Origin of the sequence: Sphingomonas sp. OV641, assembly GCF_900109205.1 — a bacterium.
GTDB lineage: Bacteria > Pseudomonadota > Alphaproteobacteria > Sphingomonadales > Sphingomonadaceae > Sphingomonas.
In genome coordinates, this window is the sequence record NZ_FNZB01000007.1 from 1 (window position 1) to 55,988 (window position 55,988).

General features: G+C 64.6%; 55 protein-coding genes and 3 pseudogenes (1 of these 58 running past the window's edge). 32 read left to right on the forward strand and 26 right to left on the reverse strand.

Translation table 11 applies throughout. The features are described 5' to 3' along the window. Positions 1-91 precede the first annotated feature (91 nt). The 4 genes and pseudogenes from BMX36_RS18440 to BMX36_RS18455 all read right to left on the reverse strand — a co-directional run. Positions 92-544, reverse strand: coding sequence for a flagellar hook-basal body complex protein FliE (locus BMX36_RS18440; protein ID WP_046195647.1), 453 nt, complete (start codon positions 542-544; stop codon positions 92-94). 196 nt (positions 545-740) lie between these two features. Then, entirely contained in the window at positions 741-1,445 is a 705-nt protein-coding gene (locus BMX36_RS18445) for a DUF6118 family protein (RefSeq protein ID WP_046195648.1), read from the reverse strand. A 9-nt stretch (positions 1,446-1,454) separates the two neighbouring features. Then, entirely contained in the window at positions 1,455-3,938 is a 2,484-nt protein-coding gene (traA, locus tag BMX36_RS18450) for a Ti-type conjugative transfer relaxase TraA (protein ID WP_218142213.1), read from the reverse strand. Positions 3,939-3,970: 32 nt separating this feature from the next. Continuing rightward, positions 3,971-5,380: pseudogene (locus tag BMX36_RS18455) on the reverse strand (Tn3 family transposase); the annotation flags it as partial. An 81-nt stretch (positions 5,381-5,461) separates the two neighbouring features. Between BMX36_RS18455 and BMX36_RS18460 the strand changes: the two are divergent. The 5 genes and pseudogenes from BMX36_RS18460 (at position 5,462) to BMX36_RS18480 (ending at position 8,471) form a co-directional block, all read left to right on the forward strand. Continuing rightward, complete coding sequence (locus BMX36_RS18460) at positions 5,462-5,848, forward strand: GNAT family N-acetyltransferase (RefSeq protein WP_256210879.1); 387 nt, start codon at positions 5,462-5,464, stop codon at positions 5,846-5,848. Between the two features lie 54 nt (positions 5,849-5,902). Further along, positions 5,903-6,589: pseudogene (locus BMX36_RS18465) on the forward strand (PAS domain-containing protein); the annotation flags it as partial. A 20-nt stretch (positions 6,590-6,609) separates the two neighbouring features. Next, positions 6,610-7,353, forward strand: coding sequence for a catalase family protein (locus BMX36_RS18470; RefSeq protein WP_256210888.1), 744 nt, complete (start codon positions 6,610-6,612; stop codon positions 7,351-7,353). Positions 7,354-7,446: 93 nt separating this feature from the next. Next, positions 7,447-8,070, forward strand: a complete 624-nt coding sequence (locus BMX36_RS18475) for a TetR/AcrR family transcriptional regulator (protein WP_066656783.1) — start codon at positions 7,447-7,449, stop codon at positions 8,068-8,070. A 65-nt stretch (positions 8,071-8,135) separates the two neighbouring features. Next, positions 8,136-8,471 (forward strand): acyl-CoA thioesterase, encoded by a 336-nt coding sequence (locus tag BMX36_RS18480; protein ID WP_371262952.1) that lies wholly within the window; start codon positions 8,136-8,138, stop codon positions 8,469-8,471. Here BMX36_RS18480 and BMX36_RS18485 read toward each other — a convergent pair. The 3 genes and pseudogenes from BMX36_RS18485 to copC all read right to left on the reverse strand — a co-directional run. After that, a pseudogene (locus tag BMX36_RS18485) lies at positions 8,411-8,979 on the reverse strand (transposase); the annotation flags it as partial. The gene BMX36_RS18480 and the pseudogene BMX36_RS18485 sit on opposite strands and share 61 nt — an antisense overlap. Before the next feature lie 293 nt (positions 8,980-9,272). Next, positions 9,273-9,950, reverse strand: a complete 678-nt coding sequence (locus BMX36_RS18495) for a copper resistance protein CopD (protein ID WP_223308210.1) — start codon at positions 9,948-9,950, stop codon at positions 9,273-9,275. A gap of 4 nt (positions 9,951-9,954) precedes the next feature. Beyond that, on the reverse strand, positions 9,955-10,335 hold the full coding sequence (gene copC, locus BMX36_RS18500) for a copper homeostasis periplasmic binding protein CopC (RefSeq protein WP_037486754.1): 381 nt from the start codon (positions 10,333-10,335) through the stop codon (positions 9,955-9,957). A 133-nt stretch (positions 10,336-10,468) separates the two neighbouring features. Here copC and BMX36_RS18505 point away from each other — a divergent pair, with 133 nt between their 5' ends. The 9 genes from BMX36_RS18505 to BMX36_RS18545 all read left to right on the forward strand — a co-directional run bounded on the left by BMX36_RS18505 (position 10,469) and on the right by BMX36_RS18545 (position 18,179). Continuing rightward, on the forward strand, positions 10,469-10,741 hold the full coding sequence (locus BMX36_RS18505; protein WP_007406377.1) for a hypothetical protein: 273 nt from the start codon (positions 10,469-10,471) through the stop codon (positions 10,739-10,741). Further along, a complete protein-coding gene (locus tag BMX36_RS18510; RefSeq protein ID WP_037486783.1) occupies positions 10,741-11,181 on the forward strand; it encodes a periplasmic heavy metal sensor in 441 nt (146 codons plus the stop codon). Before BMX36_RS18505 ends, BMX36_RS18510 begins: the two co-directional genes overlap by 1 nt. Beyond that, a complete protein-coding gene (locus BMX36_RS18515) occupies positions 11,178-11,744 on the forward strand; it encodes an RNA polymerase sigma factor (RefSeq protein ID WP_037486755.1) in 567 nt (188 codons plus the stop codon). The genes BMX36_RS18510 and BMX36_RS18515 overlap by 4 nt, the downstream gene beginning before the upstream one ends. Before the next feature lie 66 nt (positions 11,745-11,810). Continuing rightward, positions 11,811-13,739, forward strand: coding sequence for a copper resistance system multicopper oxidase (locus BMX36_RS18520; protein WP_010336586.1), 1,929 nt, complete (start codon positions 11,811-11,813; stop codon positions 13,737-13,739). Further along, positions 13,736-14,923, forward strand: coding sequence for a copper resistance protein B (locus BMX36_RS18525; protein ID WP_093067907.1), 1,188 nt, complete (start codon positions 13,736-13,738; stop codon positions 14,921-14,923). Before BMX36_RS18520 ends, BMX36_RS18525 begins: the two co-directional genes overlap by 4 nt. A 174-nt stretch (positions 14,924-15,097) precedes the next feature. After that, positions 15,098-15,487, forward strand: coding sequence for a DUF305 domain-containing protein (locus BMX36_RS18530; RefSeq protein WP_093067910.1), 390 nt, complete (start codon positions 15,098-15,100; stop codon positions 15,485-15,487). 58 nt (positions 15,488-15,545) lie between these two features. After that, complete coding sequence (locus BMX36_RS18535) at positions 15,546-17,081, forward strand: PAS domain-containing sensor histidine kinase (protein ID WP_093067913.1); 1,536 nt, start codon at positions 15,546-15,548, stop codon at positions 17,079-17,081. After that, on the forward strand, positions 17,071-17,691 hold the full coding sequence (locus BMX36_RS18540; RefSeq protein WP_037486757.1) for a response regulator transcription factor: 621 nt from the start codon (positions 17,071-17,073) through the stop codon (positions 17,689-17,691). The genes BMX36_RS18535 and BMX36_RS18540 overlap by 11 nt, the downstream gene beginning before the upstream one ends. Positions 17,692-17,774: 83 nt before the next feature. Beyond that, positions 17,775-18,179: a response regulator gene (locus tag BMX36_RS18545; RefSeq protein ID WP_037486787.1), complete on the forward strand. Its 405-nt coding sequence runs from the start codon at positions 17,775-17,777 to the stop codon at positions 18,177-18,179. Positions 18,180-18,359: 180 nt separating this feature from the next. Here the strand turns inward: BMX36_RS18545 and BMX36_RS18550 are convergent, their stop codons facing one another. The 7 genes from BMX36_RS18550 to BMX36_RS21835 form a co-directional block, all read right to left on the reverse strand. After that, a complete protein-coding gene (locus BMX36_RS18550; protein WP_231746511.1) occupies positions 18,360-19,595 on the reverse strand; it encodes an MFS transporter in 1,236 nt (411 codons plus the stop codon). Next, positions 19,589-20,575, reverse strand: coding sequence for a copper resistance protein B (locus BMX36_RS18555; protein WP_170172290.1), 987 nt, complete (start codon positions 20,573-20,575; stop codon positions 19,589-19,591). The genes BMX36_RS18550 and BMX36_RS18555 overlap by 7 nt, the downstream gene beginning before the upstream one ends. Further along, positions 20,572-22,278, reverse strand: a complete 1,707-nt coding sequence (locus BMX36_RS18560) for a copper resistance system multicopper oxidase (RefSeq protein WP_093067916.1) — start codon at positions 22,276-22,278, stop codon at positions 20,572-20,574. The genes BMX36_RS18555 and BMX36_RS18560 overlap by 4 nt, the downstream gene beginning before the upstream one ends. A gap of 25 nt (positions 22,279-22,303) precedes the next feature. Continuing rightward, on the reverse strand, positions 22,304-23,329 hold the full coding sequence (gene adhP, locus BMX36_RS18565; protein ID WP_037569599.1) for an alcohol dehydrogenase AdhP: 1,026 nt from the start codon (positions 23,327-23,329) through the stop codon (positions 22,304-22,306). A 25-nt stretch (positions 23,330-23,354) separates the two neighbouring features. Beyond that, positions 23,355-24,875, reverse strand: a complete 1,521-nt coding sequence (locus BMX36_RS18570; RefSeq protein ID WP_093067919.1) for an aldehyde dehydrogenase family protein — start codon at positions 24,873-24,875, stop codon at positions 23,355-23,357. 252 nt (positions 24,876-25,127) lie between these two features. After that, on the reverse strand, positions 25,128-25,457 hold the full coding sequence (locus tag BMX36_RS18575; protein WP_062788787.1) for a hypothetical protein: 330 nt from the start codon (positions 25,455-25,457) through the stop codon (positions 25,128-25,130). 147 nt (positions 25,458-25,604) lie between these two features. Beyond that, positions 25,605-26,006, reverse strand: a complete 402-nt coding sequence (locus BMX36_RS21835) for a hypothetical protein (RefSeq protein ID WP_047169239.1) — start codon at positions 26,004-26,006, stop codon at positions 25,605-25,607. 398 nt (positions 26,007-26,404) lie between these two features. Here BMX36_RS21835 and BMX36_RS21840 point away from each other — a divergent pair, with 398 nt between their 5' ends. The 5 genes from BMX36_RS21840 to BMX36_RS18605 all read left to right on the forward strand — a co-directional run bounded on the left by BMX36_RS21840 (position 26,405) and on the right by BMX36_RS18605 (position 32,291). Beyond that, positions 26,405-26,626, forward strand: coding sequence for a hypothetical protein (locus tag BMX36_RS21840; RefSeq protein WP_170172292.1), 222 nt, complete (start codon positions 26,405-26,407; stop codon positions 26,624-26,626). Positions 26,627-27,248: 622 nt separating this feature from the next. After that, positions 27,249-28,715, forward strand: a complete 1,467-nt coding sequence (locus tag BMX36_RS18590) for a multicopper oxidase family protein (protein WP_009823982.1) — start codon at positions 27,249-27,251, stop codon at positions 28,713-28,715. Positions 28,716-29,785: 1,070 nt separating this feature from the next. Continuing rightward, positions 29,786-30,886, forward strand: a complete 1,101-nt coding sequence (locus BMX36_RS18595) for a universal stress protein (protein WP_093067922.1) — start codon at positions 29,786-29,788, stop codon at positions 30,884-30,886. A gap of 2 nt (positions 30,887-30,888) precedes the next feature. Beyond that, positions 30,889-31,548, forward strand: coding sequence for an HAD hydrolase family protein (locus BMX36_RS21970; protein WP_093067927.1), 660 nt, complete (start codon positions 30,889-30,891; stop codon positions 31,546-31,548). Further along, the gene (locus tag BMX36_RS18605) at positions 31,545-32,291 is read left to right on the forward strand and encodes an HAD-IIB family hydrolase (protein ID WP_062788722.1); all 747 of its coding nucleotides are present in this window, start codon (positions 31,545-31,547) and stop codon (positions 32,289-32,291) included. The genes BMX36_RS21970 and BMX36_RS18605 overlap by 4 nt, the downstream gene beginning before the upstream one ends. 146 nt (positions 32,292-32,437) lie before the next feature. Here the strand turns inward: BMX36_RS18605 and BMX36_RS18610 are convergent, their stop codons facing one another. The 9 genes from BMX36_RS18610 to BMX36_RS18650 all read right to left on the reverse strand — a co-directional run bounded on the left by BMX36_RS18610 (position 32,438) and on the right by BMX36_RS18650 (position 38,284). Continuing rightward, entirely contained in the window at positions 32,438-32,878 is a 441-nt protein-coding gene (locus BMX36_RS18610) for a four-helix bundle copper-binding protein (RefSeq protein WP_093067929.1), read from the reverse strand. Positions 32,879-32,892: 14 nt separating this feature from the next. After that, positions 32,893-33,339 carry a DUF1622 domain-containing protein gene (locus BMX36_RS18615; protein ID WP_044663289.1) on the reverse strand — a complete coding sequence of 149 codons (447 nt, stop codon included), beginning with the start codon at positions 33,337-33,339 and terminating at the stop codon, positions 32,893-32,895. Then, the gene (locus BMX36_RS18620) at positions 33,326-34,048 is read right to left on the reverse strand and encodes a cytochrome C (RefSeq protein WP_093067931.1); all 723 of its coding nucleotides are present in this window, start codon (positions 34,046-34,048) and stop codon (positions 33,326-33,328) included. The genes BMX36_RS18615 and BMX36_RS18620 overlap by 14 nt, the downstream gene beginning before the upstream one ends. Beyond that, the gene (locus BMX36_RS18625; protein ID WP_086491593.1) at positions 34,045-34,773 is read right to left on the reverse strand and encodes a hypothetical protein; all 729 of its coding nucleotides are present in this window, start codon (positions 34,771-34,773) and stop codon (positions 34,045-34,047) included. Before BMX36_RS18625 ends, BMX36_RS18620 begins: the two co-directional genes overlap by 4 nt. Beyond that, positions 34,773-36,683 (reverse strand): 2Fe-2S iron-sulfur cluster-binding protein, encoded by a 1,911-nt coding sequence (locus BMX36_RS18630; protein ID WP_086491594.1) that lies wholly within the window; start codon positions 36,681-36,683, stop codon positions 34,773-34,775. Before BMX36_RS18630 ends, BMX36_RS18625 begins: the two co-directional genes overlap by 1 nt. 23 nt (positions 36,684-36,706) lie before the next feature. Then, a complete protein-coding gene (locus BMX36_RS18635) occupies positions 36,707-37,027 on the reverse strand; it encodes a hypothetical protein (RefSeq protein ID WP_093067934.1) in 321 nt (106 codons plus the stop codon). Positions 37,028-37,085: 58 nt separating this feature from the next. Further along, positions 37,086-37,307, reverse strand: a complete 222-nt coding sequence (locus BMX36_RS18640; protein WP_086491595.1) for a hypothetical protein — start codon at positions 37,305-37,307, stop codon at positions 37,086-37,088. Next, positions 37,304-37,783: a heavy metal-responsive transcriptional regulator gene (locus BMX36_RS18645; RefSeq protein WP_007406417.1), complete on the reverse strand. Its 480-nt coding sequence runs from the start codon at positions 37,781-37,783 to the stop codon at positions 37,304-37,306. The genes BMX36_RS18640 and BMX36_RS18645 overlap by 4 nt, the downstream gene beginning before the upstream one ends. A 144-nt stretch (positions 37,784-37,927) precedes the next feature. Further along, complete coding sequence (locus BMX36_RS18650; RefSeq protein ID WP_170172205.1) at positions 37,928-38,284, reverse strand: hypothetical protein; 357 nt, start codon at positions 38,282-38,284, stop codon at positions 37,928-37,930. A gap of 377 nt (positions 38,285-38,661) precedes the next feature. Here BMX36_RS18650 and BMX36_RS18655 point away from each other — a divergent pair, with 377 nt between their 5' ends. From BMX36_RS18655 to BMX36_RS18695, 9 genes are all read left to right on the forward strand, one after another. Further along, positions 38,662-39,036, forward strand: a complete 375-nt coding sequence (locus tag BMX36_RS18655; protein WP_093067936.1) for a DUF305 domain-containing protein — start codon at positions 38,662-38,664, stop codon at positions 39,034-39,036. Between the two features lie 27 nt (positions 39,037-39,063). Further along, a complete protein-coding gene (locus tag BMX36_RS18660) occupies positions 39,064-39,501 on the forward strand; it encodes a DUF411 domain-containing protein (protein WP_066708094.1) in 438 nt (145 codons plus the stop codon). A gap of 51 nt (positions 39,502-39,552) precedes the next feature. Beyond that, complete coding sequence (locus BMX36_RS18665) at positions 39,553-39,915, forward strand: hypothetical protein (RefSeq protein WP_066708097.1); 363 nt, start codon at positions 39,553-39,555, stop codon at positions 39,913-39,915. A gap of 76 nt (positions 39,916-39,991) precedes the next feature. Then, positions 39,992-40,249 carry a hypothetical protein gene (locus tag BMX36_RS18670; protein WP_093067939.1) on the forward strand — a complete coding sequence of 86 codons (258 nt, stop codon included), beginning with the start codon at positions 39,992-39,994 and terminating at the stop codon, positions 40,247-40,249. A gap of 63 nt (positions 40,250-40,312) precedes the next feature. Continuing rightward, positions 40,313-41,575 (forward strand): TolC family protein, encoded by a 1,263-nt coding sequence (locus tag BMX36_RS18675; protein WP_093067977.1) that lies wholly within the window; start codon positions 40,313-40,315, stop codon positions 41,573-41,575. Next, on the forward strand, positions 41,572-43,068 hold the full coding sequence (locus BMX36_RS18680; protein WP_093067941.1) for an efflux RND transporter periplasmic adaptor subunit: 1,497 nt from the start codon (positions 41,572-41,574) through the stop codon (positions 43,066-43,068). The genes BMX36_RS18675 and BMX36_RS18680 overlap by 4 nt, the downstream gene beginning before the upstream one ends. Then, on the forward strand, positions 43,065-46,208 hold the full coding sequence (locus BMX36_RS18685; RefSeq protein ID WP_064312588.1) for an efflux RND transporter permease subunit: 3,144 nt from the start codon (positions 43,065-43,067) through the stop codon (positions 46,206-46,208). Before BMX36_RS18680 ends, BMX36_RS18685 begins: the two co-directional genes overlap by 4 nt. A gap of 11 nt (positions 46,209-46,219) precedes the next feature. Further along, complete coding sequence (locus BMX36_RS18690) at positions 46,220-46,609, forward strand: copper-binding protein (RefSeq protein WP_007683329.1); 390 nt, start codon at positions 46,220-46,222, stop codon at positions 46,607-46,609. Between the two features lie 248 nt (positions 46,610-46,857). Then, entirely contained in the window at positions 46,858-48,153 is a 1,296-nt protein-coding gene (locus tag BMX36_RS18695) for a hypothetical protein (protein WP_013039108.1), read from the forward strand. A 121-nt stretch (positions 48,154-48,274) separates the two neighbouring features. Here BMX36_RS18695 and BMX36_RS18700 read toward each other — a convergent pair whose 3' ends face one another. Next, complete coding sequence (locus BMX36_RS18700) at positions 48,275-49,513, reverse strand: hypothetical protein (RefSeq protein ID WP_004212862.1); 1,239 nt, start codon at positions 49,511-49,513, stop codon at positions 48,275-48,277. A 162-nt stretch (positions 49,514-49,675) separates the two neighbouring features. On the opposite strand from BMX36_RS18700, the gene BMX36_RS18705 reads away from it, so the two are divergent. After that, entirely contained in the window at positions 49,676-50,602 is a 927-nt protein-coding gene (locus BMX36_RS18705) for a hypothetical protein (protein ID WP_007406383.1), read from the forward strand. A 12-nt stretch (positions 50,603-50,614) separates the two neighbouring features. After that, positions 50,615-51,499 carry a DUF4238 domain-containing protein gene (locus BMX36_RS18710; RefSeq protein ID WP_037456194.1) on the forward strand — a complete coding sequence of 295 codons (885 nt, stop codon included), beginning with the start codon at positions 50,615-50,617 and terminating at the stop codon, positions 51,497-51,499. 35 nt (positions 51,500-51,534) lie between these two features. Here the strand turns inward: BMX36_RS18710 and BMX36_RS18715 are convergent, their stop codons facing one another. Together BMX36_RS18715 and BMX36_RS18720 are read right to left on the reverse strand one after the other, a co-directional pair. Then, positions 51,535-52,512 carry a ParB/RepB/Spo0J family partition protein gene (locus BMX36_RS18715; RefSeq protein WP_007406427.1) on the reverse strand — a complete coding sequence of 326 codons (978 nt, stop codon included), beginning with the start codon at positions 52,510-52,512 and terminating at the stop codon, positions 51,535-51,537. 267 nt (positions 52,513-52,779) lie between these two features. Then, entirely contained in the window at positions 52,780-53,982 is a 1,203-nt protein-coding gene (locus tag BMX36_RS18720; RefSeq protein WP_037456192.1) for an AAA family ATPase, read from the reverse strand. A gap of 548 nt (positions 53,983-54,530) precedes the next feature. Between BMX36_RS18720 and BMX36_RS18725 the strand changes: the two genes are divergently transcribed. Continuing rightward, positions 54,531-55,835, forward strand: coding sequence for a replication protein RepA (locus BMX36_RS18725; RefSeq protein ID WP_037456189.1), 1,305 nt, complete (start codon positions 54,531-54,533; stop codon positions 55,833-55,835). 116 nt (positions 55,836-55,951) lie between these two features. Then, positions 55,952-55,988, forward strand: partial view of a DUF7146 domain-containing protein gene (locus tag BMX36_RS18730; protein WP_037569604.1) — the 5' end (the start) only. It continues 818 nt past the right edge of the window; 37 of the gene's 855 nt are visible here — the first part of the coding sequence; it begins with the start codon at positions 55,952-55,954; its stop codon lies beyond the right edge, outside the window.

A 55,988-nucleotide genomic window follows, 5' to 3' on the forward strand; every position in this document is an offset into this window, starting at 1 on the left:
GCTCGACCGGCGCCTCGATCCGATCGCGCGTCGTGCCGGCAATTCGCAGCACCGGATTACCGATCCAGGGATGTGCTTTCGGCAGATTGCGCTAGACCGGCATACTCATGATGTCCTTGTAGGCCGAAAGCACTTTATTGCGAACTTGTAACGTCGCCTCGAAGGCGATTGAGGACTCCTGCCGCGCTAGCATGACCTTCGCAATGTCGGTTTCCTCTCCTCGTTCGTAGGCGACCGTCAAAGCACCAGCGCGCGCATTGATCGCGTTAATTTTTTGAAGCTGCGTCTGAAAAGTGGTGGCGAAGCCGCCTGGCTCCGCGAGTCCTGATTGCGACACGCCCGCCGCTCCGCTCACTCCTGAGACGGAATTCGGGCTATCCGCCTTTCCCAGCGCGGTGTTCATCGCTGCGTCAAAAGCCGCTCCTCTCGTAGCCCCAGAAACGGTGTCAGAATTCGGGTTGCTCGCTACATTCCGAAGCGCCGCGTTCTTGTCGAGTACGGCGTTCCGCAAGGCCATGACATCGTTGATGGAGATGCTGCTCATATTCACCTCAGTGCGCCTTCAGCGCACCTACATGTCGCATTGAAACCGTTAGGTTACGGTTAACTGAACTTAGTACTGATTGCCTATTCGTGAAGCCATGCACCGACTCGCAATTAGGTCCGCGCAAGGCTGCTACGGTTAGGCTATGGTCGGATGGTATAATTATCAATTACTTAGCGGAATAGACACGCGGTTACTATGGGGCGATCCTAATCGTGCATCGTACCGCCTCGTCTGCTTTGCCTGCCGCTTTTCTGCATCGGTCGATCGTCTCGCGGTTGGCCGTCACGATCTTGTCGGCCCCGACGATCGCGCGGAACGCGGCCGGGCTGGCGCTCTGCATCATCCGCTGCCCCGCTTCCCAACGGGGAAGGTCGAGCGTCCGCGCCGCCATGCGCTCGGGCCATTGCCAGCTCGCCGGCGCGATCTCGCGCGCGACGAGGCCCGGCACGATCGCCCATGCAAGGATGCCGGCCACCGCCCCGCCCAGGGCGAACCATAGTTGCCGGTTCCTCTGGTCGGCGCGTGTCCATGCGGACCCGGCGATGGCGCGAAGCTCGGCCATGACGCGGGCCTTGTCCTCGCCCGCCTTGGCGAGCGCGGCCTGGTCCTCGCGCCGGGCGGCGTTGCCCGCCGCCGCGATCCGCTGCGCCATTTGCTCGGGCGTCATCGCCAGCGCCGGGGCGGCCTTCAGAAACTGGCCGATGCGCGCGATGTTCTCGCCCGCCGTGTCCACGCCCTGCTGCATCCGCCCCAGCGTCTCGGAATAATCGGGTATGTCTTGTCCGCCGCGCTCGGCCGCCAAGCCCTCCACGGCGCGGCGCAACAGCGCAAGCTCGCCGCGCATCGCCTCGAACGCCTCGGCTGCGTCGGCTCCTTGGCTATCGTCCTCGTCCGTCACCTGTCCCCCTTACCGGCTCATGCCACGATCGCGGTCGCGGCCTTGTCCGACCGACTGCGCGAGCTCCTGCCCGATCGACCGGCCCCGCTCCATGCGCAACGCCAGCTCGGACGCGCGGGCGCGCAACACGGATTCGAGCTGCGGATCGCGATGCAATCCGCCCGCCATGTTCTCCATGCGCTTGCCCAACTTATCAGCGCCGGCACGCTCCATGCTGGCGCGCGCCTCCTTCATGCCCTGCCACTGCTCCACGAACCGGTCCGCGCGCTTCTCCGGGTCGATGCGGACCTGGCGCTCCGTCTCCATCGCCTTCACCGCGCCGCCCGTATTCCCCTCGGCCGCGTCGCGCGCGAGTCGGGGGTCGCGCTCGATCGCGCTGGCAAGGTCGCGGCTCCCAAGCGGTCGCACCTGGTCGAGCGCGTCGCCAGCCTTCGCCAGCGCCTGTTCCTGGTGCGCCAGCACCGGCGACCCCTTGTCCCGCATCCGGCCTATATCCGCTGCGGCGCGCCCATAGCGCTCGATCGCGCGGGCCTGCGAGGATGCCGGCGGCCGATCGGCCGCGACACGCTCCGGCGACGTCGCTTTCTCGGTCGCCGGCTTCGGCCGGAACCCCGCGAACATGCCCCGCGCCTTGTCGCGGACCTTCGCCACTATTTCACGCGCGAGTTCCGGGAACCGGATCTCGCGCCGATCGGCGAACGCGCGGGCCTGGTCCTGTTCCGGGCGCGCATAGTCGCCCGCCATGTCCTTGCCCCGATCACGCGACAGGGCGCGGACGAGCTGACGCTGGTCGGCGAAGTCGTCGCGCCCGTAATGGAGCTGCACGTCATCACGATGCCGCGACATGCCGACATAGGCGCTGTGGCGGTCCATGCCGGGGGTGGCGAGGACGTGGGCGTGATCGACGGTCACGCCCTGCGCCTTATGGAAAGTGGCGGCGTAGCCGTGATCGACCGCGGCATAGTCCTTTGCGTCGAACGCGACCCGCGCGCCGCTGTCGAGCCGAACCTTCATCCCCTCGGCCGATACCTGCTCGATCGTGCCAAGCGTGCCGTTCTTCACCCCTAGCGACCGCTCGTTCCGCAGGAACATCAGGCGGTCGCCGCGCGCGAACGCGCGCGTCCCCCGGTCGGCGCTGAACGTCACGTCGTCGCCAAGGTCGCCGGTCGCGCGAAGTCGGCCGCGCGCTTCCTCGTTCAGCTCGCGGACCTCGGCGTTGGTGTGGGTGAGGATGATGCGGGATTTGCCCGGTTCGGCCTGGCGCTGCCGATCCCAGCCATCGACCAGCTCGCCCCGCGCCTGCTCGCGCGTGTCGGCCGCGTGGACCATGCCCTTGCCGTCATAGGCGTGGATCGCCTCGCCGGTGCGCCCGGTCGCCAGCGCGCGGGTGGCGTCGCGCTGCCAATCCTCGCGCTGCCGGCGAATCTCGGTGATCTCGGCCGCGCCGTGCCGCTCGGTGACGCTGCGGAACGCCGCGCCCGCCTCGATCGCCTGTAACTGCTCGGGGTCGCCGATCATCACGACCTTGGCCCCGGCGTCACGCGCCTGGCTCAACACCCGCTCCATCTGGCGCGAGCCGATCATGCCCGCCTCGTCCACCACCAGCACGTCACGCGGGCCTAGCTGCTCGCGCCCCTGCCCCCATGCGTGCTCAAGGCTGGCGAGGGTGCGGGACTGGATGCCGGACCCGCCCTCAAGGTTCTCGGCCGCGATCCCCGACAAGGCCGCACCGCGCACCTGGTAGCCCTGCCGCTCCCAAGCCTCGCGCGCGACGCCCAACATCGCGGATTTGCCGCTGCCGGCGTAGCCGACGACCGACGCCAGCCCCTTGCGGCCGGTGATATGGTCGAGGGCGTCGCGCTGCTCGGCCGACAAGACGAGCCCCCTGCCCTGGGCCGCGCCGATCGCGGCGTCACGCTGGCGATCGGCGATGCCGTGACCGTCGCGCGCCGCCAGCGCGCCGGCGCTGCGCTCGAGCCGGGCCTCCACCGCGATCATGTCGCGCGACGTGAACCGCTCCTGGTCGCGTCCGTCCTTCCCCAACGCGACCAGCTCGGGGCTGGCGCGCACCGCGGTCATCACCTGGTCGAACTGCTCCTTGCCGTCGCTGTGCCGGAACGCGAACACGGCCAGGTCGCGGGTGGTGAACGTCGCCTGCTGCCGGGTGATCGCGTCCAGCGCGATCGACGGGTTGGCGATGATCTTCTCGCCATTGTCGCGGGCGATGCGCGCGTGATCCTCGATCCGCTCGGCCTCAAGCCCCTGCTCCGGTCTGCGCGATGCTGCCGGGCCGATCTTGTGCTGCGGCTCCAGCGCGATCCCCTGCGCCTCATAGGAGCGATGGTCGATCCGCCCTTCAAGCCCCAGCTCGGCCATGCGCTCGTTGACGTGCGCGCTCCACGCCTCGCGCCAGTCCTTCAACAGCTCGGTGCTGTTCCAGCCCCGGTTTTTCTTCCCGAACCCCTCCGGCCCCACATCGCGCATCGCCAGCATCACAGGGGGCGTTTGCGGGAGGGGGCGGAATCCTACGCTAAGGATTTGGGCCAGCGATATTCCCCGGTTAGATTGATGTGTTCCCATCCCAACGGCGAGACGTGGGCGAGTAGATCAGGCGCGATATGGGTACCGCTGGCGGCCCGGGTATTGACGACCTCGCCGAGCTTCATGGTGTTCCAGAATATGATGATGGCGGCGAGCAGGTTCATTCCGGCGATGCGATAGTGCTGGCCTTCGCCGGATCGATCCCGGATTTCACCTCGGCGGTGGAAGCTGATGGCGCGCTTTAGGGCGTGGTGGGCCTCACCCTTGTTGAGGCCGATCTGAGCCTGGCGCTGGAGGCCGGCATCAAGAATCCAGTCGATCATGAACAGGGTTCGCTCGATGCGGCCCACCTCTCGCAATGCGAGGGCCAGCTCATTCTGGCGCGGGTAAGAGGCGAGCTTGCGAAGAATCTGGCTGGGGGCGACGATCCCCGCTGCGATCGTCGCCATGATGCGCAGGATGTCGGGCCAGTTGCGCTCGATGAGCGGTTCATTGATCTTACCTCCGACCAGCGCTCGCACATTGGCCGGCGTCGCGTTGGGCGTGAAGGCATAGAGTCTTTTCTGAGGGAGATCGCGGATACGGGGGGCGAACCTGTAGCCGAGCAAGGCGCAGGCGGCGAACACATGATCGGTGAAGCCGCCCGTGTCGGCAAAATGCTGGCGAACGCGGCGGCCCGCGTCATTCATGAGCAGCCCGTCCAGGATATAGGGAGCCTCGCTGACCGTTGCCGGGATCACCTGGGTTGCGAACGGCGCATATTGATCGGACACATGGCTGTATCCCTTGAGGCCCGGGACGTTGCCATATTTCGCGTTGATCAGATTCATCGCCTCGCCCTGCTCGGTAGCAAGGAAGAACTGCCCGTCGCTGGATGCCGATTGCCCTTGTCCCCAGAAGGCGGCCATGGGCAGGGCGGCGTGGGCCTCCACGATCATGGCGAGCGCCCGATCATAGGCGCTGCCTTCGACATGCCAGCGCGCGATCCGCAGCAATTCCCAGAAGCTGTGCGTGTTGGTCGCCGCCGCCATCTTGCGCAAACCGAGATTGACGCCTTCCGCCAGCAACACGTTCATCAGGCCGATCCGGTCGCTGCAGGGCGCGCCGGTGCGCAGATGCGTGAACGCCTCGGAAAATCCGGTTCGCTCATCGACTTCCAGCAACAGATCGGTGATCCTCGCGGGCGGGAGCTGTTGATAGAGATCGAGCACGAGATCCTCGGCCCCTTCGGGCGTGTCGGCCCTCAGCTTGTCGATGTGCAGCTTGCCGTTCTCGATGATGCCGCCTGGGATCGTGCCGGTTCGCGCCGCGCGGCCAAACTCCTTCAGCCGTGTATCCAGTCGAGCCCTGCGCTCGGCCAGCCATTCGCCGGGTCGCAGCGGCACGGCGACCTGTACAACCGTTGCAGCGACTATTTCCTGTTGCAGGACGGGGCCGCGCCCACGCTGGACGATGCTCGCGAGCTTTTCTCCGATGTGCCGCCCGAAAAGAGCGCCCACAATCAAGCTGTCCTGGGATGGAAGGGGCCTGGCGGCCTATATGCAATCGCGGCCATCCTCCGCGATTATCCGCGTGATGGCACATGGTATCTCGGCTTCATGATCGTAGATGCCGCACAGCGTGGTCGTGGCGTCGGACGCTCAATTTACTCGACGGTCGAAAGCTGGGCCGCTGCGAGAGGTGCCACAGAGATTCGGTTGGCCGTGCTGGAAGCGAATGAAGCGGCAGAGCGATTTTGGCGTTCTCTCGGCTTCATTGAGTATCGGCGCGTTGGGCCAGACACCTTCAAAATGCGTAGCCATCGCCGGATAGAACTGAGCCGTCGCCTTTCTGGCGCGACCGTAGAAGGCAGCAACAAGTAAGATCTCGCGCCGGCTATCTGGGCGAGCTTGGCGTAGGATTCCGCCCCCTCCCGCAAACGCCCCCAATGCTGGCCGCTCGATCGCGTTCTGGGACAGCCCCACGACCTGTTCTACCCGCCTGACGAGATTGCGGCGCGTCGTCCAGGCGCAGACCTGGCGGCCGCCCTTCACGAGGGCACGCTGGAGCGCGAAGCGTGGCGGGTCTGCGAGAACGGCGCGGAATATCTCGCGCGCCTGACGATCAGCGCCCTGTTCGAAGGCGACACACATCGAGGCTTCGCCTGCATCAGCCGCGATGTCACCGACGAGGCGGCGGTCCGCGCATCGATCGAGACCCGCGAGCAGCATCTGCAATCGATTCTGGCGACGGTGCCGGATGCGATGATCATCATCGACGAGACCGGCGCCATCACGTCGTTCAGCGCAGCGGCACAACGCCTGTTCGGCTACAGCGAAGCCGAGCTCGTCGGCCGCAACGTCTCCTGCCTCATGCCCCAGCCCGATCGCGACCGGCATGACGAATATCTCGCGCATTATCTGCAGACCGGCGAGCGCCGGATCATTGGCCTCGGTCGCGTCGTGGTCGGCCAGCGCCGCGACGGCTCGACTTTCCCGATGCAGCTGACGGCGGACAGTCAGGATTACCGATCGGGCCAGACGCGACTGGCAAAGATCATGGTGAGGCCGAGCGCAGCGATCCTGATGAATTGCACGTTCATCTTCACAAAGGCCAACGACTGACCGCCGAAATCCTCGAGATCATGGCGAGCACCAACCGTAAGGCCTTCGAACGCCACCGCCATGCGGTGCGCGACGCCCATGCCAAGAGCCACGGGTTCCTGAAGGGTGAGTTGGTCATCCCGGAACTGCCGGAGCATCTGCGCCAGGGGCTTTTCGCTCGTCCCGCCACCTATTCCGTGGTGATCCGCCTCTCATCAGCGCCCGGAGATATTCACTCCGATACGATACCGGCTCCGCGCGGTATGGCGATCAAGGTCATTGGCGTGGCGGGGGAGCGGCTTCTCCCCGAAGACCAGGGCCGCAACCAGGATTTCCTGCTGGTCAATATCCCGACCCTGAGCTTCGGCACGATCGGTAAATATCGCCAGCTCATCGGCCTTCTGGAAAAGAATGCCCAGAACCCGGCCGTTCTCCAGCGCGCCATGGCCGGGGTGGCGCGGGGAGTGGAAGCCGCGGTCGAAGCGGTCGGCGTCGAGCCCGGCGCCACGCTGCGCGGTCTCGCGCGCGACAATGACCAAGCGCATCGACGGTGTGCAGACTTTCAATGTCATGAAGGGCGGCGAATATCTGTTCATGCCAAGCCTGTCCGCGCTCAAATGGCTGGCGGCCGGGAGCTGGGGTTAGGAACCCGCCGGTCAGCCGCTCCTCGTCTTCGCCGAGAACCTCCACGTCCGGGGAATAGCCAATGTAGGTTTCAGTCAAGGGCACTCCTTCGCGTTTTAATTTCGATACTGCGGACGATTTCGGGTCGAAATCGCCGTTGATTTCGGATATCAGTTGATATCTGGTTTTTACTGAGAGCGCGGAACCGCCGAAAAGGTTTCGCACGTCTCGCCCGTTGGTTGGAGAACGAACCCATGCCGCTTACGCGCAAGGACACGCAGCGCCAGACGCGGGACCGGCTGATCGCCGCCGCACATACCTCGATCATCGAGGAGGGGGTCGCCGCCATGTCGATCCGCAACATCTGCAGCGCGGCCGGCCATTCGCAGGGTGCCTTCTACTCGAACTTCGCCAGCAAGGACGATCTGCTGGTCGAGATCCTGCAGAGCCATATCCAGGATGAGGTCACACTGCTTCGCGACCTGGTCGCGCACTCCTCCGGCGATGATATCGAGGCAACGCTCCAGGTGCTGGCCGCCCGGCTCGCGAAGCTGGCCGGTGAAGCGCAATGGTCGCTCCTCTCGATCGAATTGCAGCTTCACGCGCGGCGCGATCCGGCTTTCGCCGAGCGGCACCGGGAGGGCAAGGCGGCCTGCTATCGGATGTTCGGTGAACTCGTTGCCGATCTAACGCAACGCTTCGCACTTCGACCGGCCTTGCCGCCGATGCAGACCGGTATCGGTCTTTACGCGGTCTGGATGGGACTGGCGGTGCAGGGCGATGTCGAAGGCGCCATGCCGCGCGACGAGATGCTCGTCGGCTTCTTCCGCGCCATGGCAGGACTGGGTTCGTCGCATGAGGAGCAGGCGTATTCGTGAGCGGGATCGTGTCAGATCGTCGACGCATCGGCTGCGATGAGCACGGACACCCACTCGTCGGCGAGGTGGATGAGCATCGGCGCTTCCATATCCGCTTCCGCGCCCGGGACGCCGACATCGACGAACTCGGCCATGTCAACAATGCGGTCTGGGTGACCTGGATTCAGGATGTGTCGGTGGCGCATTGGCTGACGGCCGCGCGGCCGCAGGATCGCGACCGGTTCGTCGCGGTCGTGCTGCGCCATGAGGTCGACTATCGCGGCAATGTCCGGGCGGGAGACGAGGTCAGTGCGATCACCTGGGTCGTCCGAGCGCCGCGGGGTGCCCGCCGGGATGCGGTCCACACCCGGCTCGGCGCCGATGGCCGATCTTCCAACGCCTCCGGCCCGCCTTCGAGGTAGCGATCATACCAGCGGTAGAATGTCCGACGAGGGATGCCGAGTTGGTCCAGCGTGCGCTTGGCCGACAGGTGCGACTGCTCGACGGTTCTGATGATCTCGAGCTTCTCGGATGCGGGATATCTCATTCGTCGTTGCCCCCATCCGCGACCATGCTTTTTTTGAGCAGACGGTTTTCCAGTGTCAGATCGGCCACGCATGCCTTCAGGGCCCGGGCTTCGCGGCGCAGGTCCTGGACCTCTCCGGTGGTCGCGGCACGGGCGGTGTCGCCGGCCAGGCGGCGCTTGCCAGCTTCCATGAACTCCTTCGACCAGGTGTAATACAGGCTCTGGGCAATGCCTTCCTTGCGGCATAGCTCGGCGATGCTGTCTTCCCCGCGCAGGCCATCCAGCACGATGCGGATCTTGTCCTCGGCCGAAAAGTGGCGCCGGGTCTGTCGGCGGATGTCCTTCACTACCCGCTCTGCTGGGGCCTTGGCGGGCGATTTTACATTGGAGGATCTCGGCTTCATCTTCGTTCCTTCGTCACTACGACGAAGCCCAGATCCTCCTTAAATCACAACCTCAAATCTGTGCCATTGGTGCTGACGGCGGACACTGCCTGACCCGTGTCGCCCAAGTTCCCGGGTCTTGTAATGGCAGGTTCAACTGAAATCAGCCGCGCGCAATTGGACGTTGAATGGCTGGCTTTGGTCGGCTGCCGACTTAACGTGCGTGTCAGCTATCCTCGCAACCCGGCTCCGATCCGGACTGTCTCCTACCGGCCAATGTACGACAAACAGGTGTTTTCCGACGCCCTCAGGCCTTAGCGTATATCTGTGCCCGTTTTATGTGACGCCCCCATCCCGGTCAGGATCAGCAGGGCAACGATGATCGTTCCTACCAGGGAGAAGCCCGTCAAGGCCTCCTCGGCGAGCGAGACCCGCTCCATATCACCGGTCGCTGCTTTAGGCATAACCAGCGCGAGGAAGGCTGCAAGCGCGCCGACCCAGGCGCCGGCGGCGAGCAGATGGACGAGATCGGCGACCAGTTGCAGCCAGCCCGGATAGCCTTCGCCAGCCGCGCCATGTCCGCTCCAGGCGAGGGTCGCGAGCGCGAGCGCGCCTGCGAGAGTAGAGGCGATGAAGGCGGGACGTGATTGCCGTCGATACAAGAGGACGCAGAATAGGAGGACAAGGAGCGCGACAAGGCGCGCCTTCAACGCCGCCCCCATGGCCGTCTCATTGATGAGATCACCCAGCAGGGCGAAATCAGGCTGTGTGAGCGGCAGTCCGGACATGGCCGCAGCCTGCACCGCAAAGCCCAACGCAGATAGCAGCAGCCCGAAGCAGGCAAGACAGGCCACCATCGCCCCCATCGGCAGATGCCGCTGCACCGTCCGGCCGCCACCTGGGGCATAGAGCGCGAACAGCGGCAGGCCGAACAAGAGGCCGAGATCGGCGTACAGCGCCCAGCGGATCGCGATGCCTGCTACCTCACTCATTGCCCTATCGCACGATGAAGGCGAGATTGCCCTGGATGCGGTGCGTGTCCATCGAGACGACATGCCAGGTGACCTGATAGGTACCAGCGCCAAGCGGCTTGGCCAGTGTCAGCGCCAACGTCTTGTTACCGCCCTCGACCGCGGTCTTGAAGCCGGTCACCGCCATGCGATGGTTTGGCATGCCGGGCATACCGGTCATAACGATCTCGGCACCAGATAGTCTGGCCATCAGGCCTTCACTGAACGTCAGAGTGATACGCGACGGTGCCGAGACTCTGGCGTTGGCGGCGGGCGTTGAAGACACGAGCTTGGGATGTGCATAGGCCGGAGCCGAAACGCTCAGGCTGACGGCGGCGACAGCTGCGAAAGGCGAAAGGAAGCGCATTCGGGAATTCTCCAGTCATTGACATGAGAGAATACGCAGCTGCAGCCTGCACCCCTCTCAAATTTCTTTTCTGTTCCGAGCCAAGGGGTCGTGGGCCAGAATGCGTATTGTGAAGAGAAGACGGAGAAACACCATGGACCACCTTGACGAAATGCTCGCGAAATTGCGCGATGCCCCAATTGACCCCAGGCTTGCCGGCCTGGACAGCCGCGTCCTGACGGAAATCGCTAGGGTCCAGGCCATGCCGCGCTTGGGCGCAACGACGTTTGGTCTAGCCGCCGCAGTCGCGCTTTTCATCGGCATCGCGGGCTCCGCGGTTCCAATCGGGTCGGCGGACGCGAGCCCGATATCGCCCTTCGATGCGCAGTTGGCGCTCGCGCCCTCGACGCTGCTGGGCTCGCAATGATGCGGGACCGCCGCCGGCTCCTGCTCCTCCTACTGTTGACCTTTACCGCGGCGATCGCCGGGGTGGTGATCGGGCGGATCTATGTGGTGTCGGCACCGCCCGTGGAAAACGAACTGCACGAGCTGCTCCATCGGGATCTCAAACTGGATACGGCTCAGCACGCCCGGCTGGAGTTCATCGAGAAGAATTATGCCATTCGGCGTCAGGCACTTGAAGCCGAGCTGCGCGCCGACAATGCTCGCCTAGCAGAGGCGATTGAGGCGGAACATGGCTATGGCCCTAAAGTCGCGGCGGCAGTGGACCGCTCGCACCAAGCCATGGGCGCGCTGCAGAAGGAAACGCTCGAGCACATCTTTGCAATGCGTGCCGTACTTCGCCCCGATCAGACGCAGAAGTTCGACGACGCCGTAGTGAAAGCGCTGACGGCAAAGTCCGAATGACCATAATTCTCCCCGACTGCTCGGACGGGGAGCTTGCCGCTCTTGCACTCGTCGGCCGGCAGGCCGCTTTCGCCGAACTTGTGCGGCGACACCAAGGCTGGGTATTTCGGCTCGTGCGCAGCCATATAGGTGACGGAGAGGAGGCGCTGGACGTCACGCAGGCAAGCTTCGTCGCCGCCTTCGCCGCACTCAACCGCTATGACGCTGCGCGACCCTTCCAGGTCTGGATGTCCCGGATCGTCATCAACAAATGCCATGACTGGCGGCGCCGGCGCGCGGTCCGGAACTTCTTCTCCATGGCCCTGCCGCTGGGCGAGGCGGATGACGTCGCCGATGAGGCGCCGCTACCCGACCAGGCAATCGGCGCCGAGCAGCAACTGGCAGAGGCGATGAAAGCGATCGCCGCCCTGCCCGCCTCTCTCAAAGACACGCTCATCCTGCGGACGATCGACGAGAAATCGGAAGCCGAAACCGCCGAGATTCTCGGCATCAGCCAGAAGGCAGTCGAGACCCGCCTCTACCGCGCCCGCGCACGCCTCGCGGAAATGTTGAAGAAAGTTTGAGGGGGATGAGGCCACGCTGCGTATTTCCAATAGGTCCGCCCTCTTTCTTAAAGCTGAGACAACCGAATGATTTCTGCTCTCGACCGCCGCCAGTTCCTCCGCGGCGCGGCCCTCGCCGGTGGCGGCGCCGCCTTGTCAGCCTGGCTGCCGGCCTGGGCGCAGACGATCTCGCCGGGGATGCGACCGACGCTGCCGACCGTGTCGGGCGAAGACATCACGCTCACCATCGCCCGGCAGTCGATGACCATCGACGGGCGCAAGTTCCGGGCAATCGGCCTCAACGGCACGGTCCCCGCCCCGCTGATCCGGCTGCGCGAGGGCCAGCGCGTGCGGCTCAACGTCATCAATCAGCTGGAGGAGGACAGCTCGATCCACTGGCACGGGCTGATCCTGCCGGCCAATATGGACGGTGTGCCGGGCGTGTCTTTTCCGGGCATCAAGCCGGGCTCGAACTACCTCTACCAGTTCTCCGTCGTGCAAAGCGGCACCTACTGGTACCACAGCCATTCAGGCCTGCAGGAACAGGAAGGCCATTACGGCCCGATCATCATCGATCCCGCCGGTGCCGATCCGGTCGCCTATGACCGCGAGCATGTCATCGTGCTCGCCGATCACAGCGCGCTCTCGCCGCAGGCGATCTTCCGGCGCCTCAAGGTCAACCCCGGCCATTTCAATTTCCAGCGCCAGACCCTGGCCGGGCTCCTGTCGGGCAAGGATCAGCCGCTCAAGGACCGGCTCGACTGGGGCCAGATGCGGATGGACCCGGCCGACATCTCCGATGTGACCGGATCCACCTACACCTATCTCGTCAACGGCCATGGTCCGATGGACAACTGGACCGCGCTCTTCACCCCGGGCGAACGGGTGCGGCTGCGGGTCATCAATGCGTCGGCGATGACCACCTTCAACGTCCGCATCCCCGGCCTGCCGCTGACCATCGTTCAGGCCGACGGGCAGAATGTGGTGCCGGTCACCGTCGACGAGTTCCAGATTGGTGTTGCCGAGACCTACGACGTCGTTGTCAGCCCAGGCGATGACAAGGCCTACACCCTTGTCGGCGAGGCGATCGACCGCTCGGGCATGGCGCGTGCCACGCTCGCGCCGAGGGCCGGCATGGCCGGCGAGGTTCCCCCCTTACGCAAACGGCCGCTCGCCGACATGAAGGACATGGGCATGGACATGTCCTCGATGCCGGGCATGGAAGGCATGGACATGTCGGGCGGCGCTATGCGGGGCGTCGATCCGACGGCCGAGAAGAACGCGTCCGCGCGCCTCGCGACCGGCGCGGCGGCAGCGATGGCGACCATGGACAATAGCGCCATGGCAGGCATGGATCATTCGGGGATGGATCATGGATCGATGGCCGGCATGGACCACGGCGCGATGGGCGCCGATGGCCAGATGGCGGGCATGGATCATGGCGGGCACGCGATGGGCTCGATGAAGATGCGCGACTTCTCGAACGCGCCGCAGGTGAAGCGCGACCCGAGCGTCCAGACCATCTCGCCGATGCCCGTAGACCGCACCGGCGAGCCCGGCCAGGGCCTCGCCGACGTCGGCCACAAGGTGCTTGTCTACAGGGACCTGATGGCGCTCGATCGCAATCCGGACGTGCGCGCGCCGAGCCGCAGCATCGACATTCACCTCACCGGCAACATGGAGCGGTTCATGTGGTCGTTCGACGGCGAAAAAATGTCGGACCATCACGAGCCGATCCCCTTCATCGAAGGCGAGCGGGTGCGCGTCAATCTCATCAACGACACGATGATGGGGCATCCGATCCATATTCACGGGCATTTTTTCGAGCTGGTGACGGGGCATGGCGATCACAGCCCACGCAAGCATACGGTGATCGTCCAGCCGGGCGGCAAGGTGACCTGGGACTTCACCGCCGACGCGGTCGGCGACTGGGCCTTCCACTGTCACCTTCTCTACCACATGCATGCAGGGATGATGCGGGTCGTAAGCGTCCGTCCGAAGGGAGATGCCCAATGAGCCGCATCCTCACGCCGCTGGTGAGCGCGATCGCCCTTCTCTCCGCCGCGCCCGCCTTTGCCCAGGATCATTCGATGCACGACATGCCCGGCATGGCGCCGCCGGGCGGGGCGCGGCCGGCGCAGGAGAAAAAGAAGGACAAGGCCGCCGCGCCGCGCCCCAAGCCCGCTGCCGGGCCGCGCGCTCAGAAGCCAGCGCCGGACGCCACCTCGGCGATGGACCATTCGCAGCACCAGGCCAGTCCTGCGCCGCAGGGAGATGCCGCCGGTCAACCGCAACCCGCTTCTCCCGCGATGGCGGAGATGCCGGGCATGGACCACTCCCAGCATCAGGACGGCGCGATGCCGGACATGCCCGGGATGGACCATTCGCAGCATGGCGAGACCGCCATGCCCGGAACCTCCGCCATGCCCGGCATGCAAATGACCGGCACGGCGCTTCCGGCCGGCAATGCGCCCCCGCCGCCTCCCCCAAGCGACCACTTCGCCGATCGTGATTTTCCCGGCGGCGAGATGGCGCGCTCGCGCGACATCATGATGAAGGATAGCGGCGGCAACAATTTCGGGCAGGTGCTGCTCAACCTGTTCGAGTATCAGGCGCATAGCGGCCGCGATGGCTATCGCTGGGATGGCGAAGGCTTTTACGGCGGCGACATCAACCGGCTCTGGCTCAAGAGCGAGGGCGAAGGCGAGTTCGGCCGCGGCATCGACAGCGCCGAGGTGCAGGTGCTCTACAGCCGGGCCATCGACCCCTATTTCAATCTTCAGGGCGGTATCCGCCAGGACTTCGGCCGCGGGCCCGACCGCACCTACGCGACGATCGGCGTCGAGGGCCTGGCTCCTGGCATGTTCGAGGTCGAAGGCGCGCTGTTCCTCTCGACCAAGGGCGATGTTCTGGGCCGGGTCGAGGGCTATTACGACCAGCGCATCACCCAGCGCCTGATCCTCCAGCCGCGCGCCGAGGTCAATTTCGCCGCACAGGATATTCCGGAGAACGACATCGGTTCGGGGCTGGTCAACATAGAGCTCGGCGCGCGCCTGCGCTACGAATTCAGCCGCCAGTTCGCGCCTTACATCGGCGTTTCCTACCTGCGCAAAGCCGGAGACACGGCGCGGCTGTCGAGGCTTGCGGGCGAGGACGTCCATGCCACCAGCTTCGTCGCCGGCGTTCGCTTCTGGTTTTAGCATCAGGACGGCTGATGGCGGGGGCGAACAAGAGAGCGGGGCGTTACACTCATACCCAGGTCGGCCGGCGCCGAGCGAAGGAGATACGCCATGGACCATTCGTCCCACATGAACACCCGGAAGATGGGCGCCTATTAGAGCCTTGCCGTTCAGACCGTCATCAGCGGCGTCATCATGTATCTGGTGATGTTCGTCATGATCGACGGGCTCGACAGCTTCTACAACAACCTCAACATGCTCTACATGACGCTGATGATGGTCGCGCCGATGGTGGTGCTGATGATCCTCGCCATGGGGCACATGTTCGCGTCGAAGGCCGCCAACATCGCGCTGATCGCCGCGTCGCTGGTCGCCTTCTTCGGCAGCTTTGCACTCATCCGCACCCAGACCACGATCGGCGACACGGCCTTTCTGCGCTCGATGATCCCGCACCATTCCGGGGCGATCCTGATGTGCCAGGAAGCAAAGCTCAGCGATCCGGAGATCATCCGGCTTTGCGAATCGATCAAGCGCTCGCAGCGGCAGGAAATCGACGAGATGAAGGCCATACTCGCGCGGCGCTGAGTGGCACGGTCGGGCTACGCCCGGATACGTGCGCCCGGCCAGGTATGTGAGCCGGCCGATGGTCGACACGAGGCGCGGGGCGGACGAGATTGCAAGCGACGTAGCGCGGCTTGCGCCGCTGTTCCTGCGACAGGCTGGCGGCCACGTCCTGACGCTGCTCGATCCTTCCGGGATCGTGCTGAGCTATAATGAAGAAGGCGAGCGTGCCGAATGCTGGCCGCTCGATCGCGTTCTGGGACAGCCCCACGACCTGTTCTACCCGCCTGACGAGATTGCGGCGCGTCGTCCAGGCGCAGACCTGGCGGCCGCCCTTCACGAGGGCACGCTGGAGCGCGAAGCGTGGCGGGTCTGCGAGAACGGCGCGGAATATCTCGCGCGCCTGACGATCAGCGCCCTGTTCGAAGGCGACACACATCGAGGCTTCGCCTGCATCAGCCGCGATGTCACCGACGAGGCGGCGGTCCGCGCATCGATCGAGACCCGCGAGCAGCATCTGCAATCGATTCTGGCGACGGTGCCGGATGCGATGATCATCATCGACGAGACCGGCGCCATCACGTCGTTCAGCGCAGCGGCACAACGCCTGTTCGGCTACAGCGAAGCCGAGCTCGTCGGCCGCAACGTCTCCTGCCTCATGCCCCAGCCCGATCGCGACCGGCATGACGAATATCTCGCGCATTATCTGCAGACCGGCGAGCGCCGGATCATTGGCCTCGGTCGCGTCGTGGTCGGCCAGCGCCGCGACGGCTCGACCTTCCCGATGCAGTTGTCGGTCGGCGAGGCCGGTGAAGAGGGCCAGCGGCTTTTCACAGGGTTCATCCAGGATCTCACCGCCAAGGAGCAGGATGAGCTCAGGCTCAAGGAACTGCAGGCGGAGCTGGTCCATGTCTCCCGGCTGAGCGCGATGGGCACGATGGCCTCGACCCTCGCCCACGAACTCAACCAGCCGCTTGCCGCAGTCGCGCTCTATCTCGAGACGATCCGCGACATGCTCGACGAGCGGGACGACGAACCCTTCGTGTCGCTACGGTCGGTGATGGATGATGCGGCACAGGAAACGCTGCGGGCCGGCCATATCGTCCGGCGCCTGCGCGATTTCGTCGCCCGCGGCGAGGTCGACAAGAGCCTCCACGAGCTGCCGCAGGTCATCGCCGAGGCGAGCCAGCTCGCGCTGGTCGGCGCACGCGAGCGCGGCATACGCAGCTTTTTCGCGGTCGATCCCGCCGCGACGCCGGTCCTCGTCGACAGGGTGCAGATCCAGCAGGTGCTGGTCAACCTGATGCTCAATGCCATCGAGGCGATGGCGGAGTGTCCGGTTCGCGACCTCAAGGTGGCGACCAGGTTGCGCCCTGACGGGCTGATCGAGGTGACCGTGGAGGATACCGGCCCCGGCATCGCCGACGAGGTCCGCGAGCAGCTCTTCACGGCGTTCAACTCGACAAAGGCCGACGGCATGGGCCTCGGCCTCTCGATCTGCCGGACCATCATCGAAGCGCATGGCGGCCGTATCTGGATGGAGCGCCCCGACCGCGGCGGCACGTGCTTTCACTTCACGCTGATCCACGCGCGGGCGAAGGAGGAACATGGGGGATAGACGCATCATTCATCTGGTCGACGACGAGGAGAGCATCCGCAAGGCGGCAAGCTTCGCGCTCAAAACCGCGGGCTATGATGTCATCGCCTACACCTCCGGAGTGGAATTTCTCAGGACAGCGAAGTCCGCTGAAGTAGGCTGCGTTATCTTGGATGTGCGGATGCCTGAAATGGACGGTCTCCAAGTCCAGACCACTATGGCTGCGCGTGGGATCAACATGCCGGTCATCGTCCTGACCGGCCACGGCGATGTGTCGGTAGCTGTGCAGGCTATGAAAGGCGGCGCGATTGACTTTCTCGAAAAGCCCTTCGAGAAGGCTGCCCTGCTCGAGGCCGTGAGGCGCGCTTTCGCTCGTCTCGACGATGTCGACCTTCGCGCGCTGGAATCGTCGGAAGCCGAGGTGCGGGTTGCTGCCTTGACCCCCCGCGAGCAGGAAGTGCTGGAAGGATTGGCGAACGGCTTGCCCAACAAGACGATCGCCTATGATCTGGGTTGCTCATCCCGGACGGTCGAGGTTCACCGCGCCAGCCTCATGGCCAAGCTCGAGGTCCGCAATCTCTCTGAGGCGTTGAGGATCGCCTTTGCTGCCGGGTTCGGTCGCAAGACGTGATAACTGCGCCCTCTACGTAGCGACGAGGATGCCGCATCGTGCGAGCCATTGCCGTGATGCAACAGGTCCTCATGTCGCGCGAGATGTCTTCGTTTTCTGACACACAAGGTGATGGGCGCTACACCATCCTCGTCTCCGACGACGACCCGGGTGTTCGGCGTGCCCTTCAGCTTCTCCTTAGATCCCGTGGCTACTGCGTCTGTAGCTATACAAGTGGTAGCGCGCTTTTGGCCGATTCGCGTGCCAAGCGAGCCAATTGCCTGATTGTTGATTATCGCATGCCGGACATTGATGGCTTTTCGATCCTGCGCCAACTCCGATCGCTGGGCTGGTCCGGATGCTCCATCATGATTTCGGGCTTCCATGACGAGGTTCTCGCCCGCCGCGCTGCCGACGCGGGCTTTGATCACATGATCACTAAACCACTAAGGAGCCGTCTACTCCTCGAGGCAATCGGCCGTCACAGACGCCTCTCGTCGAATGAGTAAATGGACCGCGTCCGACCGCCAACGCTAAAGAGGCCAGGTGGGGACACGAGCACGTCGTTTTTCCAGAGGAAACCAACCCAGCTGCGCCCAAGGGCCTTGCCGCGGCTGGGCTCATTTGTCACAGCAACACATCTTGGATAGTGGTGGACGGTACGATTCATATCGATTTACGCGCTCCCCTTATCCGCCTGACGAATTAGCACCTGAAGAGGGCCGTTTCCAAGCTAGTGGCAGGACCACAAGCAGCAGGAGCGACAGGCCGGCAATGCTCCAGAGGACGAGAGGCTGAGCGCCGGGTGCGGCGAAAGCGAGCGCCACGGGCGCCAGTGCCTGCCCGATGCTGGCAGCCGAATGCTGGAGGCCAAGCCTCACCCCTGAGGCCGCCGCAGAACCGCTGATCCAGAAGCTTGTGACCAATCGCAGGCTCGCCGAGCTCCAACCGGCGACCAGGATGAACACGCTCATATCGGCTATGCTTGATGCGAGTGGAAAGGCAACGAGCGCCGCTGCCAGCAAACCGAGCGTCAATCCGGCAAGACGCCCGGGAACCTTCACTAACCAATCGAGCCTTGCATGAAAGATCTGCGCCGCCAGCATGCCGAATCCGCAAAGACTGAGCATCCAGGCGATCTGCTCGCGGCTCAGCGAGACCGCACTGCGCGTCATCAGGAGATTGACGTGCATAGCGGCAAGCCCGGCCCCCGCAGCGATCGTGATGAGTAATAGGACTCCCGTGGCGCAGACTGTCGGCGGCGGCGGATCTCCTGAGTCGAGGCAGTGCGCACAGCGGCCTGGCAGGCTTACAAGGCAAAGCGACCCCGCGACGGTGCCGATGCTGGCAGCAACGATCATGAGCGGCGCGCCGGGCATGATCGCAACGGAGGCTTCCGCCAAAAGCGGTCCGCCGAGGTCTCCCAAAAATACAGACCCCGTCAACCAGGTGAAACGCCGCGCCTGCTCCCCACGGCTGACCGCGGCGAAACTCGCACTGAGCAGCGCAAGCGGTATGATGGCGGCGGCCGCCATCCCCGCGACCGTGCGCAAAACGTAGAGAGTCGGCAGAGCTACGAGGCCAACTGGTGCAGTCACCATCGCGAGGATAATGAGCGCTGTGCGCAACATGACGCGGTAGTCGACCCGGTCGGCAATCCAGCCCCAAAGCGGTGCCGCCACCAGTGCTGCCAGCGGGTGGACGGCGGTCAAGCTCGCGACATGAAAATCATGCGCTGAGGAAAGCCCGCCGGGATTTGGGTCGACCAGGGTCGGAAGGAAAGCGAGAATGGCCGTCTGCCCTGCCGAGGCCGACACCGCCGCGAGCAGCAACACAATGAAGGAGGATTGACCACGCTTGCCATCGTGTGATTCGCCTTGGGGAACAAGCGGGTCAGCGGTTCGTCGGAGAGCCGGTATCACCACCAAGCGCGCAAGCCGATCACCAGCCGGTGTTCGGATGACCCCTCGCCCCGCAGGCGTCGGAAGCCCGCCGTGCCATCGAACGCACGCTCCCAGACGAAGCCGATATAGGGCGCGAACTTGCGCGACACCTCGTAGCGCAACCGTCCGCTCAGCTCGACATTGCTGAAGCCGCTGCCAAGCTGCCGATCTCTCGACCGCTTCGAATAGATATTGGTCTCTACCTGCGGTGTGAGGATCAACCGATTGGTGAACAGGACCTCATAGGAGGCCTTGGCGCGCGCCGCGAGACGCCCATCGGTTCCTACATAGCCGGTGAGCTGGACGTCGAACCAATAAGGCGCCAGTCCCTCGACGCCGGCGGCCAGCCATGTCGTCGCGCCCTTGCCGAGATCCTGCCTGACCCCGAGCAGCGTGCCCCAGAACGGGTTCTTGCTGTGCCACCACAGCGCCTCGACGCTGCTCTCCGGATCGAGACGTTGGTCGCGGGAGTTCTTGAGGCCCTGGCTGCGCAGCCAGAGCTTGTCATTGTCCTGACCCTTGGTGACGAGCACGGTCCAACCCACGCCCTGACCCTCGTTGCCGCTGGCGAATTCGAGCTCATCGACAAGTATCTTGGGGATCGAGAGCTTGTCGGCCATCTCATAGCCCGGCAGCGTCGAGTTGCGATAGCCGTCGGCATAATCGTCCGAGTTGCGCGCGTCCGGCGGGGCCTTGCCACCCTGCATCGAGCCCATGTCCATCGTGGCGCCGTTACCGGACGCCTTCGTGTCGGTCATATCCATGCCCGGCATGTCCATGCCCGCATGGTCCTGAGAGCCTTGCGCGGAAGGGGTGTGCTGAGCGGGAGTGGCCGTTTGGGCAGGGGTGGCGGCGGGCGACGGGGGCGAGGCATCCTGCGCGAGGGCGGGAGCCGTGATCGCCGGCGCCAGGAAGAGGGCAGCGCCAAGAGCGATGCCGCGCGAGGGGAAAATCCGGATCATGCGACCACCACCTCCCGGAACATGCCGGCCGCCATGTGATAGAGCAGATGGCAGTGGAAGGCCCATCGGCCCATGGCGTCGGCGGTGACGCGGAAGCTCACCCGCTGGGCGGGCTGGACCACGACCGTATGCTTGCGGACCTGGAAGGCGCCGTCCGGGCCTTCGACATCGCTCCACATGCCGTGCAGATGCATCGGATGCGCCATCATCGTGTCGTTGACGAAGGTGACGCGCAGCCGCTCGTTTGGCTTGAAATGAAGCGGCCTGGAATCGTTGAGCTTGATGCCGTCGAGCGACCAGATGAACCGTTCCATATTGCCCGTCAGATGCAGCTCGATGTCGCGCTCGGGCTCGCGCGGGTCGGGATCGCCGCCCGGCGTGCGCAGATCGGCCAGCGTCAGCACGCGCCAGCCGCGCCCGCGCAGCCCGGCGCCGGGATCGTCGAGATTGGTGCGCGGATAGTCGACGCGCATGTCGGTATTGGCGCCATATTCGGTGCGGGCGTGCCGTGCCCTGGCCGCCATCTCGGTCATGCCGTGCCCGGCATGCGCGTCGCCTCCCATTGCGCCCATCGTCGCCATCGCGCCCATCATGTCGACCGGCTCGAGCCAGGTCCGGGCCTCGAGCGGCGGCACGGCTGCCGCCATGCCCGGGGCCGGTGCGATCGTGCCACGCGCATAGCCGCTCCGATCGATCGCCTGCGCGAAGATGGTGCGGGCGCCGCCCTCGGGCATGGTGAACTCGACGTCGTAGGTCTCGCCCGGGCCGATCCGGAATTCCTCGACCGTGACCGGCTCGACCGGCTGCCCGTCGGTCGATACGACCGTCAGCTCGACCCCGGGGATCCGCACGTCGAAGAACGTCGCCGTCCCCGCGCCGACGAAGCGCAGGCGCACGCGCTCGCCGGGCGCGGCGATACCGGTCCAGTTGCCGGCGGGCGGCGCGCCGTTCATCAGATAGGTGTAGGTCGCGGCAGAGACATCGCTGTAGTCGGTCGGGTTCATCCGCGAGCTGTTCCACATCCGCCGCCGCTCGAGCGCCTTGCCCAAGCCCATGGTGCCGACATCCTTGAGGAAATCGCCGGCGGTCGGCTGCGCAAAATTATAGTAGCTGCTCTGCTTCTTGAGATTGAGGAAGATCTGCAACGGCGGCTCGTCCGACCAGTCGCTGAGCACGATGCAATAGTCGCGATCGGGCGCCCGCGCCACCGGCACCTGTTTTGGCTCCACGATGATCGCTCCATAGAGTCCCGTCTGCTCGGCGAGCGTGTGAGCGTGATACCAGTAGGTTCCGCTCTGGCGGACCTCGAAGCGATAGGTGAAGGTCTCGCCCGGCGCGATGCCGGCAAAGCTGATGCCGGGCACGCCGTCCATCTCCGCCGGCACGATGATGCCGTGCCAATGGATGCTCGACATCTCCTTGAGGCCGTTGCGTACGCGCAGCGTGACCGTGTCGCCTTCGCGCAGGCGCAGGACCGGCGCGGGCACGCTGCCGTTCACGGCGGTCGCGATACGGCGTTTGCCGGTGAAGTTGACCGGCAGCTCGGCGATCTCGAGGTCGAACTCGGTCCCGCTCAGCTCAGCGGGCAAGGTTGGTGCGGATCGCGCGAGAAGCGCCGGGGCGAAACCGGCGACCGCGCCGCCGATCGCCAGCCCCTGGACGAAACGGCGCCGCGCGATCGGCCGGATATGTAAGGGAGACATGAACTGTACTTTCGCGAAGTCGGCTTCAGGCGAGGTCGAGGACGATCCGGCCCTCGATGTCGCCATGATGCATGCGGGAGAAGACGTCGTTGATGTTCTCGAGCCTGTCCGCATGGACCGTGGCCTTGACCTTGCCCTCGCCGGCGAACGCCAGTGCCTCGAGCAGATCGAGCCGCGTGCCAACGATCGAGCCGCGCACGGTAATGCCGTTCAGCACGGTGTCGAAGATCGACAACGGGAAGTCGCCCGGCGGCAGGCCGTTGAGCGCGACCGTGCCGCCGCGCCGGACCATGCCGAGCGCCTGCTGGAACGCCTTGGGCGAAACGGCGGTCACCAGCGCCCCGTGCGCGCCGCCAATGGCTTTCTTGAGCGCTGCCGAAGGGTCCTCGTTGCGCGCGTTGACCGTCAGTGTGGCGCCAAGGCGTGTAGCGAGGTCGAGCTTGCTATCGTCGATGTCGACCGCGGCCACATTGAGACCCATGGCTCGGGCATATTGCACCGCCATGTGGCCGAGCCCGCCAATGCCGGAGACGACCACCCACTCGCCGGGTCGGGCCTCGGTGGCCTTCAATCCCTTGTAGACGGTGACGCCCGCGCAGAGGATCGGCGCAATGTCGAGGAAGTCGACATTGTCGGGAAGGTGACCAACATAGTTGGGATCGGCGAGGACATATTCGGCAAAGCTGCCATTGACCGAATAGCCGGTGTTCTGCTGTTCGTGGCAAAGCGTCTCCCAGCCACCCAGGCAATGCACGCAGTGCCCGCAGGCGGTGTAGAGCCAGGGCACACCGACCCGGTCGCCTTCCTTCACATGGGTGACGCCTGCACCGACGGCGGCGACATGCCCGACGCCTTCATGGCCAGGAATGAAGGGCGGGTTGGGCTTGACCGGCCAGTCTCCTTCTGCCGCGTGCAGGTCGGTATGGCACACGCCGGTTGCCGCAATCTTGACCAGGATCTGCCCGGGGCCGACCGCCGGGATCGGCGCCTCCTCGATGACCAGGGGCTTGCCGAATTCGCGGACGACCGCCGCCTTCATGGTTTTCGCCATGTCCGCTTCTCCTTTGAGCGAGGGGTCAGAACAGGCCGAGCGCGTGCTCGTCATAGGAGACGAGCAGGTTCTTGGTCTGCTGATAATGGTCGAGCATCATCCGGTGATTTTCACGCCCGAAGCCCGACGCCTTGTATCCGCCGAAGGCGGCATGGGCGGGGTACTGATGATAGCAGTTGGTCCAGACCCGCCCGGCCTCGATCGCGCGGCCGAGCCGGTAGGCGGTGTTGCCGCTCCGGGTCCAGACGCCCGCGCCAAGACCGTAGGCGGTGTCGTTGGCAAGTGCGATCGCCTCCTCGACCGTCTTGAAGGTGGTGACCGACAGGACGGGACCGAAGATCTCCTCCTGGAAGATGCGCATGTGGTTCTGACCCACGAACACCGTCGGCTGCACGAAATAGCCCTGGTCGAGCGCACCGCCCGGCAGCGCCCTGGCGCCACCGACCAGACACTGCGCGCCCTCGGCCTTGCCGATATCGATATAGCCCAGGATCTTGTGGAGCTGGTCCTCCGACGCCTGCGCGCCGACCTGGACCGAGGGGTCGAGCGGATCGCCCTGGCGGATCGCGGCGACGCGCGCCACGGCGCGCTCGATGAAGCGGTCGAAGATCGACTCATGGATCAGCGCACGCGACGGGCAGGTGCAGACCTCGCCCTTGTTGAACGCGAACAAAGTAAAGCCTTCGAGCGCCTTGTCGAAGAAGGCATCGTCGTCGTCGAGCACGTCCGCCATGAAGATGTTCGGCGACTTGCCGCCAAGCTCCATAGTCTGGGGGATCAGATGGTCGGCGGCCGCATGCATGATCTGCTTGCCGGTGACGGTCTCGCCGGTGAACGAGACCTTGGCGATGCGCGGATTGGCGGCGATCGCCTGGCCGACGGTCCGTCCCGGGCCGGTAACGACATTGAGCACGCCGGGCGGCAGGATGTCGGCGGTGAGCTCGGCGAACATCAGCAAGGTGAGCGGCGTCTGGGATGCGGGTTTGATGACGGTGCAGTTGCCCGCCGCCAGCGCCGGGGCGATCTTCCACGCCGCCATCAGCAGCGGGAAGTTCCACGGGATGATCTGGCCGACGACGCCGAGCGGCTCGCGGAAATGATAGGCGATGGTGTCCGCATCGATCGTCGAGATGCCGCCTTCCTCCGCCCGGATGCAGCCGGCGAAGTAGCGGAAATGGTCGATCGCGAGCGGCACGTCGGCAGCGCGCGTCTCGCGGATCGGCTTGCCATTGTCGATCGTCTCGGCAAGTGCCAGCAACTCCAGATTGTCTTCGAGCCGGTCGGCGACGCGATTGAGAATCCTGGCGCGTTCGGCGGGCGCGATCCTTGCCCATTGATCCTTGGCGGCGTGCGCCGCATCGAGCGCGCGCTCGACATCTTCCGGCGTCGACAGCGCGAACTCGGCGATCTGGGCGCCATTGATCGGGCTCGTGTCCGCGAAATACTCGCCGCTCGCAGGAGCGCTCCATCGACCACCGATGAAATTATCATAGCGGTGTCGGAAGGAGGCCGCCGCGTTAATGGTCCCGATCGCCTTCTCGAACATAACCTGACTCCATCTCTATCGATGGCCTGACGGAGTAATCTCTTTGCCCGGGCGGCCTATAAGTAAGTTCCGCAGAAGTTAGTCTGGCATCGGTGTCGCGGGCTTTGAGTGTCAGACACGCCAACGGAGCCGATGACTATTCATCGACTCCCGAACCTATTCGCGCACGCCTGATCGGAATTATGCCGAGACACGCTTACTCGGCCGATTCTTGTTTAGGTGAGGGCGGCGCTTGGCATTCCAATTCTGGCATTACGCCCGGATGCGCTTTAGGCTCACCCAATCGCCTTTCTGAAGCGTCCCGTCCCTCACGCGGAAATGAGCGTAATGGTCGTCGAAAATCTGGTCGACTTCGACATGACCGACAAGGCGGCGGTGGCGCGGCGTTGCGTGATAGACTTCGAGTATCTGCCCGATGTGCGCGCCATCGGCCTTGCCCAGGCAGGCCACTGTGCCGCCCGCATCCGTACGGACGATCTTGCCGCGCATGAACAAGCTATGGCCGATACCCTGTGCGAGGAGCGGCGTGCTGCCAAAGAGCAGAAAGCCAACAGCAGCACCGACGCCAAGATGCTTTCGCATCACTGTTTCCTCTCTCACGTTAGTTGCTCGGTCCCGGCTTTGAAAGCTGGGAGCACGGGGCGACGCTGGGCATCGTCAAAGAACTGGCCCGCCGCGGGGCGGCGGCGGGCCCTCAGCCCCGGGGGTGTTTTATCGGGGCTGGAAACTTCACATGTCGCTCATCGGCTTGTCGGCCATGGGCTTGGCGGTCTTCTTCTTCGCGGCCGGCTTGGCCTTCTTCATCGGCATCTTGCAGCAGCCACTCTTCGCCTTACCGGCCATGCCCGAGCCGTTCGATGCAGGCGACCCGCCGGACATGCCGGCCATCCCCGACATGCCCTGTTGATCCTGCTGGGCCGGTTGCCCCGGCTGCTTCTGCGCGCCGGCCTGATGATCCTTCATCATCTGATCGTGCATCTGCTGCCCGCCATGATCCATGCCCTGCTGGTGGGCATGGGCCGGCGCAGTCTGCGCGGGCGCGGGCGTCGACTGGGCGAGAGCGGTGCCGGCGGCGAAGGTTAGCGTCGCGAAGAGGCTGATGGTCGCCGCGCGAAATATCGTCTGTCGCATTGAGGGTCTCCGAGTGTTCGTCCTGTTGCCCGATCGACGTTCCGATCCCGGCAATTCCGAAGCTTCAATGCTGCTAGCGAGACGCAGTCTGTATACGTAACTTACGAATCCGCTTTTGATCGCGACAAGCATGCGCGGGATCGTGCGGGGTGGACCATGGTCCAAGGTCAAGCGAATTCATGATCCCGCTTGATGGCGGCCGGCAGCGAAGTGCAAAAACCAATTGGCCCGCCGTGGGAGAACGGCGGGCCAAAGCTGCGGTTGAACCAGGCCACGGTCGTTGGCCACCCAGCCTCGTGGTCGGAGCTGGCTTAATTGCAGGGTCAGCAACCACCCCGCGACCTATGCAACATGCGGGAGGCTCCGTCCTGGGTCCCCATCTCCCGCATAGCGATCCGATGGTCCTGCATCATCTCACCGTGCATCCGCACTTCGCGGTGTCGCATGCCTTGCATCTGGGCCGTGTCGGACCGAGCCGGCGCCGGCTTCGCCTTGAGCGTCTGTTCAAGGTCGGGCATGCCCGGCGGCATCCCATCGGCGAGAACTGGCCCGGCGCCGACGGCAAGGACGCCAAAGGCTGCGAGCGAAGCGATAATCGCTGCTTTCTTGCGCAAATATGATTCCTTCAAGTCTGAGTTTCAGTGCGACCGGACACATGCCCGGTCGATTCTCGCTCCCCAAGGAGCTTGCCGTTGAGATGGTATCGGCCTGGAGGTGGCAGTATACGTAATTTGCGAAGCTGGCGGTCAGCCTGCAATGTCCGCTTTAGTTCGGCTACTAGCAAAAGCTGGGCGCGGATGACCGAAGACGGCGGCCATCAAAGCCTCCGCCTAGCCCGAGCACTGGGAAGCGACGCCGCCTGCTGCAGTGGCGAACAGCGAAAGGTAAATCGCACGCCGCTTTTGCTTCGGCGCGATCGTGGCAAGGCCCACCGCCGAACCAGCCACTCGGACTGGCCCAGGCTAAATTGTCGGAATAGACGCTCGCTCGGATCGGTGTCGCAGTGATTGAACGCTCGCCTGGCTGATTATTGATCAACTGGCGAGGGCCGCAACCAGCTTAGAAGGGCAATTTTGTCTTCCCAGAGGGGGCGGGCACAAAAGCGATCGGTTCGGGTATTACGGATATTGCCCTCCCGCGCGCCCTTTAAGGGAAGAGCGGCGCTTCGCCTCGGTGGATCTCATCGGGATCGAGAAAAGCGCGTTTGCGTCAGTTTCACGATTGCTCAGGAGGGGCTTCGAAATGACTTTTCTGAGCCGGCGAACTGTCTTGGCGGGCGGAGGCCTCCTGCTGGGGGCGGCATGCACGCGCAGATTTGCGACGCCGGACCAAGCAGGCACGCTGCCCATTCCTCGCCTGTTAGATGCACGCGACCATGGGCAGAGAATTGGACTGAGGGCGCAGGAAGGGGAAACCACTTTCTTCCCAGGGCGGCGGAGCGCCACCATGGGATACAACGGAAGCTATCTCGGCCCGACTCTGCGGGTACATCGCGGGGACGACGTGACGGTGACTGTCAGCAACAATCTGTCTGCTGATACCACGGTTCACTGGCACGGGCTGCTCGTACCGGGAGAGCTGGACGGCAGCCCCCACCAGACCATTAGTCCAGGCGAGACTTGGCGTCCGACGCTGCCGATCCGTCAGCCGGCGGCCACTCTCTTTTATCATTCGCATGCACACGGCCGAACGGCGGAGCAGGTCTATGCAGGCCTAGCGGGATTGCTCTTCGTCACCGACGAGGAAGAGCAAGGTCTCGGTTTGCCTTCGGATTACGGCGTCGACGATCTACCAATCTTGATCCAGGATCGGCAGTTCGTGGATGGCCGTCTGGTGTTACCGGCGGGCATGATGGTGGCGCTGGACGGGAGGCGGGGCAACGTTATTCTCGTAAACGGCGCGTACAACCCGCGAGCAGACGTTCCCAGAAGCTTAGTGCGGCTGCGGCTCGTAAATGGTTCGAATGCCCGGACTTACGATCTTTCGTTCAGCGACGGACGAGCCTTTTATTGGATCGGCACCGAGGGCGGCCTTTTGGAAAAGTCCGTTGAATTGCAGTCCCTCACTCTGGCCTCCGGTCAGCGGGCTGAGATCTTGGTGGACTTCAGCGATGGCAAACCGGTCTCGTTGGTATCGGCTCCGGACCAAAGCACCCTCAGGATGCATGGCATGGGCATGATGCATCGGCACGAGGCTAGCGAAAACAACGCAGGGGATGAAACTGTCCTCACATTTTCACCGCGCTTGGCATCGAGTAAGCGAGGTAGCACCACGCTTCCGCTCCTCCTGGCGTCCCGCGCGGTGCCAGATCCGGCGACGGTCGTCGCACGGCGACGTCTGGTGCTCAACATGAGGCTGGGAGGTATGATGGATAGCGACGAAGAGCCGCTAACGATCAACCACAGGCGATTCGATATTGATCGCATCGATGAGGAAGTCGAGCTTGGCGCCGTCGAGATATGGAAAGTCTCCGGGCAGAAAATGGCCCATCCCTTCCACATTCATGGAGTGCACTTCGACGTGCTACGTCGCGATGGCGAGGAACCAGATCTTCTTGATCAGGGGCCACGTGACACCATCGTCGTGGACGAACCGGTCGAGTTATTAATCCGCTTCGACCAGCCTGCTTCAAAAGCGCCCTTCCTGTTCCATTGCCATATCCTGGAGCACGAGGACGAAGGCATGATGGGTCAGTTTTCCGTGACGTAGTGGGAACAACTCAAGAAGCGAAATCCTGCATATGCCAATAAGGGGGCAATGCTCGACGTGTGACTTCGAACTCCACTCTCGTTTTTGTTCCCTTTTCGGGCTTGGGCCAGAACGTTTCGCACATCTCGATCGAAGGCATTCGATCATCCCGGACACTTGTGCATCACATGACGAACCCTGCGGTTCGTCACGGCCACCAGGCGCCGCGGGCCGCGCTCTATAATGACCATACGCTTGTCGGGCCGTCCCGCGGCCGCTGTCAGTACTCGCGGCAATGAGTAATAGATGGTATCGCCGCGTTCATACCACTTTCCTCCGCCAAGCGGCGTCTGGTCAGGCAATCGGATTTCGCTGTAAGATCCGTTGCGATTAAGAACCCAGGCCATCCCCGACTTACAGCCGGATCGGCCATCAAATGACCAGACACCCGCGAGCTTGGTGGTCGAGGTATCTTCCCTTGCGGGAACGACCCTGGCCGGCGAAGGTAGCGTTGGCACAGTGAGCGCGGCGAAAATCGCCCAGATGGAACACGACCACCGTGTGAAAGTGAGCAGCCGGCATCGATATAACCCGTTAAGCGCGATCGTCATACTGTTCCCTTCCGATCCACACTCACTCCGCTGCGAGCTTCGTTGGTTGCCCTGGGCAGACTATGCCGACCATCTGCCGGTGGTAATGCGTATTTGTCGCTAGACAGAAGAGACGCCTGCGATGGCATCTGATCGCAGATCGCCCAGGACAAGGCAGCCGACGCAGAACTTGGGATGACGGTGATCGTCTCATGCGCAGTGCAAGCGAGCAACCACATGAGCGGTAACGGGGGTGACGAGTTCGCTTCCGGACGAGGAAAAGGTGACCAGGTGACCTTCATTCTATCCCGACATGTTGGTTTGGACGCTCAAGCCGGGTGCCGAGGCGGAGGCATATAGGCCCGCCCGATGTACTAATCGCAAGCGACCGGTTTTCGGTTCTGATGCTCTTGCGCCCCAGTCAACCGACCGATCGCCATTCGTATATATCACAATTTCGCGGGTCGTTCCCCCCAGATAGGGTCAGAGCAGGTTCGAGTCGTGGAGGGGACGCCAGGCCGAAATGCCGGTTGTTCCCGCTGTCCTAGCCGCCACGAATTCGATGGAGATCCAAGGCAAGAGGAGCATTTGATATCAGCCGCTTCAGCATTTCCAGCTCTGGCGCAGGCGTCCCCCCGACCGCAGTCCGGGATTGTCGCCTGTATCGATTGCTCCGATCATGATGCGTGGATCTACTCACACGCTCGTGCGCTCGCGACAACGCTCGACGTCCCTATTACCCTGCTACAAGTACTTGACGGCGAGGGCTCGACGCGCTCTCGTCCAGACCCGATTGAATGTAACCTCCGGCGGCGCGAAGCCCTGCGCGCCCTCGATCGATGCGCCGCCGCGACCAGCGCACCTCCAACCAAAACCTCCATCGAATTGGCCGAAGGCCAAACCGCGGAGGAAATTTGCCGCTTTGTCCGAGAGTGCGACGACGGCATGGTCGTACTGGGAAGACGAGGCAGGCAAGAGGCCGGTCGCCCGGGCATGGGGGCAACCGTGCACAAGGTGCTCATGCAGACGCCAGCCCCGGTCCTGCTCGTACCGGTAGAGGCCCCGCTTCCGGCAGCGCCCTACAGAAGGGTTGTGGTGCCGCTTGACGGCTCTCGTTGGGCTGAGAGCGTGCTGCCCCTAGCTGTGCGTCTTGCGAAGGCCTCGGAAGCGGAACTCCTGCTCGTCCATGTCGTCCCTACGCCCGAGATGATCGAGGCACGGCCCCTGGAAGTCGAGGACAAGAAGCTTCAACAAGCCCTTATAGAGCGAAATGAGCAAGCAGCACGCAGCTACCTGGATCGAACGAAATCCAACCTCTCGGCGTCCGGTCTACGAATGCGTACGATTTCGATCCGTGGCGAGGATGTACGCGAGGTGCTGTGCGATCTTATTCAGCGCGAGAGGGCCGATATTGCCGTCCTGTCCGCGCGCGGCCACAGCCATCGGCATGTTTCCGACGTACCCTATGGAACGGTCGCCTCCTACCTGATGACGCATTGCAATGTACCAATGCTCGTAACGCCTGCGACAATCCGCTCGGGAAAAGCGCAGATCGCCGTAGGGCATAATTGCCTCCGGCTACCCCTCGCCGCCCAAGCCTGATCATGGCCGATATTGAGGGGACCGACCCTATTTCGGGGGCGGCCGACGAGACCGCCACACGCCATCAGCTGACAGGATTGATCGGTCGCTCAGCGCCTCTTCCCATCTGGGCGCATCTCGACGCCATGAAAGACTGGCTGGCTCGAGCCCGCCAGGCAGCCACGCAAGCCGACCAGCGCGGCAGCGCCGCAGCCGAATGGCTACTCGACAACGACTATCAGATCCAGCGCGCGATCCTGCAAATTGGTGAGGGTCTTCCGAAGGCTTTCTACGCGAAACTTCCCGGTCTTGCTGAAGACGGCCTCAGGCGACCACGCGCCCATCAAGTCGCGCAGTCTCTGCTTCTGGCGTCTCACCTGCAAGTCTCACTGTCCTCGGCTGTCGAATTCGTCGTTCGATATCAGAATAAGATGCCGCTCAGCATAGCTGAAACCTGGGCGATTCCTACGATGCTACGTATCGTTTGTCTTGAAATGATCGTTACGGGTTTCACCCAACTTTTTCCTCAAGTCGCTCCCCCTTTTGCACTAACGAACGCCATGGGCAAGGCGCCTGAGGAGATCCGTAGCGCAGCGCATTACATTTCAACCAGCAACGACAAAGATGGCATCGCCGATGCCATCGACGCATTTCTGCTGCCGCTTGTGGGAGGATCATCATGAAGCGACTGGCCGCTTTCGACCTCGACGGAACGCTCGCGCTCAGCAAGCAGCCGCTCGACGATGAAATGGCGGATCTGCTTACCCGCCTGCTCGACGTGACGATGGTAGCGATCATCTCCGGAGGCGACTGGCCGCAATTCGAGAAACAGGTGGTGTCGCGCATGCCCGCCCGGGCGCGGCTCGACAATTTCATCATCCAGCCGACCACGGGCACCAAGCTCTATCGTCACGCCGACGGCCAATGGACGCGTATCTATGCCGATCTGTTCACCGGCGACGAAAGCCAGCGCATCCGCGAAGCACTGACGAAGGCGGTCGAGCAGGCGGGCTATCCAAACGAGAACATCTGGGGCGAGCAGATCGAGGATCGCGGCAGCCAGATCACATTCTCCGCGCTCGGTCAGGAGGCGCCGCTCGAGGCCAAGGACACGTGGGATCCCGATCACGCCAAGCGCAAGAAATTGCAGGCCCTGCTCCAGCCGTTGCTGCCAGGCTTTGCCATCAATATCGGCGGGGCGACATCGATCGACATCACGCGCGAAGGGATAGACAAGGCCTATGGCCTTAAGCGCCTTTCCGAGCAGACCGGCGTCGCGCTCGACGAGATGATCTTCTTCGGTGACGCGATCTTCCCGGGCGGAAATGATTATCCGGCCAAGCACCTCGGGCTGGATACCGTTCGAGTCCGCGACGTTGCCGAAACCAAGTCGGTGGTTGGCGCGATCGCTGCCTGGCTAGTCTAAAAGCGCTACCGCCGATACCTAACCAGTCCCGCTTTCGCGCCCGTACGACCCAGCTTCGCAGCGGTCCCACATTGTGGAGCCGACGGATCGCTTCAATCGTGCCGGAGCTGCTTGACCCCACTACGCCTGGGCGCGTTCTAGGACACTCAGCTGGCCATGTCCGCCATCATCCGACAGCTGGCGGCGCAATCCTTGCAGGTAGCCGAGCAACGCTTGATCCGCTCGCCCACGACGTGGCTCAGGCATTCCCGCGCACATCGTTCGCAGCCGTCAGCGCAGGCGCGACACAGGATGGTATGGAGGGAGGATTCGCGCAGCATCGAGTTGGCGGTCGCCTGGCACAGTTCCGCACAGTCGTTCAGCATGGCGATCAGCGACGCCGTGGCTGACGCGCCGCCTTGCTTCGTCAGCCAGGCGGCGGTCTCCAGGCACATGCGGTGCGAAGCCACGCAATCGTCGATGCAGTCCGTCATCGACATCGCCATCCCTTCCATTCGATGCTGCTGCGCCGCCGCCGGCCCAGCCTGCGTTCCAGCGGCGGCAAGGCCGGCGCCGGCCATCAGCAATTCGCGTCTCTCGATCATCATGCACCTCCCATCTGCTATCCCTTGAGCGCTGCGCCGCGTCCGGCGGCCTCAGCCGTCATAGGCGACCCATCCAACGCCGCAGCACGCGCCTTCTCCCGCGCCATCCGGGTTTCCTCCCAAGGCCAGTGGCCGTTGATCTCGACCCCAAGCGAGATGCTCAGGAAGGTCCGCACCAGCACAAGCCCGGCCAGCACGATGAGATCGTCGAGCGTCGGGTTGATCACCAGCGACTTGACGATGTCGCCGGCGACCAGAAATTCCAAACCGAGCAGGATGCTGCGGCCGAGCGCCGAGCGGAACGCGCTATAGGCCTCGGTCCGGTCGCCCGCCCTCGCCCGCCGCGCAAACAGAAAGGTTGCGAGCCCCGCGCCGACGAGGATGGTCAGCGTGCCCGCCAGTTCCAGGCCGATCACCGCAAGCCGGAAGAAGGCGCTCAGCCAGTCGGCCTCAATGGTGATCATACCAGCCTCGCTTGCGGATATTGTTGAAGCTGTCGGTGGCGTGACAGGCATAGCATTGGTCGACGCGCGCTTTCGATCCGGCTGCGCGCTGCGAGACCATGCTGAAATGCTCCATGAAGTGACTGGGCGGCGCCTTGTGGCACTCGGCGCACTGCGTCGAATTGACCGACGGATGGCGATAATTGGCGATCTTCCAGCTGTCGGTCTTGTGGCAGCTCGCGCAGTCGGTGCCGAACAGGCCCTGGTGCGGATCGCGGAACGCATGGCAGCTCGCGCAATCGAGCGCGGTCTCGGGGGTCAGGCTTCGAATGTTTGTCGACATGCCCGCCAACGGCTGCCGCCACTTCGCCATGTCGAGCAAGGCGGCGTGATCCATGCGGATGATGCCGCGCTCTCCCTCATGTTCGACGTGGCAGGAGGTGCACTGCGTCGCTTTCGCGTGGAACTGAGTCGACTGCTTCGTCCCGAAATCCGTGCCTGCATGGCAGGTGAGACAGGTCCGGGTTTCGACGCCCTTGCCCGGCGTGTGACAGGCCGTGCATTGGCCGGCGAAGGACTGGTGCGCGCTCGAGAGCGGGCCGGGCGAGACGAGCTGCGCCACCAGGCCGGCATCCCTAGGCGCGTCCGATCGCATCCGGATCGCGACCGCGGCGACCATCACCAGCAGGGCTGCGATGAAGACGGCGTAGGAAAGACGCTGCCAGCTCATAGCCAGCGCAGCCCGTAATAGATCGCCGCGCCGACGTGGAGCGCGAGCAGCGCGAAGATGAGACAGCCCAGCAGGATGTGCAGGAACCGCCATCGCGCGAACAGGGTGTTGGTCGCCTCTTCGGCGCGGATCGCGAATTCGGTATCGGCCAGCGCCGCGGCGATCCCCGCCTTGTCCTGGGGGTGCTGGCCCGCGGGCGCATCCCCGGCGACGAACAGATAGCGCTTCCAGCCCGACAGCGGCGCGGCTGCGGTATCGGCCTGCGTCGGCGCCGCCGGCTCCTCGAGGAAGGCGGCGCGAAGCGAGGCCAGTTCCGACCTGCGTCCGCGCAGCGCCCGACCAAGCTGGGCAAGCAGGTAACGGCCGATGAAGCCGGTGATGACCGTCATCAGCAGGAGGACGGTCAGAAGCAGTCCGACCGGGCTTTCGAGCTTGTGCGCGGCGTGGACCAGACCCAGGATCGGCGCCAGCACGCCGGCATAGATGTGGATGGCGAGCAGGGTCGGCTTGCTGACGAGCCGGGAGAGCGCCTTGTCGACCCAGGCGATGTGCTTGGCCGCGACATAGGGAAGCGTCAGCAGCATCAGCACGAGCGCTGCGATCCCGATGATCCCGCCAGCGAGGCTACCCGGAAAGCGGGGCGACACATGCACGAGATAGCCGAACGGGAACAGCAGCAGGAACGCGACCAGCAGGCCCACGGCAATGTCGCTGCGTTCGCGCATCAGGCTTCGACCACGAGCGGCGTGCCCGTCCCCTTCGCCTGGCACGCGAGCACATAGCCTTGCGCCTTGTCGGCGGGCGCAAGGCCGGATTCGACCTCCATCGTCACTTCGCCCTGCAGCAGCTTGACCACGCAGGCGCCGCATGTGCCCGCACGGCATGCATAGGGGATCTCGACGCCCGCGCCCTCGGCCGCCTCCAGCACGGTCTCGTCCGCGGGCAAGGCCGCCGACACCCCCGACACGGAGAAGGTCACCGTGCTCGGCGCCACCTCGGCGCTCGGGGCCGGCTTATCCGCTGGCGGGGGCGCGGGCTTGACCTCGAGATCCTCGTGGTCGGCCGGCAGCGAGGCCGGACCGAACGCCTCGGTGTGCAGCTGCGCTTCGGGGACGCCGAGTTCGGCCAGCACGCCGCGCATCGCGCCCATCATCGCCGGCGGGCCGCACATATGGATGCGCCGGCTCGCGATCTCCGGCACCGCGGCCAGGATCATCTCGCGCGTGATCGGCCCTTCGGGGCCCATCCAGACGGTGCCGGGCGCGCGCTGCATCGCGGCGACGACATGGAGGTTGGGAAAACGGCGTTCGAGCCGCTCGAGCTCGTCGCGGAACACGAATTCCTCGGTCGACCGTGCGCCGTAGAAGAAGAAGATATCACCCTTCCACGCGGTGTCGGTGAGATAGCGCAGCACCGACATCATCGGGGTGATGCCGACCCCGCCCGCGATCAGCACGATGCTCTGGGCATCCGTTCCCGTGAAGGTGAAGGCGCCGAACGGTCCGCTGACCTTCAGCAGATCGTCGGCGACGACCTTGTCGTGCAGGTATCGCGAGACCACGCCCTGCTCCTCGCGCTTGACCGTCAGTTCGACATAGGCCCGCTGGGTCGGCGAAGAGGCGATCGTGTAGGAACGGCGCGCGGTCTTGCCCGCTTCGGGCTCTACCTCGACCTGCAGGAACTGGCCCGGCAGGAAGTCGAACGGCAGCCGGTCGGCGGCCGGGTCCGCGAGCCGGAAGGTCAGCACGCTCGGCGTCTCTCGCACGATCTGGACCACGCGCAGCTGCCCCGCCCAGCTTTTGGGCTTGCGCAGCGAAGCCCCAGCGGGCGCGGCCGCATTGCTCGGCGCGAGCCCGGCGCTGTCGGCAACGGGGGCAGGCGCGGGCGCAACCCTGGTAGCGGGCTGGGCAGCCTTCGGCTCCGGCTTTGTCAATGTCTTGCCGGTGGGGACACCACCGGCGATCGCCCCGATCCGCCGGAGGCGGAAGATCTGCAGCGCGATCAGCGTGGCGCTCACCAGCCCCAGGAAGAGCATGAGAAGCAGGTGCGAGGGCGAGATGCCGAACCAGTGATCGGCATGGCCGGGCGCGGCCTGGTCGATGTCGAGCTGATCGCGCAGCCAGGCAAGCCCGACCTCCCGGGGCGGCTGCAAGCCGCCGATCGCGCCCTGCGCGGCGGTGCCGGACCGGAACAGGTCGGTTCCCTCGCGCAGGCGGCGCGCCGCATCGAGCCGGGCCGAGACCGTGGTTGCACGCGCGCCGTCGGCCGAGGCGGCGTTGATCATCGCTAGGCCCGTGCTTACCCGTTCGCCAGCCTGCGCAGCGACCCGCTGCCTTGCCGCTTCGTCGAGCGCGGGAAAGGCGAGCAGCTGCGAGATGAAGCCGGTCCGGCGCGATTCGTGGCCGTGCTCATTCTCCCCTTCCCCATTGATCATGCGATCCATCATGGGGTTCATCATCTTCGCCATGTCCGACGACCCCGACGATGCCGGTGCGGACATGCCCCCGCCGGCCGGCATGCCTGCGCCATGATGCGCGGCATGATCCTCGCCCTCCTGCGCGCCCGCGCCCGCGGACAGGCTGAGAGCGATTGCGCAGCCGAGGCTCAAGCGTCGAAGGCTGATCCGCCTGGACATCCTCATCCCCTTTTTCAGCGCGCTTACATATCCTTCATCGGCATCGCCGAATTGCCCGGCGCGGGATCGGGTGCCGGCGCGGTCTGGTTGCCGGCCCCGGCGCGCATCGCGTCATGGTCCATCGCCTGACGGTGATGCCGCTCCATCTCGGCCTGGTTGCTCATCGCGTCCATCGGCGCCGCGTCTGCAGCGTTGCCGCTGTCGGTCAGGACCGGGGTGGCGGCGACGCTGTTCGCCGCGGGCGGCACCGTCTGGTCGGCCTGGCGGTCGCAGCCCGAAAGCGCGAGCGCCAGCAACAGGCTTCCGCCGACAAGCGGAAGGGCTTTTTTCGCATGGTCGATCATAGCTTGCTCCTTGGCTTGAAAACTGTGTCCGGGCGCCAGGGCTGGCGCCCGGACCGGATCATTGCGCGTTGCGCAGGATCTGAAGGCACCGGTCGTGCGAGAGGTTCATCGGGTTGCGCCCCTGCCCCTTCATCTCGCCATGATCATGCGGCGTCTGGAGACCCATATTGCCCTCCATCGCCCGGCAACTCTCGACCTGCGCCGAGGTCGGCCGCGTGGTTACACAGGCGCCCAGAAGCAGCGCCGGCGTGAGGACGCCGATCAAACGCATTTTCTTCATGACAAAACCCCTTTCGCTCGTGGTGATCGTTCGTCCTGCGCTGCCTGATGTTTCTTGTTATGCTGCTGGTCTTTCCGCCGCGCCGTCAGGAAGGCGAGGATCGGGCAATCGGAGACGGGCACTTCGCCCGGGCATTCGTCGGCGAGCATCCGCAGCATGTCGCGGATATCGGACAGGCGCTCGAGCCGGGCTTCGGCGTCAGCGATCTTGGCGAGCGTGATATCGAGCACGGCCTGGGCATGCGCGGTGTCCGACGCCCTGAGCGCCAGCAACTGCCGGGCCTGTTCGAGTGTGAAGCCAAGCTCCTGCGCCGAGCGGATGAAATTGACGCGCTCGAGGTCGGTCGCGTCGTAGAGCCTGTAGCCCGCCGCCGTGCGCGCGGGTTCGCGCAGCAAACCCATCCGCTCATAATAGCGGATCGTGTCGCGGCCCACGCCCGCAGCGGCGGCCAGTTCGCCGATCTTGAAATTGCCCATGTCATCCGCTCGATCATCATGCCGGTTGGACCATGGTCCAGGGTCAAGCGGTTCGCTTTGACCCCGAACGGTCCGTTGCCGCCGCCAGCCCGCTGCCCCGACGTCTCGCGTCAGGGCAGCTTGTGCCGCCGGGCCACCGGCTCGTCAGTTCTTGCGAAGCTCGACGATGTCGTGCTTGGCAGGCGTGCCGTCGGCGACGGACACGTGCGCGAAGTGATCATCGAAGATATGATCGATCGTCACATGGCCGATGAGCTGGCGGTGATAAGTCGGCGCCACGCCTTTGGACGGACCCGGATGGGTCACAACGCGATAGACCTCGAGCTTCTGGCCGACCTCGGCGCCATCGGCCTTGCCGATGCAGACGACCGTGCCGTTGCTGCCCGTGTCAACGATCGAGCCGCGCATGAAGAAGGTATGTCCGATACCCTGAGCGAATGAAGGGACCGCTGCGAGCATCGAGATGCCGGCGAGCGCAACCATGATGGAGTTCTTGATCATCTTGGACTCCTCTGAGAAGTGTTGAACACTGCCGCTCGATCTCTCGAGGGGAAGACTTTGTTTCTTCGCCTTCAGGAGTATGGTCCCTGGTCCAAGCTCGGTATACGTATTGTTCGCAGCGACTGTCGGTTTGAGTAGATCCCCCGGGACCGTCGTTGATTTGTCCGTACCTCGCCAAACGGATGGCACCTGCCGCCTCCTCGGTGGGCGTCGTCCAGCATTGGTTGCAACTGATCTGTCCGGGTGCGCCCACTTGGTTCCGGGCACCTTTTGCAGATGTGGTGGATTACGCCGTTTCCCCCCAACCGTGAGGGCTCCGCCTTCACGGTGCGTATTACCTAGGGGCAACAAAGGAGACGATGTTGAAAAGATCAGGAATGGCGTTCGCTCCCCTCTTACTGCTGGCCGCCGGCCCGGTCCTCGCCCAGGAGGCCATGCACGGCATGGATCATGGCAAGATGGGCCACTCCGACACGGGCATGATGAAACCGACACCCGCCAATCCATACCCGCGTGCCGAAATGGAGATGCATCGTAAGATGATGTCGGCCGTTGGCACCGATGCGACCGAGACCTGGGCCCGCAAGATGATCGAGCATCACCGCGGCGCGATCGCCATGTCACAGATCGTGCTCCGCGAAACGCGCGACGCCAAGGTTCGCGACATGGCCACCAAGAGCTCTGCCGAACAGCGACGCGAAATCGACGAACTGCAAGCCTGGCTGCGTGAGCATGGCAAGCGGACACAGTGACCGAAGCAGGAACTTGAGATTCGAAAGATGAAGAAGCAGGCGATCGCGGCGCTGGCCGCCATCTTCATGGCGACAGCGGCCAGCTCTGCGACGCCGATCCTCGTGCATCGCGATCCCGGCTGTGGCTGCTGCGAAAAGTGGGCCGCGCAGATCCGCGCACAGTTCAAGCGTTCCGTCACGATCGTCGACGACCGCTCGCGATCTTCCTTCCAGCGCTCGCATGGTGTGCCGCTGCGTCTCGCCTCCTGCCACACCGCCGTGATCGACGGCATGGTGTTCGAGGGGCATGTGCCCATCAATGACATCAAGCGGGTTCTGGCAGTGCGCCCGCGCGGGGTGGCTGGCCTTGCCGTTGCGGGAATGCCTTTGGGATCACCGGGCATGGAGATCCCCAGTCAGCCGGCACAGTCCTATCAGGTGGTAGCATTCGGCCCGTCTGGCCAGCGCGTGTTCGCAAGGCACTGAGGGGAAAGCTCCATTTGTAACTTCGGTTCCAGCGCGCTAGAATAGTCGTTCGTGAAACGCCTGCTCGCGCTTCTGCTCGTCATCGGAGCGCTGTCCGGTCTCTTCGGAGCCCAGATGGCGGCCGCGCACAGCGTGCCTGAGGCGGCAGGCGCGCCGCTGGCCAAGGGCATGGATGCGGACTGCATGGCGATGATGGCCAAGCAGCATCCTGCGCCCAGCGAAAAGCCTTGCAAGGGCCTGACGCTCGATTGCATCGCCGCGATGGGGTGCGTGATCCCGCTGGTCGCAGCTGACCTGACAGGCGGCATTGCGCCTGCGCGTCTCTACGACGCGCCCAGCTTCTGGACGACCGATACGATATTGACCGGCAAGGCGGTTGTGCCCGAGCCGGATCCTCCCACCAGCCTTGCCTGATTGAACGAGCACGGGCTGCGCGCATCGATCGATGCGCGCAGCCCGGTTTCCTTCTTTTCAGTCAAAGGTTTTCGTGATGACCAAAATACTTCCGGCCGCCCTTGTGGCGGCCCTCGGTCTCGCCGCGCCTGCGCTTGCAGCCGACGCGAGCCGCACGCCGCAGGGCCATTGGGAATGGCGGGCGGCGCCGCAATATGGTCCGCGGGCGACCGGCCCTGCGCGTGTCCGCATATGGGTGCCCGAGAGCCGGGACATCGCCAGCTGCGATTGCGCGATGATGCAGGCAAGCGCCGCCGACTGCATGCGCGGCGCAGTCAGGTCGGACAAGGGCTAAACCCACTCCGGAGCGGCGCGTCACATGTTGGCGCGCCGCCTCTGTCATGAGGGGATGATATCCATGATCATGATGCCGAGGCGCGCTATGCGACGCCTGTTGCTCTCTCTCGGTGCGACGCTTGCGAGCGCCTGGGCCGTGCCGGTGTCGGCCGGCCCGCTCACCTACGAGCAGGCACTGAGGCTCGCTGCCGCCAATGCGCCAAGCCTCAAGGCGCGCGCGGCGGCGACAGCTGGCGCCCGCTCCTCGGCGGTCGCGGCCGATCGCCTGCCCGATCCGACGCTCGACCTGGGCCTGCAGAACTTCCCGGTGAGCGGCCCCAATGCCGGCAGCTTCACGCGCGACGATTTCACCATGGCGACGATCGGGTTCAGCCAGGCCTTCCCCAATCTCGCCAAGCGCCATGCACGCGCCGCGCGCGCCGCGGCCGATATCGGTGTCGCCGAGGCGGGCGAGCTGGTCGAAGGCCGCAACGTGCGGCTCGAGACCGCGCTCGCATGGATCGATCTCTATTATGGCGAACGCCGGCTCCGGCAGCTCGACCTGCTCGATGCCAGTCTCGACGACCTGCAGAAGACCGTGACCGCACGCCTGGCGTCGGGCAGCGCGCGCCCGAGCCAGGCGCTCGAGCCCGACCAGCTCCGCGCCGCCATCGCCGATCGCCGCGCCGAGATGGCTGCGGTGGTGGCGCAGGCGCGGGCCCGGCTCGCGCGCTATACCGGCGACCCCGACCCGCAGGCGACGGGCGACCCGCCGATACTCGATGTCGATCCGATCCGGCTGCGGGCCGGGATCGATGCGCTTCCCGCCGTGCGCGCGCAGGACGCGCGGATCGCAGTCGCCGAAGCGGACGTGCGCCTCGCGCGCGCCGACAAGCGCTCCGACTGGAAGGTCGGCGTCACCTATGGCCGGCGCGATCCCATGTACGGCGACATGGCCTCGGTCGGCGTGTCGATCGACCTGCCAATGTTCGCCGGCAAGCGCCAGAATCCCAGGATCGCTGCCAGCGAGAGCCTTGTGCAAGGGGGTCGGTTCGACCGCGAGGCGATCCGCCGCGAGCTGGTGGCGCAACTCGACGCCGATCTCGCAGACCATGCCATGCATCTCTCCCGGTTGCGCAATGCCCGCGAGACGCTGGTGCCCCTCGCCAGGCGCCGCGCCGAACTCGACCGCGACAGCTATGCCGCGGGCAAGCTCGACCTGGGAACCGCGCTGCTCTCGACCCTGGCGCTCGCCGAGGCCGAGGTCGAAACGCTCAACCGCGAGGCCGATGTCGCGCGCGACGCGGTCCGTATCAACATCACTTATGGGGAGGAGCGGCCATGACGCTCAAGTCGGACACAGTGCGCTGGGGCGCATCGATCCTTGTCGTCGCGCTGGCCGCCGGTGGCGCGGGCTATTGGGCGGGCCACAGGTCGCCGCAACCGCAGGCCGCCGCGTCCGGCGAGGCGGGCACAGGCTCGGGCAAGGTGCTCTACTGGTACGACCCGATGTTTCCCAACCAGAAGTTCGACAAGCCCGGCAAGTCGCCGTTCATGGATATGCAGCTTGTGCCCAGATATGCCGACGGCGAAAGTGCCGGCGCGGCGCCCGGGGTGACGGTCGATCCCTCCGCGCGCCAGAGCCTCGGCCTGCGCGTGGCCGAGGCCCGCATGGGCAGCCTTGCGAGCACGCTGGAAGTCACCGGCACGGTCGATTTCAACCAGCGCGACATCGCGATCATCCAGGCGCGCTCGGGCGGGTTCGTAAGCCGTGTCTATGCCCGCGCGCCGGGTGACGTGGTCCGCGCCGGCGCCCCGATCGTCGACCTGCTGCTGCCCGAGTGGGGCGGCGCGCAGACCGAGTTCCTGAGCGTCAAGCGGCTCGGCAAGCCCGATCTCACCGCCGCCGCGCGCCAGCGCCTGCGCTTGATGGGCATGTCCGACGGCCTCATCGCCAGCGTCGAGCGGAGCGGCCGGCCGGGCGGCACGGTGACGATCACGACGCCGATCTCCGGGGTGATCCAGACGCTCGACGCCCGGGCCGGCGTGACGCTCGGCATGGGCCAGACGCTCGCCCAGGTGAACGGCCTCGGCACCGTCTGGCTCAACGCCGCGGTGCCCGAGGCGCGGGCGGGCGAAGTCCGCATCGGCCAGAGCGCCAGCGCAACCCTGACCGGCTTTCCGGGCGAGAGCTTCGCCGGCCGGGTGATCGCGATCCTGCCGACGACGCAGGCCGACAGCCGGACGCTCACCGTCCGGATCGAGCTGCCCAACCGTGGCGGCCGGTTGCGGCCCGGCATGTTCGCGAGCGTGGCGCTCGGGGGCAATGCCCGATCCGCCCTGCTGGTGCCGAGCGAAGCGGTGATCCGCACCGGCAAGCGAACGCTCGTCATGCTCGCGGCTGGCGACGGGCGCTACCATCCCGCCGAGGTCCGGATCGGCCGCGATGCGGGCGGCCAGACCGAAGTGCTCGCGGGCCTCGCCCCCGGCCAGAAGGTCGTTGCCTCCGGCCAGTTCCTGATCGATTCGGAAGCGAGCCTTTCGGGAATCGAGGCGCGGCCCATCGGCGGCGGTGCGCCGGCGAATGCCACCAAGCCCGCATCCAGGCCCGCGCTCTACGAAACCGTCGGAAGGATCGAGCGGATTGCTCCCGGTTCGGTGACGCTCAGCCACGAGCCGGTCCCCGCGCTCGGCTGGCCGGCGATGACGATGACCTTCGCGCTGCCCGATCCCGGCATCGTACGCGGCTTCAAGACGGGGGACCACGTGCGCTTCGGCTTCGACCAGCCACCGGCGGGGCCGACCGTGCGGCGCATGACCAAGGTGGCGGGCCAGTGATCGCCCATCTCATCCGCTGGTCGGTGAGGAACCGCTTCTTCGTCGTGCTCGGCATGCTCGCGCTGGTCGGCGCGGGCCTGTGGGCGGTGCGCTCGACCCCGATCGACGCGCTGCCCGATCTTTCCGACGTGCAGGTCGTGATCCGCACTTCCTATCCGGGTCAGGCGCCCCAGATCGTCGAGAACCAGATCACCTATCCGCTCACCACCACCATGCTGTCGGTGCCCGGCGCCAAGACGGTGCGCGGCTATTCCTTCTTCGGCGACAGCTTCGTCTATGTGATCTTCGAGGACGGCACCGATCTCTACTGGGCGCGCAGCCGCGTGCTCGAATATCTCAACCAGGTCCAGGGTCGGTTGCCGGCCAGCGCCCGCAGCGCGCTCGGGCCGGACGCGACCGGGGTCGGCTGGGTCTATGAATATGCGCTGGTCGACCGCACCGGCCGGCACGATCTCTCGCAGCTTCGCGGGTTGCAGGACTGGTTCCTGCGCTACGAGCTGAAGACCGTGACCGGCGTGGCCGAAGTCGCCAGCATCGGCGGCATGGTCAAGCAGTACCAGGTGCTGCTCGATCCGGTGAAGCTCGCGGCCTACGGCGTAACCCACGCCCAGGCAGTGCAGGCGATCAGCCAAGCCAATCAGGAAGCCGGCGGCTCGGTGCTGGAAATGGCCGAGGCCGAATATATGGTCCGCGCCTCGGGCTATCTGAAAACGCTCGACGATTTCCGGGCAATCCCGCTCAAGACTGCGGCGGGCGGCGTGCCCGTCCGGCTCGGCGATGTCGCCACGATCCAGGTCGGCCCCGAGATGCGGCGCGGCATCGCCGAACTGAACGGCGAAGGCGAGGTCGCCGGCGGCGTCGTTATTCTTCGGTCAGGCAAGAACGCCCGTGAGACCATCGCGGCGGTCAAGGACAAGCTCGCCGATCTCAGGAAAAGCCTGCCGCCGGGCGTCGAGGTGGTCACGGTCTATGACCGCTCGCAGCTGATCGATCGCGCGGTCGAGAACCTCACCCGCAAGCTGGTCGAGGAGTTCATCGTCGTCGCATTGGTCTGCGCCCTGTTCCTCTGGCACGTCCGCTCGGCGCTGGTCGCGATCCTGACCTTGCCGCTCGGTGTGCTGGCCGCGTTCGTCGTAATGCGGTTCCAGGGGGTGAACGCCAACATCATGTCGCTGGGCGGCATCGCCATCGCCATCGGCGCGATGGTGGATGCGGCGGTCGTCATGATCGAGAACGCCCACAAGAGGATCGAACGCTGGGAGCAGGATCACCCGGACAGACATCTCGATGGCGAGATGCGCTGGATCGTCGTCACCGAGGCGGCGGCCGAGGTCGGGCCGGCGCTGTTCTTCAGCCTGCTGATCATCACGCTGTCGTTCATTCCGGTCTTCACCCTGGAGGCGCAGGAAGGCCGGCTGTTCGCGCCGCTCGCCTTCACCAAGACCTATGCGATGGGCGCGGCCGCGATCCTGTCGGTGACCCTGGTACCGATCCTGATGGGCTGGCTGATCCGGGGCCGCATTCCGGCCGAGCAGGCCAATCCGGTCAATCGCTGGCTCACCAATATCTACCGGCCCGCGATCGACTGGACGATGAAGCGGCCCAAGGCAGTGCTGCTGATCGCGGCTCTGGTGTTCGCCACCACGGCCTGGCCGCTCAGCCGGCTCGGCGGCGAGTTCATGCCCAATCTCGACGAGGGCGACCTGCTCTACATGCCCTCGGCGCTGCCGGGCCTCTCGGCCGCCAAGGCGAGTGAGCTGCTCCAGCAGACCGACCGCCTGATCAAGACCGTGCCCGAAGTCGAAAGCGTGTTCGGCAAGGCCGGCCGCGCCGAGACCGCGACCGATCCCGCGCCGCTCGAAATGTTCGAGACGACGATCCAGTTCAAGCCCCGCGACCAGTGGCGGTCGGGCATGACGCCCGAACGCCTTGTCGACGAGCTCGATCGCCGGGTGAAGCTTCCGGGTCTCGCCAATATCTGGGTGCCGCCGATCCGCAACCGCATCGACATGCTCGCGACGGGCATCAAGAGCCCGATCGGGGTCAAGGTGTCGGGCAGTGACCTCGCCGAGCTCGACCGCATCGCGCATGATGTCGAGACCGTGGCCAGGAGCGTGCCCGGCGTCAGCTCGGCGCTCGCCGAGCGGCTGACCGGCGGACGCTATGTCGATGTCGACATAGACCGCGCCGCCGCCGCGCGGTTCGGGCTCAACATCGCCGACGTCCAGGCCATCGTCTCCGGCGCGATCGGCGGCGAGACGATCGGCGAGACGGTCGAGGGCCTCGCCCGCTATCCGATCAGCGTGCGCTATCCGCGCGAATTGCGCGACAGCCTCGAAAGGCTGCGGGCGCTACCGATCCTGACGCCCGCGGGCCAGCAGATCACCTTGGGCACCGTGGCAAACGTCTCGATCGCCGAGGGACCGCCGATGCTCAAGACCGAGAATGCCCGGCCTTCGACCTGGGTCTACGTCGATGTGCGCGGGCGCGATCTTGCCTCGGTGGTCGGCGATCTGCAGCGTGCGGTGGCGAAACAGGTCAGGCTCTCGCCTGGGGTCAGCATCGCTTACTCTGGCCAGTTCGAATATCTCGAGCGCGCGGTCGACCGCTTGAAGCTGGTCGTGCCCGCGACGCTGCTGATCATCTTCGTGCTGCTCTACCTCATCTTCGGCCGCTTCGACGAGGCGGCGCTGATCATGGGGACGCTGCCGTTTGCGCTGACCGGCGGCATCTGGACGCTTTATCTGCTGGGGTTCAACCAGTCGGTCGCCACCGGGGTCGGGTTCATCGCGCTCGCCGGCGTCTCCGCCGAGTTCGGGGTGGTGATGCTGATCTATCTCAAGAACGCGCTGGCCGAGCGCGGCGCACATCCGGACGCTGCCGAGGTCGAGGCCGCCGTGCGCGAAGGCGCGCTGCTGCGCGTCCGTCCCAAGGCGATGACGGTGGCGGTGATCCTGGCCGGCCTGCTGCCGATCCTGCTGGGATCAGGCGCGGGTTCGGAGGTCATGAGCCGGATTGCCGCGCCGATGATCGGCGGCATGCTGACCGCGCCCTTGCTCTCAATGTTCGTCCTGCCCGCCGCCTACCTGCTGTTGCGCCGGCCCAAGACCGATCCCATCCCTCAACCCGTTTCATCATGAAGGAGAAGACGATGAACCATGCACGACTGACCATTGCCCTCGGCCTCGCCGCCCTGACTGCCGCGTGCGGCAAGAAGGCGGAGGCCCCCGTTGCGACTGAGACCAACGAGGCGGCGCCCGCCGCGACCATGAGCGGCGACATGGGCAACATGTCGATGGCGCCTGACGCGAACGCCGCGATCAAGGCCAAGGGCCATGGCACCGTCACCGCGATCGACAAGGCGGCAGGCACGATCACGCTCGATCATGGTCCGATCCCGGAGGCCAAGTGGCCCGCGATGACGATGGCGTTCAAGGCCGCGCCGTCGATCACCGATGCGGTCAAGGTCGGCGACAAGGTCGATTTCGACCTCTCGCTCAAGGGCAGCGATGGCGAGGTCACCGCGATCGCAAAGCAGTGATCCGCTAAGTTCGACCGGAAAAAGCTGGTTGCGTCGCCGCTCCCGGGCGGCGACGCCCGTGCCGGCCGTCTGCCTGGCTGTGCGCCCGGTCGACGGTTGCGACCGGCAACGCCCAATGCCAGCGGCGTTTCCCTGCGCGATCACCGACAATTTGAGCACGCTTCGCGGATCGCACATTGAACGTGCAAGCCGCCCTTGCTCGCGATAGCCTGAACGGCAAGGAGCCCAGTTTAGATGACCCAGCCAGTATGACCTTGTTACCCGCGACACATCATGATCTCGTGAGCGAGCTTGTCCGTCGTTGGCGAGACGATCCCGGCGCCACCTATCGCTCCTGGTTTCTGTGGGACGAACGGCTGAAAAACTTCCGCTCCATCCGTCGCGGGCTGCAGCAGGTGGTCGCAGAAATCGAAAGTGGGCGGTTCGGCGTCGCCTATCGCGGCTCGTCACTGGAAACGGTTGTCCACTCGATCGCCGAACAGCGGCAGATCTTCAAGGGCGCCGACCATGCCTGGCTGTGGAAGCCCAAGCTGCGCATTCCAGACATCTACGAAAGCCCGGACAACCAGCGGGCGTTCGGTCGCCTGCTCGACAATTGCTCGTGCTGCGATACCGCCGAGGAGATCATCAGCCACATCCGCAGCATAGACGCGCTCAAGATCAAGGGGCTGGGGCCGGCGGCGGCCAACCTGCTCTATTTCCTTCACCCGACGCTGGTGCCGCCCTTCAATACCGCGATCGTCAAGGGCTACAATGCCGTCACCGGCGCCAAGGTGAAGCTCGGGTCATGGGATCATTTTCTCGCCATGCGCGCCGGCATCCTCGACCTCAACGACCGTTACCGCGAGTTGCTCTCCAACGATCTCGGCGCGATCGGCGGACTGTTGTTCGACATTGGCTCGGGCCGCTATCCCGCGCCACCGCTGGAGGATGACGCAACGGCGGCCGACGACTGGCTCGGCAGATTGGAACATGCCAGAGCGGAGGCAAGCCGGCTCGACAAGACAGCCGCCGCGCAGGGCGAAACCGATCGCACGCACGCCGAAATCCAGGCCTGGCTGCGCGACCTCGGCCATGCCCTCGGTTACGATGTGTGGATCGCCGCCAATGACCGCGGTCGACTTCACGCTGGCTGCCCGCTTGGACAGGGATGCCTCGAGCGCCTTCCAGACGCCATTGCGACCTCTCCCGGAGCGGACTCGATCCGCCTCATCGACGTGTTGTGGCTGGCGAAGGGTGGCGACGGCGTCGCCGCCGCGTTCGAGGTTGAACATTCGACCTCGATCTACTCGGGGATCGTGCGCATGCTCGATCTGGCGCTGTCGGGGAGCGATCTGCACGCTGCCGCCGGGCTATTCCTGGTCGCACCGAATGCGCGCGAGCAGGACGTTCGCGCGCAACTCCGTCGCCCGGCTTTCAGCCGTATTGCCGATCTCGACTTCGCCTATCTGCCCTATGGCGAGCTGGAGAGAAACAGGGACGCGATCGCTCGTTTTGGAACGGGATTGAAGGCCATCAAGGCGATCTCAAGCCCCCTTCCCTGAAACACGGACCATTGTGCCGCTGCTGGCAAGGGCCACCGGCCAGCTCCATAAGCTCATGCCGGTCCGATGAGGTTGCTTGGGGAGCGACGCCCTCCTGCAATCGAGTCGACCAGCGACCCCATCAGCCGATCTTCGCCATCAGCCTGCCCGCTGCGCCCTGCTCTGCAGCAAGGTTGCGATTATAGGCGAGTGGCATTCGCGGTGACTTCCACCGCAATGCATCCATGATCCCAGCCAGATCCTCTCCGCTCGCAAACAGATCCTGGTTCAGCCCGATCCGCGTCGAGTGCGCGCTGATGCCCTTGAGCAGCCGCGCCAGATCCTCGGCTGTGAGGTCGGGCAGAGCGCCACGATCGAACGCGCGCTGGATGATCGAGCGGAAGATCGGCCCGATCGAACCCGGGTGCAGCGCGACGGTGCCGATGTCATATTCGACCCGCGCCTTCACCGCAGGCCTGGGCAGCGTCTTGCGCAGATCCCAGGTCTCCCGCCCCGAGATGCTGTCGATCGGCCGACCGCGCACGGCGGCGCGCGCCTTGTAGCGCCGCACCTGCACCCGCCGGAACAGCGGCCCCGCCGTGATCCCGGCCGCTTCGGTCCAGGCCGCGATCGCCGACACGGTACGCGGGCTGAGATAGGCGGTTGCCCCCTCCCCGTCTTGATCGCCCTTGCTGCGCAGGATCTGCAGCAGCCGCGCCTCGGGATCGATCGCCTCTTCGATATGCTCGATGGCCACGGCTACCAACTCGGACGCACGCAGGCCGGTGTCATAGGCGGCAGACAGCAGCGCGCGATCGCGCAGCCCCGGCAGATCGTTTCCGCAGCTCTCGAGCAGCGCCCGGACGTTGAGACCACGCGCCTTGTCGCGTTCCACGTCGCGCACCGGCCCCTTGAACCGCAGCGGCCTTGCCTGCTTCTGCGCTGCGCCCTTCTCACGGCGCACCGCTTGCAGCCGCAGCTTCACCAGCGGCGCGGGGGTTGGGTCCTTGAGTTCGAGCAACTGATGGATCTTGGCGATCGACGCCTTGTAGCGGGATAGCGAGGCTGGGCGGCTCCCCTTGCCTGCCCGCGAGTCGAGATAGTCGGCCACCGTCTCGGCCGTCGCCGGCAGTGCAATCCGGTTGTTGCGCCTACACCACGCATCGAACGCCTCGACGTCGGACTTGAGCGCACGGATGCTATGGGGCGATGAAGCGGCCTGATAGGCGGCGATCAGGCCCTCGTTGACGGTGATGCGCTCGCCGGCGCGCATCTGCACGATCGTCCACGCAAGGTCGGCCGGCGCCCTGACGGCCGGCAGGACAGCCTCAGGCGGCGCTACGGGGATTTCTGGCCCTTCCCGGGCGGTTTCGGTGCTCACGACGCGCCTCGCTCCTCAGCCGCGCTTGTAGCCCACCTTATAATGAACGGTCAAATCCGCTTATGTGATAACTGCAATTATCGAATGTCCACTTTCGGGAGGTCACGGATGTAGAAACGAACTGCTGACTTTGGTTTCCCGCCATGGCATTGTCGCCATCCTATGACGCGGACAGACAACCTGCGCGCCGACGACAGCCTGCTCCTGCTCGGGCGCCTCGATGGCCGATTGCACGGTAGTCCATGCGCCGACATCTTTCTCGCGCGCTCGCGCCTGGAAGGCGCCACCGTCCTGGCCGGCCTCGCCGGCGTGCCGATCGCGGTGCGCGACCTGCAGGACTGGATCGCCGGCCGCACACCCCCTCCCCGCGCTTCCGAAGGCCTCAACGATCCGATCTCGGTTGCCGCCGTCTTCCACCTTGCGCTCAGCCGCGACGAGGATCTCAAGGATTCGCTCGGCCGCGCCACGCTCAACGTGCTCCGTACGGTACTCGATGACCGCACCGAGGCGAAGGTTTATGCGGCCGAAGACTTGGCGCACTTCGGGCCCATGTGGCGACAGCTGCGAACCGTGGCGGACGCCCCCTTCCCTTCCGGTGACCTCCTCTCTGTCGCCAACCGCATTTTCCAGCTGTTCGCGCTGACCGAACCAGCGGCACCAGGCAGCTGGGATGTCGTCAGCGTCGATGGTCGCGCTCTCGAGCTGCCTCCCCGTGGACGCGATCGAAACTGGCTGATCGCCGCCGCCGTACCGCGGATGCTGTGCCGCGCTGGCTTCACGACCCGCGTGATCCCCTCGTTCATCCTGATGTCCAAGTTTCTGCCCCCCTCCCCCGCCGATCTGGCAGAGACCTTGGCCCAGGCGATCGGTCGGACGGCGCATGCTGGCTTGCGCGACCTCGACGCGATCGAGCGTGCGGCGTCGCGCATCCAGACCGATCTGGCCGTCACGAAGCGGAGCAAGGCCCCTCTCCTTGCCCGCCTGCAGCTTGCCTATCCGGGCCTTCAGCCGGCCGCTGTCGCGCGCCTGTTGAAGGTCACCCCGCAAGGCGCGCGCAAGCTACTCGCCTCACTTGCTCATCCCTCTTGAACCACAGACACCGTGCAATCCAAGCCACAGAACCCTCCGTCCCGGCATCACTTCATCCCGCAGTTCCTCCTCGACCAGTGGAAGGATGGCGACACCCTGCTGCGCTATCGGCGCAATCGGATCGGGGAGATCGAGAGCAGTCCTGCATCACCCAAGAGCGTCTGCTTCGAGCGGGACCTGTACAAGACGATCGGGTTCCCGCCCGAGCATGCCCAGCAGATGGAAACCCTGTTCATGCAGGTGATCGATGACGCTGCGGCCAAGGTTCACGCGCTGCTCCTCGACGGCAAGGTCAACTCGCTCAGCGACGCGCAATGCTCGGATTGGGGCCGGTTCGTCATGTCGCTGTGGTTCCGGACACCGCTGGATATGCGCGGCATGAAGGACGCCGTCGGCGCTCTCGCAAGCGCAGAGGCCGCGAAGTCCGTGCTGCGCGGCGAAGATGGGGCGCTGCCGCCCGAGGCCGTGAGCGCGCTTCAGATGGAAGTCCTGCGCTTGGTCATCGACGACGCGGATCGCGGACGAGCGTTCATCAACATGGACTGGCGCATAATCAAGACGAACAATCGCCGGGAATTGTTCGTCTCCGATTGGCCGCTCGACGTGCCGGTCAGCTTCGCCTGGCTTGGTAGTGCCTCGTCCTATGTCACTCTTCCGATCGGACCGGAGACCCTCTTCGTTGCTGCCGGGTCCACTACGCTGGCAAATCGGATCGTGAGCCTACCCGAGCGAGAACTGATCACGCGGCAGAACCGGTCGACCGTGGGACATGCCCAGGCGTTCGTAGGCGCGAGGACGCGTCAAGCCGGCGACTTCATCCGCGCGAACTTCGGCCTGCGAAGCCGCCACTCCGTGACGCAGAGCACCGCCGACAAATATAAGCGGGACGCCATATAAGGCGGCGACCTCGCCAGACGCCGCGCTCCATCACCCTACGACAGCAGCCCCTCGATCGCCTTCAAAAGCTCGGCGGGCGACGCCTCAGCCTTCGGCGGCACCTTGATCGTCAGCCCCCCTCCCCGCGCCTTCGTATAGCGCAGGATGACCTTGCCCCCCTTGCCGGTGATCTCCTTCTCGGCGGCAGCCTTCACGGCTGGCGCGACAGTCGCCTTCACGAGCCGCTTCGCGACTTCCGGCCCGCTCAGCTTCAAGCCTTTCTGGCTGCGCTCTTCCTCGATGCGTTCAGCCTCTTCGCGCATCTTCGCCAGCGCCTTCGGATCTCCGGTAAGCGGCTTGATGTCACGCGCGACGCGTACCGTGATGTCGTGCGTATCGGAGAACGCCGCGACAACTGGTTCGGGCAAGCGCGCAACGTCGAGAAGCCGGCTCAGCCACGACTTGGAAAGGTTTAAATGCTCGGCCATCTGCGACTGCGAGCCCTCGTAGAACTCCGCGAGCGCCACCGTATATTCCTTGGCCCGCTCCCAATCCGAGATGTCCTTACGCGAGCGGTTCTCGACATCTGAAACCCGGAACGCCTCCTCGTCCGTGACACTCTGGATCGTCACCAGATACTCGAACTCCGGGTGGTGATGCGCTCGCAGCCATTTCACCGTCCACCAACGGCGGACGCCGGCGATGATCTCGAAGTCGAAGTTCGGGTCATCTTTCAGACGCCGAACGATAGCGGGGATCCGTTGCTTCTTGGCGGAGAGGAAGGAGTCGATGAGATCGCGGCAGCTATCTTCGTTCAAATGATCCAGATCGCGATTGTGCATCCGCCATGGGCGGCACCGCTCCGGATCGACCCACTCCGTCCGGTCGGCGACCGTTTTCCCCGTCGCGATGCGCGCGAGCGTCTGGCTGCGACTTGCCATGATGCCGTCCGCAGGGGTCGCCTTATCGAGGTTCTCCTCGTCGTCGAGCCCCTCTGTGAACATCGAGCCGAAGCCCTTGTTGCCCTTGCTCATCGGCCCGTTTCTCCTTCTCTCTTGCCCTCGCCGACGGGTGCCAACAGGCCAGAGTTGCCACGTGGCAACTGCGCCGCCCCCAGGCGCTTGCACTGACGTTCCTGCCGTGTGCGATCTGACATGGTATTCCTACCTAACATATTGCTTCTATTGGGTTCTTCCACTTTGTTGTCACGTGGCAACTCGGTGATCCGGCTTCGTCTCACTCCCCGATTGCCCGTGCTCGCCGACGTGAGAAATATCGGAGTTGCCACGTGGCAACTCTCCCTAAATTCGGCCCCCTGCCCTGCTCGCCCAGGTGCGCAGAACGTCCTGCTCAATATCCTGGCAAACGTCGCTGAGATGCTTCATGCAGCGGTTGTAGACCTCGTGCGACGTGACGGGCTTGTCGAGTTCGAAAACGGTTTTCATCCTGGAGCTGGCATTGTCGATTTCGGCGCTGGTGACCATCACCGACTGCGTCATTGAGCCACCGAAGACCTGCCGCATCATCGACAGTATCTCCCGGTGCATCGACTTGCTCTCGTCCACGCGGCTGCCGACCAGCCGGATGAAGTTGTAGGCCGGCCTTCCCCGCCCCGCGAGTTGCTCGAGCTGCTTCATCGTCGTTCGCGTCATGTCGATGAAAGATACCGTCGAGGCGAAGTCGACAAGGCTCGGCGGCACCGGAATGACCATGCAGTTAGCGGCCTGGAGCACAGCCATCGACACCATGCCCAATGCCGGCGGCGGGTCCATGATCACGACGTCATAGTCATCGACCACCTCATCAATGGCCTGCGCGATCAGGTCGATGATCTCCATGTTCTGATTTCGCGCCATGTGCCCGGCGATCTCATACTCGAGATTATAAAGTCGCAGGTTCGACGGGATCAGGTGGAGGTTGTGAAAGTGCGTCTTGCGGATAATCTTGCGAACGCCAAGCAGCTCCGGATTGTGAAAATGCCCGTAAAGCGTGTCTTCCTCGTCGAGGTCCACGTCGGGGCGATAGCCGAACATCATGGTTGAAGACGCCTGGCTGTCGCAGTCGATGAACAGGACCCGGTAGCCCTTGATGGCAAAATGCTGGGCGAGATGCAGCGCGATCGTCGACTTGCCGACGCCCCCCTTGAAGTTGCAGACCGAGATGATCGCCGGGGTATCGGTTGGCTCGCGCCAGGGACGCGTTCCAAACACCTCGCGCATATGATCAAGCTCTTCGAGCGTATACTGCAGCCTATGCCCGGAGCCCGTCCGCCCTCGAGCGGGGAGGCGGCCGTCGCGCTCCGCTTCCCGGACAGCAGATGCCGTCCGCCCGACCAGTGCAGCAGCTTTCGAAATCGGGAAGGTCGGACCCTTCTTCTGACCGGTTTCGGGATCAACCGCGCTGTCACGAATGCGCTTGAGGATCGTCAACGACTTTCTGTGGAGCACGTCCAGACCACCTTCGATGAGGTCGTCCGGCTGTGCTAGGGAGGGGTCGGTAGCCATCTCAGTCCGCTTCTGTGGGTTTGATGCGCCATGATAGCCACGTTGGCAGTTTCGAGCAAGGAAATGGCCACCAGACTTACAAGTTGACCGATGATCTCCGAGCCCCTTGCGCATGTGCGCGCTTTCTGGCCAATCGGCGGCGGCTGCGACCGATGATCTCCGTGCCTTTGCGTGTTGCTGCAAAGTCTGGCGCCGGGATTGTGGCGACAAACGGCTACCTGTGGATAACCACCGATGATCTCGGTACTTTGCGATGATCTCGGTGCGTATCAGCGATGATCTCGGTGCGAGCCGACCGATGATCTCAGAGCCCATACCTATTACTAGAATCACCCTATAAAAAACCGATTCGCGAATCGTTTTGATTTTTCGATTTTGGGTGAAGGAGGGCAGGGGGAGGGCGCAGAACGGCACCGACATCATCGGTGTTTCTGCAACTCTCGCGGCCTTTTCCCCTCCCAAACTGCCAACGGGGTTGATTTCACGCCTCAAACCTGTTGAGACATGCCCATCACAGCCCCCGGTCGATTCGGGGGGAAGGGCAGACCATGAATGGGGATCAGCATAGGCCGCTGGGGCATCAGTACGCACTAGCCATGCTCAACGGCGGCGAGGAGAGCGTCCGCAAGCTCGCCACCACCGCCGGCACCCAGCTCACCTTGGACGCATTCCTGCGCGTCCAGGACGAAGAACCGGTTCCTGCCTTCCTCCACTCCGCGCTTTGTGCGATGTCGCTGCCAACCAAGCGGCCCAAGGACGACACTCAGCCCATCGTCCGTGAGGACGGCAAATATGCGCTGGCCATCAATCCCAGGCCAGTGCTTCAGAATGTCGACGGCAAGTCCGTCATGCGAAGCCTTGGTGTGCCTTATGGCGCCTATCCACGCGTTGCCCTGATCTACCTCCTCTCTCAGGCGGTCATGAAGCAATCGCGGGACGTTTATCTTGGCCGCAATTTCACCGAGTGGATGCGCCGCCTTGGCTACCAGACCGTGTCTTATGGACCACGCGGGACGGCCAACCTGATGCGAGAGCAGGTGGATCGGCTGCTGGCGTGCGAGTGGCAGATCCGCTGGGACGGCACCGACACGGAAGACAACGCCTTCGCTGTCCGGGACGTCAAGATTTCCAACGAATATGCCGGTTCGCTCGACAAGAACGGCTCATTCGCGCGCGAAATCCGTATGTCCGAGGCGTTCTACTCGCACCTCATCGACCATGCCGTGCCACTCAATGAGATCGCCATCCGCGAGCTCAAGGGTACGCCAACGGCGCTCGATCTCTACACTTACCTTGCCTACCGACTCCCGCGGATTGGATCCGACAAGGGCCAGGTTATCTCATGGGACCAGCTCGCCAAGCACCTTGGCAACGAGGCCGACAGCAAGCGCTTCCGACAGACCGTCCGCGAAACCATGCAGATCGTGTCGGCGGTCTATCCCAACGCAAATGTCGATCTCTCCGGGCGGAAGGTCATTCTTCATCCGTCACCGGCACCGCTGGAGCGCAAGCTCGTGGGGCCGCACCTTCGACTCGTCGGGGGCGAGGCTCCGAAAACGGCACCGAGATCATCGGTCAAACCGGCCCATGCAGCGAAGTCCGCGCCCGCGAAGGACGATGCGCCGACTCTTCCGTTCCCCGCCGGGTCTCTCTCATACGGCACGCGTGAGGCCGTCTTCCGCCAGATCGCGCTGACCAAGGGCCATCCGTGGTCAGTGGATGACATGGCGGCTGCATTCCGCAAGGGATGCCCCGATTTTAGCCGGCCGCGCACCGATTCAGAGTGGCTGCGGATCTGGGAGAAGTTCGTCGTCGCCTATGCTGAACGCCGCGCGAATCGAAGCGACGACTAACCGATGATCTCCGAGCCGTTCGCGTTGAGGCGAGCGCAGGCTGAATCTGTCTCCAAGTCTCAGACCGACCGAAAAGAGGAAAGGAGGGGCCGAGCGTGTAAGCAGGAGGTAGAATTATGCCGCTTACAGCCAGACGGCCATCGCAGGAGATAG

What these genes read in the sequence shown, in the direction of transcription:
- BMX36_RS18440 (WP_046195647.1), bottom strand. Translation starts at nt 544, where the DNA reads ATGAGCAGCATCTCCATCAACGATGTCATGGCCTTGCGGAACGCCGTA.
- traA (WP_218142213.1), bottom strand. Translation starts at nt 3,938, where the DNA reads ATGCTGGCGATGCGCGATGTGGGGCCGGAGGGGTTCGGGAAGAAAAAC.
- BMX36_RS18470 (WP_256210888.1), top strand. Translation starts at nt 6,610, where the DNA reads ATGGCGAGCACCAACCGTAAGGCCTTCGAACGCCACCGCCATGCGGTG.
- BMX36_RS18475 (WP_066656783.1), top strand. Translation starts at nt 7,447, where the DNA reads ATGCCGCTTACGCGCAAGGACACGCAGCGCCAGACGCGGGACCGGCTG.
- BMX36_RS18495 (WP_223308210.1), bottom strand. Translation starts at nt 9,950, where the DNA reads ATGAGTGAGGTAGCAGGCATCGCGATCCGCTGGGCGCTGTACGCCGAT.
- copC (WP_037486754.1), bottom strand. Translation starts at nt 10,335, where the DNA reads ATGCGCTTCCTTTCGCCTTTCGCAGCTGTCGCCGCCGTCAGCCTGAGC.
- BMX36_RS18505 (WP_007406377.1), top strand. Translation starts at nt 10,469, where the DNA reads ATGGACCACCTTGACGAAATGCTCGCGAAATTGCGCGATGCCCCAATT.
- BMX36_RS18510 (WP_037486783.1), top strand. Translation starts at nt 10,741, where the DNA reads ATGCGGGACCGCCGCCGGCTCCTGCTCCTCCTACTGTTGACCTTTACC.
- BMX36_RS18515 (WP_037486755.1), top strand. Translation starts at nt 11,178, where the DNA reads ATGACCATAATTCTCCCCGACTGCTCGGACGGGGAGCTTGCCGCTCTT.
- BMX36_RS18520 (WP_010336586.1), top strand. Translation starts at nt 11,811, where the DNA reads ATGATTTCTGCTCTCGACCGCCGCCAGTTCCTCCGCGGCGCGGCCCTC.
- BMX36_RS18525 (WP_093067907.1), top strand. Translation starts at nt 13,736, where the DNA reads ATGAGCCGCATCCTCACGCCGCTGGTGAGCGCGATCGCCCTTCTCTCC.
- BMX36_RS18530 (WP_093067910.1), top strand. Translation starts at nt 15,098, where the DNA reads ATGTATCTGGTGATGTTCGTCATGATCGACGGGCTCGACAGCTTCTAC.
- BMX36_RS18535 (WP_093067913.1), top strand. Translation starts at nt 15,546, where the DNA reads ATGGTCGACACGAGGCGCGGGGCGGACGAGATTGCAAGCGACGTAGCG.
- BMX36_RS18540 (WP_037486757.1), top strand. Translation starts at nt 17,071, where the DNA reads ATGGGGGATAGACGCATCATTCATCTGGTCGACGACGAGGAGAGCATC.
- BMX36_RS18545 (WP_037486787.1), top strand. Translation starts at nt 17,775, where the DNA reads ATGTCTTCGTTTTCTGACACACAAGGTGATGGGCGCTACACCATCCTC.
- BMX36_RS18555 (WP_170172290.1), bottom strand. Translation starts at nt 20,575, where the DNA reads ATGATCCGGATTTTCCCCTCGCGCGGCATCGCTCTTGGCGCTGCCCTC.
- BMX36_RS18560 (WP_093067916.1), bottom strand. Translation starts at nt 22,278, where the DNA reads ATGTCTCCCTTACATATCCGGCCGATCGCGCGGCGCCGTTTCGTCCAG.
- adhP (WP_037569599.1), bottom strand. Translation starts at nt 23,329, where the DNA reads ATGGCGAAAACCATGAAGGCGGCGGTCGTCCGCGAATTCGGCAAGCCC.
- BMX36_RS18570 (WP_093067919.1), bottom strand. Translation starts at nt 24,875, where the DNA reads ATGTTCGAGAAGGCGATCGGGACCATTAACGCGGCGGCCTCCTTCCGA.
- BMX36_RS18575 (WP_062788787.1), bottom strand. Translation starts at nt 25,457, where the DNA reads ATGCGAAAGCATCTTGGCGTCGGTGCTGCTGTTGGCTTTCTGCTCTTT.
- BMX36_RS21835 (WP_047169239.1), bottom strand. Translation starts at nt 26,006, where the DNA reads ATGCGACAGACGATATTTCGCGCGGCGACCATCAGCCTCTTCGCGACG.
- BMX36_RS21840 (WP_170172292.1), top strand. Translation starts at nt 26,405, where the DNA reads ATGGTCCTGCATCATCTCACCGTGCATCCGCACTTCGCGGTGTCGCAT.
- BMX36_RS18590 (WP_009823982.1), top strand. Translation starts at nt 27,249, where the DNA reads ATGACTTTTCTGAGCCGGCGAACTGTCTTGGCGGGCGGAGGCCTCCTG.
- BMX36_RS21970 (WP_093067927.1), top strand. Translation starts at nt 30,889, where the DNA reads ATGGCCGATATTGAGGGGACCGACCCTATTTCGGGGGCGGCCGACGAG.
- BMX36_RS18605 (WP_062788722.1), top strand. Translation starts at nt 31,545, where the DNA reads ATGAAGCGACTGGCCGCTTTCGACCTCGACGGAACGCTCGCGCTCAGC.
- BMX36_RS18610 (WP_093067929.1), bottom strand. Translation starts at nt 32,878, where the DNA reads ATGATGATCGAGAGACGCGAATTGCTGATGGCCGGCGCCGGCCTTGCC.
- BMX36_RS18615 (WP_044663289.1), bottom strand. Translation starts at nt 33,339, where the DNA reads ATGATCACCATTGAGGCCGACTGGCTGAGCGCCTTCTTCCGGCTTGCG.
- BMX36_RS18620 (WP_093067931.1), bottom strand. Translation starts at nt 34,048, where the DNA reads ATGAGCTGGCAGCGTCTTTCCTACGCCGTCTTCATCGCAGCCCTGCTG.
- BMX36_RS18625 (WP_086491593.1), bottom strand. Translation starts at nt 34,773, where the DNA reads ATGCGCGAACGCAGCGACATTGCCGTGGGCCTGCTGGTCGCGTTCCTG.
- BMX36_RS18630 (WP_086491594.1), bottom strand. Translation starts at nt 36,683, where the DNA reads ATGTCCAGGCGGATCAGCCTTCGACGCTTGAGCCTCGGCTGCGCAATC.
- BMX36_RS18635 (WP_093067934.1), bottom strand. Translation starts at nt 37,027, where the DNA reads ATGATCGACCATGCGAAAAAAGCCCTTCCGCTTGTCGGCGGAAGCCTG.
- BMX36_RS18640 (WP_086491595.1), bottom strand. Translation starts at nt 37,307, where the DNA reads ATGAAGAAAATGCGTTTGATCGGCGTCCTCACGCCGGCGCTGCTTCTG.
- BMX36_RS18645 (WP_007406417.1), bottom strand. Translation starts at nt 37,783, where the DNA reads ATGGGCAATTTCAAGATCGGCGAACTGGCCGCCGCTGCGGGCGTGGGC.
- BMX36_RS18650 (WP_170172205.1), bottom strand. Translation starts at nt 38,284, where the DNA reads ATGATCAAGAACTCCATCATGGTTGCGCTCGCCGGCATCTCGATGCTC.
- BMX36_RS18655 (WP_093067936.1), top strand. Translation starts at nt 38,662, where the DNA reads ATGGCGTTCGCTCCCCTCTTACTGCTGGCCGCCGGCCCGGTCCTCGCC.
- BMX36_RS18660 (WP_066708094.1), top strand. Translation starts at nt 39,064, where the DNA reads ATGAAGAAGCAGGCGATCGCGGCGCTGGCCGCCATCTTCATGGCGACA.
- BMX36_RS18670 (WP_093067939.1), top strand. Translation starts at nt 39,992, where the DNA reads ATGACCAAAATACTTCCGGCCGCCCTTGTGGCGGCCCTCGGTCTCGCC.
- BMX36_RS18675 (WP_093067977.1), top strand. Translation starts at nt 40,313, where the DNA reads ATGATCATGATGCCGAGGCGCGCTATGCGACGCCTGTTGCTCTCTCTC.
- BMX36_RS18680 (WP_093067941.1), top strand. Translation starts at nt 41,572, where the DNA reads ATGACGCTCAAGTCGGACACAGTGCGCTGGGGCGCATCGATCCTTGTC.
- BMX36_RS18690 (WP_007683329.1), top strand. Translation starts at nt 46,220, where the DNA reads ATGAACCATGCACGACTGACCATTGCCCTCGGCCTCGCCGCCCTGACT.
- BMX36_RS18695 (WP_013039108.1), top strand. Translation starts at nt 46,858, where the DNA reads ATGACCTTGTTACCCGCGACACATCATGATCTCGTGAGCGAGCTTGTC.
- BMX36_RS18705 (WP_007406383.1), top strand. Translation starts at nt 49,676, where the DNA reads ATGACGCGGACAGACAACCTGCGCGCCGACGACAGCCTGCTCCTGCTC.
- BMX36_RS18715 (WP_007406427.1), bottom strand. Translation starts at nt 52,512, where the DNA reads ATGAGCAAGGGCAACAAGGGCTTCGGCTCGATGTTCACAGAGGGGCTC.
- BMX36_RS18720 (WP_037456192.1), bottom strand. Translation starts at nt 53,982, where the DNA reads ATGGCTACCGACCCCTCCCTAGCACAGCCGGACGACCTCATCGAAGGT.
- BMX36_RS18725 (WP_037456189.1), top strand. Translation starts at nt 54,531, where the DNA reads ATGAATGGGGATCAGCATAGGCCGCTGGGGCATCAGTACGCACTAGCC.